49 protein-coding genes, 5 tRNA genes and 1 other RNA gene (2 of these 55 only partly in view) are annotated in these 57,671 nt (G+C 71.9%); 16 read left to right on the top strand and 39 right to left on the bottom strand.

Annotated features, from left to right (window positions below):
- Positions 1 to 4,438, bottom strand: partial view of a choice-of-anchor G family protein gene (locus J2X59_RS01630; protein ID WP_326495458.1) — the 5' portion only. It extends 3,416 nt beyond the left edge of the window; 4,438 of the gene's 7,854 nt are visible here — the first part of the coding sequence; it begins with the start codon at positions 4,436 to 4,438; its stop codon lies beyond the left edge, outside the window.
- A gap of 464 nt (positions 4,439 to 4,902) precedes the next feature.
- An RNA gene (gene ffs / locus J2X59_RS01625) (signal recognition particle sRNA small type) lies at positions 4,903 to 4,999 on the bottom strand.
- Between the two features lie 36 nt (positions 5,000 to 5,035).
- Here ffs and J2X59_RS01620 point away from each other — a divergent pair.
- Positions 5,036 to 5,710: an SDR family oxidoreductase gene (locus tag J2X59_RS01620; RefSeq protein ID WP_066655180.1), complete on the top strand. Its 675-nt coding sequence runs from the start codon at positions 5,036 to 5,038 to the stop codon at positions 5,708 to 5,710.
- Positions 5,711 to 5,960: 250 nt separating this feature from the next.
- Here the strand turns inward: J2X59_RS01620 and J2X59_RS01615 are convergent, their stop codons facing one another.
- Together J2X59_RS01615 and pta are read right to left on the bottom strand one after the other, a co-directional pair.
- Positions 5,961 to 7,157 carry an acetate/propionate family kinase gene (locus J2X59_RS01615; RefSeq protein ID WP_326495457.1) on the bottom strand — a complete coding sequence of 399 codons (1,197 nt, stop codon included), beginning with the start codon at positions 7,155 to 7,157 and terminating at the stop codon, positions 5,961 to 5,963.
- A 75-nt stretch (positions 7,158 to 7,232) separates the two neighbouring features.
- Positions 7,233 to 9,341 (bottom strand): phosphate acetyltransferase, encoded by a 2,109-nt coding sequence (gene pta / locus J2X59_RS01610; RefSeq protein ID WP_326495456.1) that lies wholly within the window; start codon positions 9,339 to 9,341, stop codon positions 7,233 to 7,235.
- A 122-nt stretch (positions 9,342 to 9,463) separates the two neighbouring features.
- On the opposite strand from pta, the gene J2X59_RS01605 reads away from it, so the two are divergent.
- Positions 9,464 to 9,551, top strand: a tRNA-Ser gene (locus J2X59_RS01605).
- Between the two features lie 346 nt (positions 9,552 to 9,897).
- The gene (locus J2X59_RS01600) at positions 9,898 to 10,542 is read left to right on the top strand and encodes a hypothetical protein (protein ID WP_326495455.1); all 645 of its coding nucleotides are present in this window, start codon (positions 9,898 to 9,900) and stop codon (positions 10,540 to 10,542) included.
- 40 nt (positions 10,543 to 10,582) lie between these two features.
- On the opposite strand, the gene J2X59_RS01595 is transcribed toward J2X59_RS01600, so the two are convergent.
- Complete coding sequence (locus J2X59_RS01595) at positions 10,583 to 12,574, bottom strand: helicase HerA-like domain-containing protein (RefSeq protein ID WP_326495454.1); 1,992 nt, start codon at positions 12,572 to 12,574, stop codon at positions 10,583 to 10,585.
- 68 nt (positions 12,575 to 12,642) lie between these two features.
- Positions 12,643 to 13,899, bottom strand: a complete 1,257-nt coding sequence (locus J2X59_RS01590) for a multidrug effflux MFS transporter (protein WP_200884101.1) — start codon at positions 13,897 to 13,899, stop codon at positions 12,643 to 12,645.
- Between the two features lie 283 nt (positions 13,900 to 14,182).
- Between J2X59_RS01590 and J2X59_RS01585 the strand changes: the two genes are divergently transcribed.
- On the top strand, positions 14,183 to 14,764 hold the full coding sequence (locus tag J2X59_RS01585) for a TetR/AcrR family transcriptional regulator (RefSeq protein ID WP_326495453.1): 582 nt from the start codon (positions 14,183 to 14,185) through the stop codon (positions 14,762 to 14,764).
- A gap of 97 nt (positions 14,765 to 14,861) precedes the next feature.
- On the opposite strand, the gene J2X59_RS01580 is transcribed toward J2X59_RS01585, so the two are convergent.
- The 5 genes from J2X59_RS01580 to J2X59_RS01560 form a co-directional block, all read right to left on the bottom strand.
- A complete protein-coding gene (locus J2X59_RS01580) occupies positions 14,862 to 15,431 on the bottom strand; it encodes a substrate-binding domain-containing protein (protein ID WP_326495452.1) in 570 nt (189 codons plus the stop codon).
- Positions 15,432 to 15,478: 47 nt separating this feature from the next.
- Positions 15,479 to 16,864, bottom strand: a complete 1,386-nt coding sequence (locus tag J2X59_RS01575) for an MFS transporter (RefSeq protein ID WP_326495451.1) — start codon at positions 16,862 to 16,864, stop codon at positions 15,479 to 15,481.
- A gap of 131 nt (positions 16,865 to 16,995) precedes the next feature.
- The gene (locus J2X59_RS01570) at positions 16,996 to 18,141 is read right to left on the bottom strand and encodes a cystathionine gamma-synthase (RefSeq protein ID WP_066655198.1); all 1,146 of its coding nucleotides are present in this window, start codon (positions 18,139 to 18,141) and stop codon (positions 16,996 to 16,998) included.
- A 124-nt stretch (positions 18,142 to 18,265) separates the two neighbouring features.
- On the bottom strand, positions 18,266 to 19,630 hold the full coding sequence (locus J2X59_RS01565; RefSeq protein WP_209685071.1) for a cystathionine beta-synthase: 1,365 nt from the start codon (positions 19,628 to 19,630) through the stop codon (positions 18,266 to 18,268).
- 10 nt (positions 19,631 to 19,640) lie between these two features.
- Positions 19,641 to 21,542, bottom strand: coding sequence for an ABC transporter ATP-binding protein (locus J2X59_RS01560; protein ID WP_326495576.1), 1,902 nt, complete (start codon positions 21,540 to 21,542; stop codon positions 19,641 to 19,643).
- 127 nt (positions 21,543 to 21,669) lie between these two features.
- On the opposite strand from J2X59_RS01560, the gene J2X59_RS01555 reads away from it, so the two are divergent.
- Together J2X59_RS01555 and J2X59_RS01550 are read left to right on the top strand one after the other, a co-directional pair.
- Positions 21,670 to 23,094, top strand: coding sequence for an APC family permease (locus J2X59_RS01555; RefSeq protein WP_209685069.1), 1,425 nt, complete (start codon positions 21,670 to 21,672; stop codon positions 23,092 to 23,094).
- Positions 23,095 to 23,310: 216 nt separating this feature from the next.
- Positions 23,311 to 24,234, top strand: coding sequence for a hypothetical protein (locus J2X59_RS01550; protein ID WP_326495450.1), 924 nt, complete (start codon positions 23,311 to 23,313; stop codon positions 24,232 to 24,234).
- Positions 24,235 to 24,417: 183 nt separating this feature from the next.
- Here J2X59_RS01550 and rplL read toward each other — a convergent pair whose 3' ends face one another.
- The 4 genes from rplL to J2X59_RS01530 form a co-directional block, all read right to left on the bottom strand.
- The gene (rplL, locus tag J2X59_RS01545; RefSeq protein WP_066655204.1) at positions 24,418 to 24,801 is read right to left on the bottom strand and encodes a 50S ribosomal protein L7/L12; all 384 of its coding nucleotides are present in this window, start codon (positions 24,799 to 24,801) and stop codon (positions 24,418 to 24,420) included.
- A 51-nt stretch (positions 24,802 to 24,852) separates the two neighbouring features.
- On the bottom strand, positions 24,853 to 25,368 hold the full coding sequence (gene rplJ / locus J2X59_RS01540; protein ID WP_058727460.1) for a 50S ribosomal protein L10: 516 nt from the start codon (positions 25,366 to 25,368) through the stop codon (positions 24,853 to 24,855).
- Positions 25,369 to 25,634: 266 nt separating this feature from the next.
- Positions 25,635 to 27,083, bottom strand: coding sequence for a sensor histidine kinase (locus tag J2X59_RS01535; protein WP_326495449.1), 1,449 nt, complete (start codon positions 27,081 to 27,083; stop codon positions 25,635 to 25,637).
- Positions 27,080 to 27,820, bottom strand: coding sequence for a response regulator transcription factor (locus tag J2X59_RS01530; RefSeq protein WP_144411339.1), 741 nt, complete (start codon positions 27,818 to 27,820; stop codon positions 27,080 to 27,082). Before J2X59_RS01530 ends, J2X59_RS01535 begins: the two co-directional genes overlap by 4 nt.
- A 137-nt stretch (positions 27,821 to 27,957) precedes the next feature.
- Between J2X59_RS01530 and J2X59_RS01525 the strand changes: the two genes are divergently transcribed.
- The 3 genes from J2X59_RS01525 to J2X59_RS01515 are packed head-to-tail and all read left to right on the top strand — an operon-like array spanning position 27,958 to position 31,072.
- Entirely contained in the window at positions 27,958 to 28,998 is a 1,041-nt protein-coding gene (locus J2X59_RS01525; RefSeq protein ID WP_326495448.1) for an acyl-CoA dehydrogenase, read from the top strand.
- Complete coding sequence (locus tag J2X59_RS01520; RefSeq protein ID WP_326495447.1) at positions 28,995 to 30,344, top strand: bifunctional PIG-L family deacetylase/class I SAM-dependent methyltransferase; 1,350 nt, start codon at positions 28,995 to 28,997, stop codon at positions 30,342 to 30,344. Before J2X59_RS01525 ends, J2X59_RS01520 begins: the two co-directional genes overlap by 4 nt.
- On the top strand, positions 30,341 to 31,072 hold the full coding sequence (locus J2X59_RS01515; protein ID WP_326495446.1) for a glycosyltransferase: 732 nt from the start codon (positions 30,341 to 30,343) through the stop codon (positions 31,070 to 31,072). The genes J2X59_RS01520 and J2X59_RS01515 overlap by 4 nt, the downstream gene beginning before the upstream one ends.
- A 50-nt stretch (positions 31,073 to 31,122) precedes the next feature.
- Here J2X59_RS01515 and J2X59_RS01510 read toward each other — a convergent pair whose 3' ends face one another.
- From J2X59_RS01510 to J2X59_RS01485, 6 genes are all read right to left on the bottom strand, one after another.
- A complete protein-coding gene (locus tag J2X59_RS01510) occupies positions 31,123 to 32,091 on the bottom strand; it encodes a TolB family protein (RefSeq protein WP_326495445.1) in 969 nt (322 codons plus the stop codon).
- Positions 32,092 to 32,244: 153 nt separating this feature from the next.
- Entirely contained in the window at positions 32,245 to 33,072 is an 828-nt protein-coding gene (locus tag J2X59_RS01505; RefSeq protein WP_235426348.1) for a carbohydrate ABC transporter permease, read from the bottom strand.
- 4 nt (positions 33,073 to 33,076) lie between these two features.
- On the bottom strand, positions 33,077 to 34,072 hold the full coding sequence (locus J2X59_RS01500) for a carbohydrate ABC transporter permease (protein WP_200884102.1): 996 nt from the start codon (positions 34,070 to 34,072) through the stop codon (positions 33,077 to 33,079).
- Between the two features lie 170 nt (positions 34,073 to 34,242).
- Positions 34,243 to 35,544: an ABC transporter substrate-binding protein gene (locus tag J2X59_RS01495; protein WP_209685059.1), complete on the bottom strand. Its 1,302-nt coding sequence runs from the start codon at positions 35,542 to 35,544 to the stop codon at positions 34,243 to 34,245.
- Positions 35,545 to 35,703: 159 nt separating this feature from the next.
- Complete coding sequence (locus J2X59_RS01490) at positions 35,704 to 36,861, bottom strand: Gfo/Idh/MocA family protein (protein ID WP_326495444.1); 1,158 nt, start codon at positions 36,859 to 36,861, stop codon at positions 35,704 to 35,706.
- On the bottom strand, positions 36,858 to 37,604 hold the full coding sequence (locus tag J2X59_RS01485; RefSeq protein WP_326495443.1) for a sugar phosphate isomerase/epimerase family protein: 747 nt from the start codon (positions 37,602 to 37,604) through the stop codon (positions 36,858 to 36,860). Before J2X59_RS01485 ends, J2X59_RS01490 begins: the two co-directional genes overlap by 4 nt.
- Before the next feature lie 143 nt (positions 37,605 to 37,747).
- Here J2X59_RS01485 and J2X59_RS01480 point away from each other — a divergent pair, with 143 nt between their 5' ends.
- Together J2X59_RS01480 and J2X59_RS01475 are read left to right on the top strand one after the other, a co-directional pair.
- Entirely contained in the window at positions 37,748 to 38,959 is a 1,212-nt protein-coding gene (locus J2X59_RS01480) for an ROK family transcriptional regulator (protein WP_066655230.1), read from the top strand.
- 59 nt (positions 38,960 to 39,018) lie between these two features.
- Positions 39,019 to 39,774, top strand: coding sequence for a YqaJ viral recombinase family protein (locus J2X59_RS01475; protein ID WP_066655232.1), 756 nt, complete (start codon positions 39,019 to 39,021; stop codon positions 39,772 to 39,774).
- Here J2X59_RS01475 and J2X59_RS01470 read toward each other — a convergent pair.
- From J2X59_RS01470 to J2X59_RS01445, 6 genes are all read right to left on the bottom strand, one after another.
- On the bottom strand, positions 39,771 to 40,379 hold the full coding sequence (locus tag J2X59_RS01470) for a Pr6Pr family membrane protein (protein ID WP_326495442.1): 609 nt from the start codon (positions 40,377 to 40,379) through the stop codon (positions 39,771 to 39,773). The genes J2X59_RS01475 and J2X59_RS01470 overlap by 4 nt on opposite strands.
- 84 nt (positions 40,380 to 40,463) lie before the next feature.
- Positions 40,464 to 41,153 carry a 50S ribosomal protein L1 gene (gene rplA, locus J2X59_RS01465; RefSeq protein ID WP_066655236.1) on the bottom strand — a complete coding sequence of 230 codons (690 nt, stop codon included), beginning with the start codon at positions 41,151 to 41,153 and terminating at the stop codon, positions 40,464 to 40,466.
- A gap of 84 nt (positions 41,154 to 41,237) precedes the next feature.
- Positions 41,238 to 41,669 carry a 50S ribosomal protein L11 gene (gene rplK / locus J2X59_RS01460; protein ID WP_017888638.1) on the bottom strand — a complete coding sequence of 144 codons (432 nt, stop codon included), beginning with the start codon at positions 41,667 to 41,669 and terminating at the stop codon, positions 41,238 to 41,240.
- Positions 41,670 to 41,791: 122 nt separating this feature from the next.
- Complete coding sequence (gene nusG / locus J2X59_RS01455) at positions 41,792 to 42,844, bottom strand: transcription termination/antitermination protein NusG (protein ID WP_326495441.1); 1,053 nt, start codon at positions 42,842 to 42,844, stop codon at positions 41,792 to 41,794.
- 146 nt (positions 42,845 to 42,990) lie between these two features.
- The gene (gene secE / locus J2X59_RS01450) at positions 42,991 to 43,269 is read right to left on the bottom strand and encodes a preprotein translocase subunit SecE (protein WP_066658449.1); all 279 of its coding nucleotides are present in this window, start codon (positions 43,267 to 43,269) and stop codon (positions 42,991 to 42,993) included.
- Between the two features lie 20 nt (positions 43,270 to 43,289).
- Positions 43,290 to 43,362, bottom strand: a tRNA-Trp gene (locus tag J2X59_RS01445).
- Positions 43,363 to 43,577: 215 nt separating this feature from the next.
- Here J2X59_RS01445 and J2X59_RS01440 point away from each other — a divergent pair.
- Complete coding sequence (locus tag J2X59_RS01440; protein WP_326495575.1) at positions 43,578 to 44,762, top strand: pyridoxal phosphate-dependent aminotransferase; 1,185 nt, start codon at positions 43,578 to 43,580, stop codon at positions 44,760 to 44,762.
- Positions 44,763 to 44,880: 118 nt separating this feature from the next.
- Here the strand turns inward: J2X59_RS01440 and J2X59_RS01435 are convergent, their stop codons facing one another.
- From J2X59_RS01435 to J2X59_RS01425, 3 genes are read right to left on the bottom strand one after another with little or no spacing between them, the layout of a single operon-like run.
- Positions 44,881 to 45,918, bottom strand: a complete 1,038-nt coding sequence (locus J2X59_RS01435; protein ID WP_326495574.1) for a UDP-N-acetylmuramate dehydrogenase — start codon at positions 45,916 to 45,918, stop codon at positions 44,881 to 44,883.
- Positions 45,915 to 46,340 (bottom strand): MaoC/PaaZ C-terminal domain-containing protein, encoded by a 426-nt coding sequence (locus tag J2X59_RS01430; protein WP_326495440.1) that lies wholly within the window; start codon positions 46,338 to 46,340, stop codon positions 45,915 to 45,917. The genes J2X59_RS01435 and J2X59_RS01430 overlap by 4 nt, the downstream gene beginning before the upstream one ends.
- Positions 46,337 to 46,786 carry a MaoC family dehydratase N-terminal domain-containing protein gene (locus J2X59_RS01425; RefSeq protein ID WP_081984962.1) on the bottom strand — a complete coding sequence of 150 codons (450 nt, stop codon included), beginning with the start codon at positions 46,784 to 46,786 and terminating at the stop codon, positions 46,337 to 46,339. Before J2X59_RS01425 ends, J2X59_RS01430 begins: the two co-directional genes overlap by 4 nt.
- Before the next feature lie 119 nt (positions 46,787 to 46,905).
- On the opposite strand from J2X59_RS01425, the gene J2X59_RS01420 reads away from it, so the two are divergent.
- A complete protein-coding gene (locus tag J2X59_RS01420) occupies positions 46,906 to 47,283 on the top strand; it encodes a hypothetical protein (RefSeq protein WP_326495439.1) in 378 nt (125 codons plus the stop codon).
- A gap of 290 nt (positions 47,284 to 47,573) precedes the next feature.
- Here J2X59_RS01420 and J2X59_RS01415 read toward each other — a convergent pair.
- The 5 genes from J2X59_RS01415 to J2X59_RS01395 all read right to left on the bottom strand — a co-directional run bounded on the left by J2X59_RS01415 (position 47,574) and on the right by J2X59_RS01395 (position 50,234).
- Positions 47,574 to 47,650: transfer RNA gene (locus tag J2X59_RS01415), tRNA-Met, on the bottom strand.
- 32 nt (positions 47,651 to 47,682) lie between these two features.
- Positions 47,683 to 47,754 (bottom strand) — tRNA-Thr (locus J2X59_RS01410).
- Between the two features lie 92 nt (positions 47,755 to 47,846).
- Positions 47,847 to 49,064 (bottom strand): M23 family metallopeptidase, encoded by a 1,218-nt coding sequence (locus tag J2X59_RS01405; protein ID WP_326495438.1) that lies wholly within the window; start codon positions 49,062 to 49,064, stop codon positions 47,847 to 47,849.
- Positions 49,065 to 49,243: 179 nt separating this feature from the next.
- Entirely contained in the window at positions 49,244 to 50,065 is an 822-nt protein-coding gene (locus tag J2X59_RS01400; protein ID WP_326495437.1) for an inositol monophosphatase family protein, read from the bottom strand.
- Positions 50,066 to 50,152: 87 nt separating this feature from the next.
- Positions 50,153 to 50,234: transfer RNA gene (locus J2X59_RS01395), tRNA-Tyr, on the bottom strand.
- Between the two features lie 118 nt (positions 50,235 to 50,352).
- Here J2X59_RS01395 and J2X59_RS01390 point away from each other — a divergent pair.
- On the top strand, positions 50,353 to 50,841 hold the full coding sequence (locus tag J2X59_RS01390) for a YajQ family cyclic di-GMP-binding protein (protein ID WP_066655250.1): 489 nt from the start codon (positions 50,353 to 50,355) through the stop codon (positions 50,839 to 50,841).
- 11 nt (positions 50,842 to 50,852) lie between these two features.
- Positions 50,853 to 52,313 (top strand): cardiolipin synthase, encoded by a 1,461-nt coding sequence (cls, locus tag J2X59_RS01385; protein WP_326495436.1) that lies wholly within the window; start codon positions 50,853 to 50,855, stop codon positions 52,311 to 52,313.
- Positions 52,314 to 52,355: 42 nt separating this feature from the next.
- Here cls and J2X59_RS01380 read toward each other — a convergent pair whose 3' ends face one another.
- From J2X59_RS01380 to J2X59_RS01365, 4 genes are read right to left on the bottom strand one after another with little or no spacing between them, the layout of a single operon-like run.
- Entirely contained in the window at positions 52,356 to 53,477 is a 1,122-nt protein-coding gene (locus tag J2X59_RS01380) for a heparan-alpha-glucosaminide N-acetyltransferase domain-containing protein (RefSeq protein WP_326495435.1), read from the bottom strand.
- A gap of 10 nt (positions 53,478 to 53,487) precedes the next feature.
- A complete protein-coding gene (locus J2X59_RS01375; protein WP_066655254.1) occupies positions 53,488 to 54,858 on the bottom strand; it encodes an FAD-dependent oxidoreductase in 1,371 nt (456 codons plus the stop codon).
- Between the two features lie 57 nt (positions 54,859 to 54,915).
- Positions 54,916 to 55,992 (bottom strand): polyprenyl synthetase family protein, encoded by a 1,077-nt coding sequence (locus J2X59_RS01370; RefSeq protein WP_066655261.1) that lies wholly within the window; start codon positions 55,990 to 55,992, stop codon positions 54,916 to 54,918.
- A gap of 32 nt (positions 55,993 to 56,024) precedes the next feature.
- The gene (locus tag J2X59_RS01365; RefSeq protein WP_066655267.1) at positions 56,025 to 56,816 is read right to left on the bottom strand and encodes a demethylmenaquinone methyltransferase; all 792 of its coding nucleotides are present in this window, start codon (positions 56,814 to 56,816) and stop codon (positions 56,025 to 56,027) included.
- An 84-nt stretch (positions 56,817 to 56,900) separates the two neighbouring features.
- Between J2X59_RS01365 and J2X59_RS01360 the strand changes: the two genes are divergently transcribed.
- Positions 56,901 to 57,671: the 5' portion of an isochorismate synthase gene (locus J2X59_RS01360; RefSeq protein WP_326495434.1), read on the top strand. 582 nt of this gene lie beyond the right edge of the window; only the first 771 of its 1,353 coding nucleotides appear in the window; it begins with the start codon at positions 56,901 to 56,903; its stop codon lies off the right edge, out of view.

Below are 57,671 nucleotides of genomic sequence, written 5' to 3'. Positions count from 1 at the left end.
CGTCCGCCTCGACGGTCGCCTGTTCCCCGGTGGAGAGCGTGACGGTCACCGGAGCGCCCGGCTCGGCCGTACCGGCCGCCACGACGTCGGCCGTACCGGTCGCGTCGGCGACCGTGATGACGTCACCGTCGTCGGGGCTGGTGAGCGCGAGCGGTCGGCCTGCGCGCACCGTGAGCGTCTGCTCCGCACTGGAGGCGGTGGTGCCGCCGACCGTCTGCGTCGCCGTGACCGTCTGCTCGCCCACGCCGACGCCGCCGACGGTGACCGTCCAGTCGCCGTCGTCGTCCGCGGTCGTGGAGGCCTCGGCGTCGCCGACACGGACCGTCACCGGTGCGTTCGGCTCTGCCGTGCCGGACACCGTCACGTCGCGTGTGGTGTCCTCGTCCGGGACGAGCAGGACCGCGCCGTCCTCGGGCGACGTGATGAGCACGTCGTCCGCGGCGACGAGCGTGACGTCGCGGGTCACGGGGTCGGACGTCGCCGGGCTGGAGACCCCGCCGGGCAGCGTCTGCGTGACCGACACCGGGTGCGTCCCGACGCCGACGTCCTCGAAGGTGACGGACCAGCTCCCGTCGGCGGCGACCGTGGTCGTCGCTCCGGGCTCCTCGCCGTCGATCGTCGCGACGATCGTCGCGCCGGGCTGCCCGGTGCCGGTGACCGTCACGTCACGGGTCACGTCGTCGCCGGCGACCGTCATCGCCGCCGTGCCGGGAGCCGTGATGGTGAGGGGCGCCGCAGCGTCGACCAGGAAGCCCACGGGCAGGGCGTCCGTGCTCGCGCCGTTCAGCGACTGTGCCGCGTCGATCGTGTAGTCACCGGGGGCGAGCCCGGCTGCGTCGACCGACCAGGTGCCGTCGTCGTCGGCTGCGGTGGTCGAGAGCTCGAGGTCACCGACCGTCACCGTCACGGCTGCGCCGGGTTCGGCGACACCGCTGATCGTCACCGTGGCGGTGGCGTCCCCGTCGACCACGACGAAGCGCGAGCCGGCGGCCGGGCTGTCGATGGTGACGGCGGTGCCCGGGACGACGGTGAAGTCCCGCGTCTCGGTGGGACCGGTCGTGCCGTTCACGGTCTGCACGGCCTCGACGGTGTGCTGGCCGGTCCCGAGCTGCACCGGGTCGAGGACCCAGTTGCCCGCGGGGCCGGTCACGACGGCGACGGGTGCTGCCCCGTCGATGCTGACGGAGACGGTCGCACCCGGCTCCGCGGTCCCGCGGACCACGACCGACGCGTCGCCGGTGCTCGTGGCGGGGATCTCCTGCCCCTCGGTGGGAGCGGTTATCTCGAGGTCGTCGCCGACCTCGATCGAGATGTCCCGCTCGATCGCCGGCGAGGTCTGTCCACCGACGGTCTGGGTGACCGTCACGGTGTGACCGCCGGTCCCGACGTCCGGCAGGGCCACCGACCAGGTGCCGTCGTCGTCCACCGTCGTCGTGACGGGTGCTCGCTCGTCGAGCACGACGTCGATCTCGGCACCGGGCTGCGCCGTCCCGGTCACGTCGACGTCGACCGTGTCGTCGTCGTTCGCGACCACGGTCGTCGCGCCCTGCACCGGTGCGGTCACCTGCAGCGCTGCCGCGGGGACGACCGAGACGATCCGCTGCTGGGCCGGCGACGTCGTGCCGTTCACGGTCTGCGTCGCGGTCAGGGTGTAACGACCGACGGGCACGTCCTCGACCGTCGTCCTCCAGTCACCGTCTCCGTCGGCCGTCGTCGTGGCCGTGAGGCCGCCGCCGAGCGACACCGACACCCGGGCCCGGGGCTCGGCGGTCCCGGTGACGTCGAGGTCGGCGGTCGAGTCGGCGTCGAGGACGGGCACGGTGGCGCCGTCCGCAGGGGTCGCGATCGTCAGCGGGGCACCGACGGCGATCTCGAAGGCCGAGGTGACGGGCGCCGAGGTGGTGCCGGCGACCGTCTGCGTCGCGGTGATCGTGCGCTCACCGACCGGGACCCCCGGGAAGGTGGCGGTCCAGTCGCCGTCGTCGTCCGCCTCGGTGATCGCCGTGAAGGAGCCGCCGAGGTCGACCGCGACGGACGCGTTCGGCGCAGCGGTGCCGGTCACCGTGACCGGGGTGGTCGACGTGGCGTCGGCGACCGTCAGGACGGCTCCGTCGGCCGGCTCCTCGATGGTGATGCCGGGAACGGCGGTGACCGAGAAGTCACGGGTCACCGGAGCGCTCGTCGTGCCGTCGACGGTCTGGGCCGCCGTGGCCGTGTAGTCGCCTGCGGGGACGTCCTCGACCGTGGCGGTCCAGGTGCCGTTCGTGTTCGCCGTGGTGGTGGCGGTCAGACCGTCGCCGAGCGTCACGTCGACGCGGGCACCGCCCTCGGCAGCACCGGTGAGCACGACGGCGCGGGTGTCCCCGACGAGCGGCAGGACCGCATCGGGGGCCGGAGTGTCGATGGTCAGCGTCCGAGCGGCGACGACCTCGAAGTCCCGCGTCACCGCGGCCGAGGTGGTGTCGCCGACGGTCTGCGTCACGCTGGCCGTCTGCAGCCCGACCGGGACCGCGTCGACGGGGACGCTCCAGACGCCGTTGCCGTCCGCCGTGCCGCTCGCCGTGACGTCGTCCCCGATCGTCACGTCGATCCGCGCGTTCGCGGTGGACGTGCCGGTGAGGGTCACCGGGGTCGTGGTCCCGGTCGTGGTGAACTGCTGCCCGGCAGTGGGCGTGTCGATGACCAGCGGACGCTGCGCGACGACCGAGAAGGCCTGCGTCGCGGTGCCCGCGGCGGCGCCGCCGACCGTCTGCGTCGCGGTGACGGTCCGGTCCCCGACCGGGACGTCCGCGAGTGTGGCGGTCCAGGTGCCGTCGGGGGCGACCGTCGCGGGGGCGGTCAGGCCACCGCCCGCGGCGAGCGCGATGCCGGCACCGGGTTCACCGGTCCCGCGCACCGTCACCGAGCGGGTGGAGGTGTCGGTCGGGACGCTGAACTGCTGCCCTGCCGTGGGTGCGGTGATCGTCGGGGCCAGGAACGCCGTGGCGCGCACCGTGGAGGTGGCGAGGTCGACCGTCGCGGCGTTCGGCCCCGGCAGCACCGTGAGCCGCAGGGCGGTCACGCTCTGCGCCCCTGGGTCGTACCCGCGTGGGTCGCGGAAGCGGGGGTCTTCCTGCGCGTTCACCGTCAGGTCGACAACCTGACGGAGCAGGAGCACCACGGGCGAGAGCGCCGTCGCGACGGCGGTCGTGGTGGTGGTGAGCGTGGTGCTGAGCTGGGCGAGGGCGGCGGAGTTCGCCAGGGGCCGCACCGCGGTCTGGAGGGCCGGGACGACGGTGCCGCTGACGAGCGTCCCGAGCACGGGGGCGACGTTGATCCCGAGGATCGTTCCCGTCGACACGGAGACCTGCGGCGTGGCCGCGCCCGACACGGCGAGCGCACCGATGGTCGAGTCGACGGTCACGTTGATCGGCAGGTTGACCGCCCCGGCCGCGCTGAGCGTGGCACTGACCTGGACGCGCACCCGTGCCGCGTCGACCGCGTTCGTGACGGCGGTGCTCAGGGTGGCAGGGAGCCGTGTCCCGAGGATGTTCGTGATGCTGCTGTTGATCGCGGCGACCGCCGCGTCGGTGAGCACGGGGGTGTTCGCCGGCTGGTCGTTGAGCCGCGTCAACGTGTCGAGGTCGACGGTGATCGAACCGGTCGACGGGGTGATGGTCACCGCACCGTCCGTGATCGGCTGTGCGAGGACCCCGTCGATGGTGGGACCGAGGTCGAGGTTCGCGGTCGTCTGGACGCTCGTGTTCCGCACGGACACCAGCGGCGAGAGCAGCGATCCCAACGCCCCAGTGACCGCGTCGGTCGTCACCGCTCCGCTCAGGGCGGTGTTCACCGAGGTGGACAGCGGCGCGACGTTCGCCCGCAGGGTCGTCGCCAGTCGGGACACCGCGGGGCTGGTGAGCTGCAGGTTCGCGCCCGCGATGCGGTAGTCGCTCGCGGTGCTCACCGTCGCACCACGTGTGGCGCTGATCGTCGAGGCGAGCGCGCCCACCTGCAGCTGCGCGTTCGACAGCACGGTCGTGTCCGCGCCGACCCGGGCCAGCAGCGGGTTCAGGTTCAGCGTCGACGCACCGGCCCCGGTGCCGCTCCCGACGCCGATCGCCCCGTCGTCGCCGACGAGGCCGGAGGAACCGCGGGCGCCCGTCTGCGAGGTCGTCGCGAACTGCCCGTCGACACCGAGCGTCAGGATGCCGTTCGCGCCGAGCAGGTCGACGTTGTTCGACAGTCGGACGCCCAGGCTGTTCAGTGCGGTGAGGTCGAGCGGCTGGTTCGTCGTCCCGCCGACCGTGCTCGCGCTGCTCGCGGAGTAGGCACCACGGAGCTGGGCGAGCGCGTCGACGTCGACGATGCCGGAACCGCTGAGCAGGACGCCCTCGGCCTCGGAGACGTCCGTCGGCGCCGCTGCAGCCGGTTGGATCGCCACGGTGGCGGCGAGCAACGCCGTCACCGTGGCGACGACACCGCCGCGCAGGAGGAGGCTCCGGTCACCGGGAGCTCGTCGTCGAGCCCGGTTCCCGTCGCCGGTGATCCATCGTGTCCAGTTGACCGCTCCTGCGGGCACAGGGGTACCCCGGAGCGACACGTGCCTGCGCATGCGTGTCCCGTTTCCTGGCAGGCTCGCCTGCCACCTGATCCTCGGACTCCCCCGCTGGTGAGACGGGAGAGGGTCGGAACCCTGGTTGGGGGTTCCTGGAGGTGATCTTTACACACGAACAGGAACCGCGCACGAGGTTGCGCGAGATTTCGTCGGCGAGTCCGCTCGGCGTACCGGAACCATCGCGGATCTGCCGGAGAACGGCGAGTACTTCCCACGCACAGGACGACACAGCCCCGGAACGAAGAAGACTCCTCACGCACGGGACGACACAGCCCCGGTCGCTCCAGCTGCGTCCTCGCCCGAACGAAGAAGACTCCTCACGCACCCGCCAGAGCCCGGTTACCCTTGCTGCGTTTCCGCCCTGGGGGAGTTGGCCTGGATGGCGTCACGTGAGGAGCCTCCGGAAGTCTACCGGATGCTCCGGGCAGTATCGGACACATGAAGATCGCCATCGCCGGAGGACACGGCCAGATCGCACTGCTCCTCGCCCGCCTGATCACCGACGCGGGCCACGACGCCGTCGCGATCATCCGCAACCCTGCCCACGTGACCGACGTCGAGCAGCAGGGCGCGACGGCCCTGGTCGTCGACCTGGAACAGGTGGACGACGACGAGCTGGCGCTGCGCCTCCGTGGCGTCGACGCCGTCGTCTTCGCCGCGGGTGCCGGGCCGAACAGCGGCGCCGACCGCAAGGAGTCCGTCGACCGCGACGCGGCGATCACCCTGGCGGACGCGGCGGAGCGGATCGGGATCCAGCGGTACGTGATGGTGTCGGCGATGGGTGCTGACGCCTACGACCGCGAGCGTGCCGTGGTGCCTGCCCGGACGGAGGCGGACGTCTTCCAGGTGTACCTCCGGGCGAAGTCGGAGGCCGATGCGAACATCCGGATGCGGAACCTTGCCTGGACGATCATCCGGCCGGGAGCACTGCTCGACACCCCGCCGCAGGGAACGGTGCACGTCGGCCGGACCGTCCCCCGCGGGTCGATCCCCCGCGCGGACGTCGCCGCCCTCGTCCTGCACGCACTGCTCGACGACACCGCCGTCGGGGTGCAGTTCGAGGTGACGAGCGGCAACACCCCGATCCCGGCCGCCCTCCACGCCCTGAGCTGACGCGGGCGGGACGCTGGCGTCAGCGCGAGACGCCGGCGTCAGCGCGAGACACCGTCCACAACGCGAGACGCCGTCGGAAGTGGCGGCGTCTCGACGAGCTGGCGGCGTCTCGACGAGCTGGCGACGCCTCGACGAGCTGGCGACGCCTCGGCGACGGCGCAGCAGCAGGCGCCATGCTGCCCCGAGCCGCGCCGCGCCGCGCCACCAGCCCGACGGCCGTACAGCCCGACGGCCCTACAGCCCGACAGCCCTACAGCGCGACCGCCGCCGACTGCCGGGCGATCTCGAGCTCCTCGTTCGTCGGCACGACGAGCACCGCGACCCGCGACGCGTCGGTCGAGATCAGCCGGGCCTCCTTCGAGTGCAGCTCGTTCCGGTCGGCGTCGACCTCGATGCCCAGGTGCTCGAGCCCGGCGAGCACGCGCCGCCGCAGCAGCGCGTTGTTCTCCCCCACCCCGGCGGTGAACACGACGGCGTCCAGCCCGCCGAGCTGCGCCGTGTAGGCCCCGACGTAGCGGCGGATCCGGTGCCGGTACACGGCGAGCGCCGCCTCGGCCTCGTCGTCGCCACCGAGCGCCGCGTCCTGCACGTCGCGCATGTCGCCGTTGCCCGTGAGGCCGAGCAGACCGGACTGCTTGTTGAGCATCGTGTCGAGGTCGTCGAAGGACATGCCGGCCTCGCGGTGCAGGTGGATGAGCACCGCCGGGTCGAGGTCGCCGGAGCGTGTGCCCATCACGAGGCCCTCGAGCGGCGTGAGCCCCATCGACGTCTCGATCGACCGCCCGCCGTCGATCGCCGCGACCGACGCCCCGTTGCCGAGGTGCAGCACGATCGTCTTCAGCTCGGCCAGCGGGCGGCCGAGGAACTCCGCGGTCTGCTCGGACACGTACTTGTGGCTCGTCCCGTGCATGCCGTACCGGCGGATCCGGTACCGCTTGGCGAGGTCGGCCGGGATCGCGTACGTGTAGGCGTGCGGCGGCATGGTCTGGTGGAACGCGGTGTCGAAGACGGCGACGTGCGGCACGTCCGAGAACACCTGCTTTGCCGCGCGGATGCCCTCGAGGTTCGCGGGGTTGTGCAGCGGCGCGAGGCTGTTCAGGTCCTCGATCTGCTGCTCGACCTCGTCGGTGACGACGGTGGCCGCGTCGAAGGTGGTCCCCCCGTGCACGACGCGGTGTCCGACGACCGCCGGCGGGTGCTCGTCGAACGACGGCCCGACCTTGGCGAAGGCGTCGATCATCGCCTGGAAGCCGGCCGCGTGGTCGGGCACGGACGCCGCGTCGTTCGACGACGACTCCCCCGTCAGCGCGTTGGTGTGCTTCCACGCCCCCGACGACTCCCCGATGCGCTCGACGAGCCCGGAGGCGAGCGTGCGCTCGCCCTCGAGTTCGATGAGCTGGTACTTGAACGAACTCGATCCGGAGTTGACGACGAGGGCTGCGGTCACGGTGGGGTGCCTTTCTCGGGACGGTCTGGAGGCGCGATGCGGGCGGGTGGGCTGGTCGCGGTCGGCGATGGTCGGTCAGGCCGCGTCGGTCGCGGTGCCGGCCTGGATGGCCGTGATGGCGACCGTGTTCACGATGTCGCTGACGAGCGCACCGCGGGACAGGTCGTTGATCGGCTTGCGCAGGCCCTGGAGGACGGGTCCGATCGCGACCGCACCAGCCGAGCGCTGCACGGCCTTGTACGTGTTGTTGCCGGTGTTGAGGTCGGGGAAGATGAACACCGTCGCCCGGCCCGCCACGGGCGAGTCCGGCATCTTCGTGCGGGCGACCGTCGGATCGGCGGCGGCGTCGTACTGGATGGGTCCCTCGACGAGCAGGTCCGGGCGGCGCTCCCGGACGAAGGCCGTCCCGGCACGCACCTTGTCGACGTCCGCACCGGTGCCGCTGTCGCCGGTCGAGTAGCTCAGCATCGCGACGCGCGGGTCGATGCCGAACTGCGTGGCCGTCTCCGCCGACGAGATCGCGATGTCGGCGAGCTGCTCGCTGCTCGGGTCGGGGATGACCGCGCAGTCACCGTAGACGAGCACGCGGTCGGCGAGCGCCATGAGGAACACGCTCGAGACGATCGAGGTGTCCGGCCGGGTCTTGATGATCTCGAAGGAGGGTCGGATGGTGTGCGCGGTGGTGTGCTTCGCCCCGGAGACCATGCCGTCGGCGAGTCCGAGCTGCACCATGAGCGTGCCGAAGTAGGACACGTCGGTGACGGTGTCCCGCGCGAGCTCCATCGACATGCCCTTGTGCGCACGGAGCCGCGTGTACTCCTCGGCGAAGCGTTCGCGCAGCTCGGGATCGAACGGGCTGACGAGCTGCGCCCCGTCGAGGTCGAGGCCGAGCTCGGTGGCGCGTGCCCGGATCGACGTCGGCTCGCCGAGGATCGTGAGCTCGCACACCTGTCGCGCGAGCAGCGTCGACGCCGCGTGCAGGATGCGGTCGTCGTCGCCCTCGGGCAGCACGATCCGCTTGCCGTACCCACGCGCGCGGTCGAGCAGCCCGTGCTCGAACATGAGCGGCGTGACGACCCCGGACGGGGTGAGCTGCAGGCGGTCGCGCAGCGCGTCAGCGTCGACGTGCTGCTCGAAGAGCGCCAGTGCCAGGTCGGCCTTGCGGGGTGAGTCCGCGGCGAGGCGCCCCCGGGTGTGGGTGATGCGGAGCGCGGTGTCGTACGTGCCGAGGTCGTTCCGGGCGATCGGCAGCGAGCTCGACAGGCCCTCGAGCAGCCGGGCGATCTGCGGCGAGGTCTCGAACCCGCCGTTGAGGATCACGCCCGCCAGGCTCGGGAAGGTCTCGGACTGGTTCGCGAGCACGGTCGCGAGGAGCACGTCGCTGCGGTCCCCCGGCACGACGACGATCCCGCCCTCGATGAGCCGCGGCAGCACGTTCTCCATGCTCATGCCGGCGACCACCGTGCCGAGGGCCTCCCGGTCGAGCAGCGCCTCGTCACCGCGGACGAGCGTGGCGCCCGTCGCCTCGAGCAGGGCGCGCACCGTCGGCGCCACGAGCACCCGGTCCTCCGGGATGGCCCAGACGGGGGTGTCCGGGTGGTCGTCGCGCACGGCGTGCTCCACGCTCTGGACGATCGCGGCCAGGGCGTCCGGGTCCGCACGGTTCACGACGACGCCGAGCAGTTGAGCGTGCGCCGCCCGGAGTTCGCTCGTCGTGACGTCCGCGACCTGCGCCATCGCCTCGGGCGTGCGGACGCCACGCTCCGAGGAGTCCCGACCGCCGAGCACGAGCAGCACGGGCGCGCCGAGGTTCGCCGCGACCTTGGCGTTGAACGACAGCTCGGTCGGGCTGCCGACGTCGGTGTAGTCGGACCCGAGCACCACGACGGCGTCGCACTGCCGCTCGACCTGGGCGAACCGGTTCAGGATCGTGCCGAGGGCGGCGTCCGGGTCGGCGTGCACGTCGTCGTACGTCACGCCGACGGCCTCGTCGTAGGAGAGCCCCACCGCGCTGTGCTGCAGCAGGAGCTCGAGCACGTAGTCCGGCTCGGCCACCGACCGTGCGACCGGTCGGAACACGCCGACGCGTCCGACGGAGCGTGCGAGGGTCTCGAGGACACCGAGCGCGACGGTGCTCTTGCCCGTGTGTCCTTCTGCTGACGTGATGTAGATGCGGGTCGACACCCCTCCAGGCTAGTCGCGGGCACACCGTGCGCTCTGGGAGCCGACGGGGCCGTGGACGGACGTGGTCGTGACCACCCCCGCGAACCTGTACCATGGGGTGTCGTCACCGCGAGGTGGCACGAGGAGAATTCGCCTAGTGGCCTATGGCGCACGCTTGGAAAGCGTGTTGGGTGCAAGCCCTCGGGGGTTCGAATCCCCCATTCTCCGCCAGCAGTACCGAAGGGCGCGTCCAGCAGGACGCGCCCTTCGTCGTTCCCGGGTGGCGCACGTCCCCGTCAGCACGGCTCCCGACCGGCACGGCTCCCGACCGGCGCGGCCCCGGCTGCGGCCCGTGGAGTCCCCCACCCGCGGGACACGATCGCACCCCGCTCGGCCCGTCCTGGCCGGGAAACGCCCAACGGGGGTGGAACGGGCTGTCCTCCGCCCCCGCTTCGCCCTATCCTGTGCAGACGGACGACCCCGGGACGGGTCGGACACGGTGCAGCAGGCGGCAGGGGCGTCGCCCGCGGGGTGGCAGATCGGCCTGCCCGTGCGCGCGAGGGGTGAGGAGACCCAGGTGGGGGAAGCGACGGTGTCAGCTGCCGGACGTCTGCGGACACCGGTCCACGACGTGGTCCTCCGCCCGCGGCGCTCCCTCGTCCGGTCGACCGTCCTCAGCGTGGTCTGCTCCGCCGTCCCCCTCGCCGTCGCGCTCGTCTGGGCCTCGCTGCCGGAGCGCTGGTGGGTCCTCGTCGCCGGGCTCGTCGTCGCCGTCGCCGTGCTGGTCGGGGTCCTCTTCGTCCGACTCGGTCAGGCCTTCCTCGGCATCGACGCCGACGTCGTCGCCCTGAACGCGGTCCTCACCCCGAACCGTCGCATCGCCCGCGAGCGGATCGACCGGCTGGTCGTCACCCCGACGTACGGCGCGTCGCCCGACCGCACCACGCGTGAGCTCCTCGCGTTCGACGCCGACGGCACGCACCTCTTCCGGCTGCGCGGCGACGTCTGGGGCGACGACGCCCTCGACCGCGTGGTCGAGGTGCTGGGCGTGCCGGTCGAGCACGAGCGCCGACCGGTCCACGTCCGCGAGGCCATCCGCCGCTGGCCCACGAGCCGCACCTGGTACGAGCGCCGCGGGGGCGTGCTCGCGGTAGGCGCGGCGACCGCGTGCATCGTCGCCGGCCTGCTCGCCGTCGAGACCGTCGGCCTCCTGACCCGCTGAGACCGGCCGGGGCGACGCGCGGCACCGCGCCGGCAGCAGCTCAGCGGCGGCGGCGGAGCGTCGAGAAGATGCCCCGAACGACCTCCTTCGCGATGGTCTGCCCGAGGCCGTTCCCGAGCAGTCCGCCGAGCGGGTCGTCCGCAGTGCGCCCGGCCGAGCGCGACGTCCGTGTCGACGTCGATCGCGACCGGCGACCCGCCGCTGCCCGCTCCGCGCGTTCGAACTCGCGCTGCGTCCGCTCGTACTCCGCCTGTGCGGCCTTCCGCTCGCGCTCGTCCCGCGCAGCCTGCGCGGCCGCCTCCTTCGCCGCCGCCGTGGCGGCGCGCGCAGCCTCCTGCTCGGCGTCCGCCTGCGCCTGCGCTGCGGCGGCGTCCGCGGCGGCGGACTCCATGCGGGCGGCCAGGAGCTCACGCGCCGACTCGGGGTCGACGGTGGTGCCGTACCGGGCGAGGAGCGGGGACGAGGCGACCAGCGCCTCCAGGACGTCCGACGGCAGCGCGTCCATCGATCCCTGCGGCGCGCGCAGACGGGTCCACGCCACCGGCGTGGGTGCGCCGTCCTCGTTCATCACCGTCACGACCGCCTCGCCGGTCGCCAGCGAGGTCAGGACCTCCCCCAGGTCGTAGTCACTCGTCGGGTACGTCGACACGGTCGCCCGCAGTGCCTTCGCGTCGTCCGGCGTGTGGGCACGGAGCTGGTGCTGCACCCGCGAGCCGAGCTGTGCGAGCACGTCGTCGGGCAGGTCCTTCGGCGTCTGCGTGACGAACACGATGCCGACACCCTTCGAACGGATGAGCCGCACGGTGCGGACGACCTGCTCGCGGAAGTCCTTCGACGACCCCGAGAAGAGCAGGTGTGCCTCGTCGAAGAAGAACACGAGCGCCGGCCGGTCGGTGTCGCCGACCTCGGGGAGTTCGTTGAACAGGTCGGCGAGCAGCCACATCAGGAACGTCGAGAACACCTCGGGCCGGTCCTGCACGCCCGGCACCTCGAGCAGGCTCACGATCCCGCGGCCGTCCGGGGCGGTGCGCAGGAACGCACGGGTGTCGATCTCGGGTGCTCCGAAGAAGCGGTCCGCACCCTGGTCGGCGAAGGTCACCAGCTCGCGCAGGATCACACCGGCGGTCTGCTTCGACAACCCGCCGAGCTCCGCGAGCTCCGCCTTGCCCTGGTCGCTCACCAGGTAGGTCAGCACGGCGCGCAGGTCCGACAGGTCGACGAGCGGCAGTCCGGCGCGTTCGGCGTGGTGGAACACCAACCCGAGCGAGGACTCCTGCGTCGCGTTGAGGCCGAGCACCTTGGCCAGCAGGAGCGGGCCGAACCCGGAGACGGTCGCCCGGATCGGCACACCGGTGCCCTGCCCGCCGAGGGAGTAGAACTCCACCGCACTCGCGACGCCCCGCCAGTCCTGGCCGATCGCCTCGGTGCGAGCGAGGAGCTTCTCGTCCGGCTGCCCGGCCACGGCGAGCCCGGACAGGTCGCCCTTGACGTCGGCCGCGAACACCGGGACGCCGTTCGCGGCGACCTGCTCCGCGAGCAACTGGAGCGTGCGGGTCTTGCCCGTGCCGGTGGCACCGGCCACGAGGCCGTGCCGGTTGAGCATGCCGAGCGGGATCCGGACCTGGACGTCAGGCAGCGGGCGGCCGTTGACGAGGGCACCGAGCTCCAGGGCGGTGCCCTCGACGGCGTACCCGGTACGGATGGCGTCGACGGCCTCCGGCCCGAGGGGGCCGGGCTGCGGTACCGGCGGCGGTGTGGTCGACGCGGTCGTCGCCTCCGGCGTGGTGGTCGCGCCGAGCGGCGCGCGGCCGGGAGGCTCGGTGGCCGTCCCCGGCGTCGTCCCGCCTGCGACCGTGCTCGCGTCGGGCGCCGCGGTCGCCTCCGGTGCCGCGCTCGCGTCGGCCGCGCGGCTGAGCGCCGCCGCGAGCTCCTCGGCCCGCCGAGCCGCCTCGTCCGCCAGCCGCCGTGCCTCCTCAGCCGCCGCCTGCGCCGCTGCTGCCGCTGCCCGTGCCTGCTCCACCGCGTCGGTCATGTCCGCAGCATACGGACGCGTCGATCCTCCGGTCCGCTCGTCGTGCCGACGTCCGGCTGTGCGACGCGTCAGTGCGAGAGCGCCGGCACCGTCCGCGGCCGGACGACCACCCAGAGGACGACGACGGCGACCGCCGCCGTGCAGGCCATCACGCTCGCCATGGGCGTCGCCGCGGTGATGCCGAGCCACCCGACGATCGGCGAGACGAGCCCGGCGACCCCGAAGTTCAGTGCGCCGAGGAGCGACGCGGCGGTGCCGGCCTCCTTCCCGTGCGCGGCGAGACCGATCACCTGGACGAGCGGGAACGTGAACCCGCAGGCCGCGATGAAGAACCACAGCGGCACGAGGACCCCGACCAGTCCCGCACCGAGCTGGTCGAGCACGACGATCGCGACGGCGGACACGAACAGCGTCGCCGTCGAGCAGGCGAGGATCCACTGCGGACCGACCCGCTGCGCCAGGCGCGAGGACACCTGCACGCCGACGACGACGCCGATCGAGTTCACGGCGAAGAGCAGGCCGTACTGCTGCGCGTCGAGGCCGTAGACCGTCTGGAACAGGAACGGCGACGCCGACAGGTACGAGAAGAGCCCGCTGAAGACCATCGCCCCGATGAGCGCGACGCCGACGAAGATCCGGTCGGAGAGCAGGGCCTTGTAGCGCTGCCCGATCGTCGAGTGGCCGGCCTCCTTCCGCCGGGCCGGCGGCAGGGTCTCGACGATGAGCAGGGACGACGCGATGACGACTGCTGCGCCGTAGCACGCGAGGAACACGAAGACGCCGCGCCAGCTGACGAACTGCAGCATCTGCGAGCCGATCAGCGGCGCGAGGATCGGCGCGAGGCCGTTCACCATCGCCAGGCGCGAGAGCATCCGGACGAGGGGCTTGCCGCCGAACAGGTCGCGCACGGTGGCCATCGCGACGACACCGCCGGCCGCGGCCCCCATGCCCTGCAGGACGCGGAAGAGCGCGAGCACCTCGACGTTCGGTGCGAGCGCTGCGCCGACCGACGCCGCGACGTGCACCGAGGTGGCGATGATGAGCGGCAGACGCCGGCCGACCTTGTCGCTCCAGGGCCCGACGAGCAGCTGCCCGACCGCGAACCCGAGCGTGGTCGCGGTGAGCGTGAGCTGCACCGCACCCTCGCTGATCCCGAACTCGCGCTCGAGCGACGGGAACGCCGGCAGGTACAGGTCGATGGTGAACGGCCCGAGCGCGGTGAGCGCGCCGAGCACGAAGACGTAGACGAGGCGCTGCCGCCGGGTGAGCGAGTCACCGGGGTGCAGCACGACGCGGAGCGAGCCGGTGGTGGCGGGCGCGGTCACGAGCGGTCCTTCACAGGGGGTCGGGTGCAGGAGAGACGGGATCGGGGCCGGTCGCCGTCGACGTGGTGGACGTCAGGACCGACCGAGCAGGACCGGGGCGGATCGACTCGAATCGATTCGGCCCCGGAACCATCCTACGGGCTGCGTGAGCGCTCTCGCGACGCCCCGACCGCAACGCGCCCATCACACTGCGCTCCTCGTCCAGTCCGCGCGGTCGCCGTGCGGTAACGTCGGACTGCTCGACAGCCGCCTCGTGCGGACGGAACGAAGAGGGGGTGGTGTCGTGGTCGACGCCCGGATCGTGCACACCACGGCAGCACTGCGCGAGGCGGTCCTCCGGCTCGCAGCCGACCGCCCGGTCTCCGCCATCACGGTCGCCGACGTCACGCGCGCAGCCGGCATCAACCGCGCCACGTTCTACTCGCACGCCGTCTCGCCCGGATCGCTCCTGGCCGACGTGCTGACGCCCGAGCTCGACCGCATCCGCGAGGAGGACGTCGAGGCCCGCCGGGCCGCCTCCGCCCGCGGAGCCGGCGAGGACGAGCTCGCCGCCATCACGCGCCGCGGCATCGACGCCGTCGTCGAGCACGTCGTGGCCCACCGCGACATCTACGCCCGCGGGTTGCCGGACACCGAGGACGCATCCCTCCACCGCCTGCTGGTCCAGCACTTCACGGTGTCGAGCGCGCAGCACATCCGCGAGCTCGACCCCGTGTCACGCCCGCCCCTGCTCGACGACGTCGCAGCCGGGTTCGTGGCGCAGGGCTTCGTCGGCGCGATCGAGGCGTGGCTGGCCGGCCCCCGACGCTCCCGGAGGTCCCTGGTCGAGACGATCACCCTGTCGTTCCCGGCCTGGTGGCACTGAGCCGAGCCGGCACACGGCCCCGATCCAGGCCCCGACCCCGACCCCGACCCCGACGCCGAGCCGGGTCGCACTGATCGCGACGGTCCGGGTCCCGACGTCAGTCCCCGGCGCCGCTGCGCCCGTGGCGGTCTCCCGTGTCCGGCTGCTCGCCGCGCTGCAGCGACCGGACGACCTCGACCGCCGCCCGGGCGGTCGTCCCGGCATCCGCTGCCGCCGGCACGCGGTGGTCGACGGAGACACCGTCACCGCCGGTCCCGCTCGCCGGGACCGACGCACCGACCGACACCACGACCACACCGGCGTCGTGCGCCGTCTGCACCGCCTCCGCGAGCGCGTCGGCGTCGACGGCGTGCACGAGCAGCGCCTTCGCTCCCGCGCCGACGAGCGCGTCGACGGCACGGGCCTGCTCGGCCGCGGCACCGGAGGACGGCACCACCCGGACGTCCGGCGAGAACCCGGCCCGGTCGAGCCCGCGCTCGAGGTCCGCGGCGAGCGCGTCGTCCCCGGGCGCGAGCACCGCGCCGACCACCGCGTCGTCGGCGAACCCGCCGTCGGAGCTGGTGAGGTCGGTACTGCGGACCGGGGTCGGCGCAGCGGTCGTCGGTCCCTGGCACCCGGTCAGGGCGAGGGACGCCGCCACGAGGACGGCGACGACGACGGTGCGCACCCGGTGACCTCCGCTCGATCCGGTGCCCCACGCTACCGCGGGGCGGGTCACACGGCGCCGGGGGTCGGCGGTGCGGGCACGGGACCGAGGCGCCGGACCGCGACGATCCCGACGAGTGCGATCGCGGTCATCGCGACGAAGACGAGCGGGAACGACCAGTCGCCCTCGGCTCCCCCGCTGCCGACGAAGAGCAGGCCCGTGACCGCGAGGCCGACCACGCTGCCCGAGGCGTCGGCGATCGTCAGGGCCGAGCTCGCGAACCCGTCGTCGCCCTCGCCCGAGAAGCGGAGCGTCAGCATCGACAGCCGGGGGTACATCGCGCCCATGCCCGCACCGCCGACGAACCACCCGGCCACGAGCAGCCACCACGGCAACCCCCACACCGCGACGGCGAGCGCAGCGAGCAGGCTGACGAGGACGAGCGCGAGTCCGGCGCCGAAGGTCCGCGCCGCGGTGAGCCGCTGCTCCCCGAGCCGACCGTGCAGCCAGCTCGCCCCGGCCCAGCTCAGGGCGGCCACGGTCAGCGCGAGCCCCGCCGCCGAGGCGCTGAGGCCGTGCCGTGCCTGCAGCAGGAAGGGCACGTAGGCCTCGCTGCCGAAGAACGCCGCCGCGACCAGGCCGCGCAACAGCACCACGGACGGCAGGCCCGCGGCCGCCCGGAAGGTCCCGGCCGGCAGGAGGGGCCGCAGCGCCGCCCAGGCGCCGACGACCCCGATGACGACGGCCACGACCCGTGCCCACGGACCGAGGTCCGGCGCGACGTTGAGCAGCAGGATCGCGAGCGCCGCCGCGACCGACCACGCGATGCGCCCCGCCTGCCACGGGGGTCGGCGCTCGACCGGCGGCGCGTGCAGGCGTGCCAGCGTCGGGACGAGGAGGGCGAACGCGACGACCGCGATGACGAGGGCGCCGGCGAAGACCCAGTGCCACCCCCACACCTCCGTCACGACCCCGGCGAGCGCCGGGCCGACGAGTGCCGGGACGACCCAGGCCGCGGCGAACCCGGCGAAGACCGGACCGTGCAGCTCGGCGGGGAAGATGCGGGCGACGAGCACGTAGAGCACGACGTCGATCGCACCGGCACCGAAGCCCTCGACCAGGCGACCGGCCAGGAAGACCTCCATCGTCGGCGCGGTCATCACGACGGCCGTCCCGACGGCGAAGAAGACCGCCGACACCCAGGCGACGACGCGGCCGCCCGAGCGGTCCGTCCAGGTCCCCGCGAGCACCATCCCGGGCACGCCGGCGGCGAGCGGGGCCGCGAACGCGAGCGCGTAGAGCGTCTGCCCGTCGAGGTCGCGGCTGATCTCCGGCATCACCGTCGTCATCGCGAGGTTCTGGAACGCTGCCACCCCGACGATGGCGACCATCCCCAGGGTCGCGAGCGCGTAGCGCCCGCTGAGGATCCCCGACCTCGTCGCCACACTGCTCACCGGGACAGCCTAGGGGCGCGCACCGACGATCCGTCAGGTCCTGATGACGGACGGGAGGCTCCCCACCGGTCCGGTGGGGAACCTCCCGTCCGTCACGTCTGCGTCAGCAGGCCGCGGTCACCCGGCCGCGGTCACCGGGACAGTGCCTGCAGCACGTCCGCGACCAGGTCGCCCTGGTCCTCGATGCCGACCGACAGGCGGACGACGTTCTCCGGGACGGCGAGCTCGGTGCCCTTGACCGACGCGTGCGTCATCTCGCTCGGGTACCCGATGAGCGACTCCACGCCGCCCAGGGACTCCGCGAGCGTGAAGACCTCGGTGGACTCGACGAAGCGCTTCGCCGCCTCGGGTCCGCCGGACAGGGCGACGGAGAGCATGCCGCCGAAGCCGCGCATCTGCTTCGCGGCGACCTCGTGTCCGGGGTGGTCGGCGAGACCGGGGTAGTACACCCGCTCGACGCCGGGCGCCGAGACGAGCGCCTCCGCCACGGCCTGCGCGTTCGACGAGTGCCGCTCCATCCGGACCGGCAGCGTCTTGATCCCCCGGGTCGTCAGGAAGGCGTCGAACGGCGACGCGATCGCGCCCGCGCCGAACTGCAGGAAACCGACCTGGTCCGCGAACTCGCGGTCCCGCAGCACGACCGCGCCGCCGACGACGTCGGAGTGCCCGCCGAGGTACTTCGTGGTCGAGTACGACACGGCGTCGGCGCCGAGCGACAGCGGCTGCTGCAGGTACGGCGACGCGAACGTGTTGTCGACGACGACCAGGGCACCTGCGGCGTGACCGACCTCGGAGAGGAGCGCGATGTCCGCGATCTTCATGAGCGGGTTCGTCGGGGTCTCCACCCACAGCACCGTCTTCGCCGGGGCGCCCTCGAGCGCTGCACGGACCCGGTCGACGTCGCTCATGTCGACGACCACGAGCTCCACGCCCCACGGCACGTGCAGGCGGTTGACCAGCCGGTGCGTCCCGCCGTACACGTCGTTGCCCATCACGACGCGGGCGCCGGGCTCGAGGTACGCGCGGAGCAGGGCGTCCTCGGCCGCCAGGCCCGATGCGAATGAGTACGCCGCGACGCCGCCGTCGAGGTCGGCGAGCAGGGTCTGCAGCGCGTCGCGCGTGGGGTTGCCGCCGCGGGAGTACTCGTAGCCGTTCCGCATGTTCCCGACGCCGTCCTGCACGTAGGTGCTCGTGACGTGGATGGGCGGGATGACGGCACCGGTCGTGGCGTCGGGGTCCTGGCCGGCGTGGACGGCGCGGGTGGCGAACTCGGTCATGCGCTGGGGTTCCTCGTGGGGTCGGGGTGGGGTCGGTGCGGGCGAGCGCTCGCTGTCGGTGCGGGCGGGCGCTCGGTGTCAGTGCGGGCGGGCGATCGGTGTCGGTGCGGGCGGGCGATCGGTGTCACTCGGAGAGCGACGTGAGCAGGTCGTGCCGGGTCAGCACGGTGACGGGCTTGCCGTCGTCGACGACGAGCAGCGCGTCGACCGTCTCGAGCGCCCGGCGGGCTGCGGACAGCGATTCACCGATGCCGATGAGGGGCAGCGGGTCACCGACGAAGCCGCTCACCGCGTCGGTCATCGCGGCGGTGCCCGTGAAGACCTGCTCGAGCAGGTCCTTCTCGGCGACCGCACCGACGACCTCGCCGATCACGACGGGCGGCTCGGCGCTCAGCACGGGCATCTGCGAGACGCCGTACGTGGACATGATCTCCACCACGTCGCGCACGGTGTCGGACGGGTGTGCGTGCACGAGGTCGGGCAGTCGGCCGTCCTTGCCGGCGACGACGGAGCCGACCGTGCGGGCGTCGTCGGTCTCGGCGAAGCCGTAGGAGCGCATCCACCGGTCGTTGAAGATCTTGCCGAGGTAGCCACGGCCGCCGTCGGGCAGCAGCACCACGACCACGTCGTCCTCGGTCAGGTCGCGTGCGGCCCGCAGCGCCGCGACGACGGCCATGCCGCTCGACCCGCCGACGAGCAGCCCTTCCTCGCGCGCCAGCCGTCGGGTCATCGCGAAGGACTCGGCGTCGGTGACGGCGAGGATCTCGTCGGGGACGCCGGCGTCGTACGCGCCGGGCCAGAAGTCCTCGCCGACGCCCTCGACCAGGTACGGCCGACCGGTGCCGCCCGAGTAGACGGAGCCCTCGGGGTCGGCGCCGACGATCCGGACGCGTCCGTCGGAGGCCTCCTTCAGGAAGCGGCCGGTGCCCGAGATGGTGCCACCGGTGCCGACGCCGGCGACGAAGTGCGTGAGCCGACCGTCGGTGTCGCGCCAGATCTCCGGACCGGTCGTCTCGTAGTGGCTCCGGGGACCGTTCGGGTTCGCGTACTGGTTCGGCTTGTAGGCGCCGGGGATCTCCCGCACCAGGCGGTCGGACACCGAGTAGTAGGACTCGGGGTGCTCCGGCGGGACCGCCGTCGGCGTCACGACGATCTCGGCGCCGTAGGCCGTGAGCACGTTGCGCTTGTCCTCGCCGACCTTGTCCGGCAGCACGAAGACACAGCGGTACCCGCGCTGCTGGGCGACGAGCGCGAGGCCGACACCGGTGTTGCCGGAGGTCGGCTCGACGATGGTGCCGCCGGGTCGCAGCTCGCCGGACGCCTCGGCCGCGTCGATGATCCGCGTGGCGATGCGGTCCTTCGACGAGCCGCCCGGGTTGAGGTACTCCACCTTCACCAGGACGGTCGCCCGGATCCCCTCGGTGACACGGTTCAGTCGGACGAGCGGGGTGTCACCGACCAGGTCGACGACGGAGTTCGCGTAACGCACGCGGCCGAGTCTAGGTGGCCGGCTCGGCCGTCGGCTGGGTTGCGACGAACGATGTCGACGTCTGGTCCTGCTGGTGGAACAGCGAGGCGTAGACACCGCCGCGCGCGAGCAGTTCGTCGTGGTCGCCCCGCTCGACGATCCGCCCGTGGTCGAGCACGAAGATGACGTCGGCCTCGCGGATCGTGGACAACCGGTGCGCGATGGCGATGGTGGTGCGCCCGGCTGCCGCGGTGTCGAGAGCGGTCTGCACGACGTGCTCGGAGATCGAGTCGAGCGCGCTCGTGGCCTCGTCGAGCACCAGGACGGGTGGGTCCTTCAGCAGCACGCGGGCGATGGCGATGCGCTGCTTCTCGCCGCCGGACAGTCGGTAGCCCCGCTCCCCCACGACGGTGTCGTACCCGTCCGGGAACGAGGCGATGGTCTCGTGGATGTTCGCGGCGCGCGCGGCGCGCTCGAGCTCCTCGTCGGTCGCGTCCGGCTTCGCGTACCGCAGGTTGTCGCCGATGGAGGCGTGGAACAGGTACGTCTCCTGGCTCACGATGCCGACGTGGCGCATCAGGTCCTCGTGCTCCAGGTCGCGCACGTCGGCTCCGGCGAAGCGCACGGTGCCCGACGACGCCTCGTACAGTCGCGGCACCAGGTACGAGATGGTCGTCTTCCCCGCACCCGACGGCCCGACGAACGCGGCGAACTGCCCGGGCTCGAGCTCGAACGAGACCCCGCGGAGCGTCGGCTTGTCCGGTTCGCCGTCCGGGTAGGTGAAGGAGACGTCCTCGAACGCGACGTGCCCCACGCGCGACGCGTCGACACGCTGCGCGTCGGGGGCATCGGTGATGGCCGGCCGCAGGTCGAAGTACTCGAAGATCCGCGCGAACAGCGCGCCGGACGTCTGCAGGTCGAGCACGACGCGGAGCAGTCCGACGGTCGGGAAGAGCAGGCGCGACTGCACCGTGGTGAACGCGACGATCGTGCCGGCCGTGATCGGGACGTCGCCGATGATCAGGAGGGCCGCGACCACGTAGATGACCGCGGGGATGATCGACAGGAAGACCTGGACGATGGCGAAGAACCACTGCCCGGACATCTGCTGCCGGACCTGCAGCTGGATCTGGTTGCGGTTCTCGTCCCCGTAGCGCCGGGTCTCGCTGCGCTGCTGGGTGAAGCTCTTGGCGAGCAGGATGCCGGAGACGCTCAGGGCCTCCTGGGTGATCGCGGTCATGTCGGACAGCGACTCCTGCGTCTGCGCGGCGATCCGGGCGCGGACCTGGCCGACCCGGCGCTGGGCGATGACGAGCAGCGGCAGGAGCACGACCGCCACCAGGGTCATCTGCCAGCTGAGCAGCAGCATCGCCACGACCGCCGCGATCACCGTGACGGTGTTGCCGAGCACCGACGAGATCGTGTTGTTGAGGACGCTCGCGACGCCGCCGACGTCGTTCTGCAGGCGCGACTGGATCACGCCCGTCTTCGTCCTCGTGAAGAACGCGAGCTCCATCCGCTGCAGGTGCGCGAACAACCGCATGCGCATGGCACCCATGACCTCGTTGCCCACCGTCGCCGTCAGGTACGTCTGCCAGATCCCGACGCCGGCGCTCGCGATCCAGAGCGCGATCATCGCGCCGACGAGCTCGAGGAGCACGGGCAGGTCCGGGCGGCCCGAGGGCGGGAAGAGCCCCCGGTCGAACGCCTGCTGGGTGAGGAGCGGCGGGATCACGGAGAGGGCTGCACCGACGAGCACGAGGACGACCGTCACCACGATCGCGCGGCGGTGCGGCACGAACAGGCCCGCGATGCGCCGGAGCAGGTGCGGGATCCGTGGCGCCTCGGCGTTGGCGGCCCGCTGCGCGGCGACGTCGCCGCTCGAGATCCGCCCGCCACCGCGGGGCCCACCCCCGCGCATCCCGTGGCCCATGCTCATGGCACCAACGTATCCCCGGCGGCGGACACGGGCGGCGGGCTCCGCCGTGGGCGTATTTGACCCCGTTCAGGGGCCGTGCGACCATCGTCCGTCCCCTTCCCCGCGCCGATCACGAGGTCCCATGACGTCCGCGCCCTCCCGCCCCACGTCCCTCCGTCACCAGCTCGCTCGCCGGAAGCCGATCGAGCAGCTGCAGGCCGAGGCCGCGGCGGGCGTCGACGGCGAGCCGCTCCGCCGCTCGCTCGGCGTCTGGCACCTGACGATGATCAGCGTCGGGGCAACGCTCGGCACCGGCATCCTCGTCGTGCTCGGGACGGCCGTGCCGCTCGCCGGTCCGGCCGTCTGGATCTCGTTCGTGCTCGCGGGCGTGGCCGCACTGCTCTCCGCGCTGTCGTACGCCGAGATGGCCGGCGCCGTGCCGACCTCGGGGTCGAGCTACTCGTACACCTACGCCACGATGGGCGAGGGCATCGCCTGGGTCTGCGGCTGGTGCCTCGTGCTCGAGTACGCGGTCTCGGTCGCCGCGGTCGCGGTCGGCGCCAGCGAGTACGTCGACGAGACCCTGCGCGTCTTCGGGCTGCACCTGCCGGCCGCGATCGCCGCTCCCCCCGGCGACGGTGGTGTGGTGAACCTGCCGGCGGCGGTGCTCGTCCTCCTCGCGATGGCCGTGCTGCTGCCCGGTGCCCGCGAGAGCGCCTGGGTGAACACGCTCATGGTCGTGGTGAAGATCGCCCTGCTCGTGTTCTTCGTGGTCGTCGCGTTCACGGCCTTCTCGTCCCAGAACTTCGCGCCCCTCGCGCCGATGGGGGCCGCCGGTGTGACCGCCGCCGCGTCGCGGTTGTTCTTCTCGTACATCGGCTTCGACGCCGCATCGACCGCCGGCGAGGAGGCGAAGGACCCCCGCCGCGACCTGCCCCGCGCGATCATCGGGTCCATCGTGATCGTCACGACGCTGTACATCCTGGTCGCGATCGCCGCGATCGGTGCCCGCCCGTGGACGTCGTTCTCGTCCGACGAGGCCTCGCTCGTCCGCATCGTGGTCGACGTCACCGGGCAGCCGGTCGTCGCGCTCGTCTTCTCGATCGGCGCGGTGATCGCCATCGCGAGCGTGGTGCTCACGGTGCTCTACGGCCAGACCCGCATCCTGCTGACCATGGCGCGCGACGGCATGGTGCCGCCGGTGTTCGGTCGGGTCTCGCCCCGGACGGGCACCCCCGTGCCGAACACGCTCATCGTGGGTGTCGTCGTCGCCGTCGGCGCAGCGCTCGTCCCCCTCGGCGAGCTGGCCGACGCGACGAGCATCGGCACCCTGGTGGCCTTCGCCCTCGTCAACGTCTCCGTGATCGTGCTCCGACGCACCCGCCCGGAGCTCGAGCGGTCGTACCGGGTCCCGCTGTTCCCGGTCGTCCCGGTCCTCGGCACGCTCTGCTGCGTGCTCCTCGCGGTCTTCCTCGGCGCCGGCACATGGATCGCGTTCGGCCTGTGGATGCTCGCCGGCGCGGTGCTCTACCTGGCCTACGGCCGCCGCCGCAGCACCCTGCGCTGACGCGCCCGCGCCCGCGCCCGCGACCGCCCGCCCGACCGACCGCGCGCGCCCGTGCCCCGAGACTCGGCCCCGCGGACACTTTCGCACTCGAGCACCCACGAACGTGTCCGCAGGGGCGAGTCTCACGCTCCATCCACACGTCGCCACGAACACAGCAGGACCCACAGATCGCCTCCCCTGCCGCCTGTTCCGCAGTGGGAGCCTGACAGTGGAGGTGTGCGACACCACCGAGAACGACCCACCCTGCTGCGCGCCGACGGTGACGACTCACGCGCGCGGACCCTCCGCCGACAACACCGCGCTGGCCTCCTCGTCCGGCTCCGCGCCGGCACGTACCTGGCTCGCACGTCCTGGGTCGAGCTCGATCAAGCCGACCGGCACCTCGTCCGCATCTGGGCGGTCGCGCCGGTCGTACCCACCGGAGCTGCGTTCTCCCACGTGTCCGCGGCACTCGTGCACGGCTGGCCCCTGGTCGGCCCGGCGCCCGAGCGCGTCCACGTGACGGTTCCGGGGGCCGAGCGCACCGTCCACCGGGCCGGCCTCGTCCTCCACGCGACCGGTGGCGCGCAGGTGCGGCTGGCCCCGGCCCGCCTCGATGGTTTCCCGGTCACGGACCTGGTGACCACGGCATCGACGGTCGCGACCTCGATGCCCGTGCACGTGGCTGCCGTGGCGATCGACGGGGCGGTGCGCGCCGGTGCGCTGACACCGTCCGAGCTCGCCACAGCACTCCCGGCCGGCCCTGCGCGCGGATCTCGACGAGCGCAGACCGTGCTGCGGGCGCTCGACGCTCGGCACGAGACCGTCGGTGAGTCCTACACGGCCGTCCGGCTGGTCGAGAGCGGCATCGACCGGGTGGTACCGCAGCACGAGTTCCGCCACGACCACGTCGTCGACCGCGTCGACTTCTGGCTCCCGGACAGCGGGACGGTCATCGAGTTCGACGGGAAGGTCAAGTACACCGACCCGATGATGCTCGCGGGCAGGGACCCGGGTGAGGTCGCCTGGGCGGAGAAGCGCCGGGAGGACCGACTCCGACAGCGGAGCGAGGTGCGGACCGTCATCCGCGTGACGTGGTGGCACCTGGAACGACTGGATCGTTTCCAGGGCCTCTTCCGGGCGCACGGGCTGGTGCTGTGAGACGAGACTCGGCCCCGCGGACGACTTCGCGGCACGTGAACCACGAATGTGTCCGCGAAGCCGAGTCTCGCGACGCGGACCGCCGGACCGCCGGACCGCCCGGCCGCCGGCAGCGCGCCCCGCGCACGACGAAGGCCGCCACCCCGAGGGGCAGCGGCCTTCGCGAAGAGCAGTACGCAGTACTTACGCGAGCTCGATCGTGGCGCCGGCGGCCTCGAGGGCCTCCTTCGCCTTGTCGGCCGTCTCCTTGTTGACGCCCTCGAGGATCTTGGCGTCGGCGGTCTCGACGAGCGCCTTGGCCTCGCCCAGGCCGAGCGACGTGAGGCCACGGACCTCCTTGATGACCTGGATCTTCTTGTCACCGGCCGACTTGAGCACGACGTCGAACTCGGTCTTCTCCTCGACCTCCTCGGCGGGGGCAGCAGCGCCACCGGCCGCGGCGACCGCGACGGGGGCAGCAGCGGTGACCTCGAAGACCTCCTCGAACTTCTTCACGAAGTCCGAGAGCTCGATGAGCGTGAGCTCCTTGAAGGCCTCGATGAGCTCGTCCTGCGAAAGCTTCGCCATGATTTTCTCCTACTACTAGCTAGTACGTGTGGTTGATGAACGCGTGCCTGGTCAGGCCGCGGACTCCTGCTTCTCGCGGAGGGCGTCCACGGTGCGGACGGCCTGCGAGAGGGGTGCTTGGAACAGGTACGCAGCACCGAACAGCGAGGCCTTGAAGGCGCCGGCGAGCTTGCCGAGCAGCACTTCGCGGGACTCGAGGTCAGCGAGCTTGTCCACCTCGGTCGCGGTGAGCGGGTTACCGTCGAAGTAACCGCCCTTGACCACGAGCTGAGGGTTCGCCTTGGCGAATGCACGCAGCGACTTCGCGACGGCGACGGTGTCACCGTGGACGAAGGCGAGAGCGGACGGACCGGCGAGCTCGTCGTCGAACGAGGTGATGCCGGAGTTGTTCGCCGCGATCTTGGTCAGCGTGTTCTTCACCACGGCGTACGTGGCGTGCTCACGGATCGAGTTGCGGAGCTCCTTGAGCTGCGCCACCGTGAGACCGCGGTACTCGGTGAGCAGAACGGCGTTCGAGCTCTGGAATGCTTCCGTGAGCTCGGCGACCGCAGCTTCCTTGTTCGCCATGGTTCTCCTTGGGGTTCTTGCCGGCTAGCCCCTGGTCACCACACGAAAAAAGCTCCGGCGCAGAGGCTCGGAGCTGCTCCCCCGCGAACGGGAGGAGTGGATCTGAACACCTGCGCTGGCTGCCCCACGAGTGAGGACCTTCGGTCTGTGCGCGAGCGCACAGACGACCGGCGGTCTTTGGCTTCGACGAAGGTACCACAGGATCGGACGGTGACCAAGCGCCGGACGGGAGGCGCGGGGCGGCGCCGCCCCGTTCCTCCAGACCGTCAGGCGGTCGGCGTCACCGTGCCGGACGCGACCGCCGGCCGCGTGGCCGGCAGGTGCACCGTGAACACCGTGTCGCCGGGTCGGCTCGTGACCGCGACGCTGCCGCCGTGCGCCTGCACGACCGCGTCGACGATGGCCAGGCCGAGACCGGTCGACCCGGCGCTCCGCGACCGCGAGCTGTCTGCCCGGGCGAACCGTTCGAACAGCTTCGGCAGGAACTCCGGGTCGATGCCCTGCCCGTCGTCGCGCACGGTCAGGTCGACGCCGCCCGCCACGGGTGCGATGCCGACCGTGATGCGGGTCCCCTCCGGGGTGTGCGTCCGCGCGTTCGTCACGAGGTTCACGACCACCTGGTGGAGTCGGGCGGCATCACCGGGCACGACCACGGGTTCGTCCGGCACGTCCACCGCGATGACGTGGTCCGGCGACGCGGCGTGGGCGTCGTTCACCGCGTCGAGCACCAGACCGGTCAGGTCGACGTCGGCGAACTGGACCTCGCGGCCCTCATCGAGGCGGGCGAGCAGGAGCAGGTCCTCGACCATGCTCGTCATGCGCTCCGACTCCGACTCGATCCGGCTCATGGCGTACACGACGTCCGGCGGCAGGTCCGCGCCCATCCGTCGGGTCAGCTCGGCGTACCCGCGGACCGACGCGAGCGGGGTGCGGAGCTCGTGCGAGGCGTCGGCGACGAACTGCCGGACCTTCTGCTCCGAGCGCTCCCGGGCCTGCATGGCGCCCGCGATGTGTCCGAGCATGCGGTTGAAGGCGGTCCCGACCCGGCCGACCTCCGTCCGTGGGTCGGTGTCGGGGACGCGGACGCCGTCGAGTGCGTCGCTCCGTTCGAGCGCCATCCGGGCGACGGACGACGCGGTCTCGGCCACGCGCTCGAGCGGGCGGAGCGAGCGGCGCACCACGACCGCGGCGACCCCGGTCGCTGCGAGCAGGGCGAGTGCGGTGACCACGAGCACCACGCCGAAGAGCTTCCAGACGCTCTCGTACACGGGCGCCATCGGCAGGCCGACGACGAGGACCGCGGATCCGAGCGACACCGCGGTGACCCGGTAGCGGCCGAGGTCGGTGCCCAGGTCGACGGTCTGGGCCGAGCCGTCGACGGTGACGTCCCCGAGCGGCCGCACGGCGGAGGACGCCAGCCGGTCGACGTCGCCGGCGTTGTCGAGCACGCTGCCGACGACGGCGTTGCCGTTCAGGAAGTAGGCCGTCAACGTGCCGGCCGACTGCCCGCTCGGTCGACCGATCTCGAGCCCGGGGCCGCCCGGTCCCTGCTGCTCGACCGACCGCTGGGCGCGCGTCGTCGCGAACGAGAGCTGCTCGTCGATCGCCGCACGCTGGATCGAGAACAGCGCGATGATGCTGCCCGCCCCGATCACCGTGCTGAGCGCGACGACGATCGCGACGATGCTCAGGACGAGCCGTCGTCGGAGCGTCACGAGGTCGGCTTGATGACGTACCCGACGCCGCGCACCGTGTGGATCATCGGGGTCTCGCCGGCGTCGATCTTCTTGCGCAGGTAGGAGATGTAGATCTCCACGACGGAGCTCTTGCCGCCGAAGTCGTACGACCACACCCGGTCCAGGATCTGCGCCTTGGAGAGCACCCGCCGGGGGTTGCGCATGAGGAAGCGGAGCAGCTCGAACTCGGTCGCCGTGAGCTCGATGGATCGACCGGCACGGGACACCTCGTACGACTCCTCGTCGAGCACCAGGTCGCCGACGACGATGCGGGAGTCACCGGCCTCGGACACCGAGATCTGCGAGCGACGGATGAGCCCACGGAGGCGCGCCACGACCTCCTCGAGGGAGAACGGCTTGGTCACGTAGTCGTCGCCGCCGGCGGTCAACCCGGTGACCCGGTCCTCGACGGAGTCCTTCGCGGTGAGGAACAGCACCGGGGTGTCGTCGTTGTTCTGTCGGAGCCGACCGAGCACCTGCAACCCGTCGAGGTCGGGCATCATCACGTCGAGCACCATCGCGTCGGGCTGCCACTCACGGGCCGTGGCGAGGGCCTGTTGACCGCCGTTCGCGCTCCTGACGTCCCAGCCCTCGTAGCGCAGCGCCATCGACAGCAGGTCGGTGAGGCTGGCCTCGTCGTCCACGACGAGGATGCGCAACGGCGTGCCGTCGGCGCGGGTGAGGCGGGGGGCTGCTGCGGGCTGGGAGATCGTCACGTCATCGAGGATCGGTGTGGTTCCTATGAGCTGTCTGTGGGCCTGCCCTCCTCGTCCTGTGGATCGTCCGACCGGTCCCGGGGCTCGTCGACGCTTCCCGAGCAGCCGCCCGGGCGGTCGCCCGTAGCGTCGGCACCATGCTGCGATCCCCGGCCTGGCCCCCGTCCGTGACGGACGTCGACACCGCGGACGTCGAGGCGGCGGCCGGGAGGACCGGCTCGTCCCCGCAGGACCGGCTCGCCTTCGCACGGTGGCTGGCCGACACCGCTCCACCCCTGTCCGCAGGATCCGCCGGCGGCGCGTTCGCGGCCCTCGCCGCGGTCGCCGCCGCCGACGTCGCGCTCGCCCGCACCGTCGAACCGCACCTCGACGCGCTCGGCATCCTCGCCCAGGCCGGTTCGGCCGCCCCGGAGGGCTCGACGTGGGGCGTCTTCGCGGCCGAGGCACCGGGGACGACGCTCACCGCGACCCCTGACCCCGCCGCCGGTCCCGACGCCGTCCGGCTCGACGGGACGAAGCCCTGGTGCTCGCTCGCGTCGACGCTCTCGCACGCGCTCGTCACCGCGCACGTCGGTGACGACCGGCAGCTGTTCGCGGTCGACCTGCGACAGGAGGGTGTCACGGCGCACGACGAGGCCTGGGTCGCGCGCGGGATGCCCGACGTCCCGAGCGGCCCGGTCGACTGTGCCGGCGTCCGGGCGACCGCGGTCGGCGCGCCCGGCTGGTACCTCACCCGCCCGGGCTTCGCCTGGGGCGGCATCGGCGTCGCGGCCTGCTGGTGGGGCGGAGCCGTCGGGCTCGCCCGGCTGCTGCGGTCCGCCGCAGCGGGCCGACCCGACGCCGAGCTGCTCCGGGCAGCGCTCGGCGCGACGGTCCTCGACCTCGCCGACGCCGAGGACGCCCTGGCGACCGCCGCCGCCCGGATCGACGCAGCCGGGTCGGACGACGACACCGACTGGTCGCTCGTGGCGCAGGTCACGCGGTCGCGGGTCCGTCGCGCGGTCGACGCCGTGTCGCAGCGCGTCGTCGCGACGCTCGGCCCCGCCCCGCTGACGAGCGACCCCGCGGTCGCCGCACGGGTCGCCGACCTCGGGCTCTACGTGCTGCAGGACCACGGGGAGCGCGACCTCGCCCGGGTCGGACGCATCGTCACCGAACGCGGCGGTGTCGCGTGGTGAGCTTCGACCACCGCGAACCCGGGACCGATCCCGCGGCGTGGACGGCGTTCCTCCGCTCGGTGCCCGCGGTGCCGGTCGACCTGCACGGTGTCGGCTCGGTGGTCGTCGTCGCGCCGCACCCCGACGACGAGACCCTCGGCGCCGGTGGCCTGATCGCGACGGCCGCGGACGCCGGCATCCCCGTCCACGTGCTGCTCGTCACCCGCGGCGAGCGCTCGCACCCGGACTCCCCCACGGTGACACCCGCGGAGCTCGCGCCCCGTCGGGCCGCCGAGTTCCGGGCCGCGCTGCGCGTGCTGCACCCGACGGCCGGCGCGACCGAGCTCGACGTGCCCGACGGCGCGGTGCGGGAACACGTCGACGTGCTGCGCGCCGCACTCGAGCACCGCCTCGCCGGGGGGCCGCGCCCGACGCTCGTCGTCGCGCCCTGGCGCGGGGACGGCCACCGCGACCACCGGATCGCCGGCGAGGTCGCGGAGCAGGTGGTCGACGCGACGCCGGGCACCGACCTGCTCGCGTACCCGGTGTGGGCCTGGCACTGGGACGACCCGGCTGCTCCGACCGCTCCGTGGGACCGGGCCCGCGCGCTCACCCTCGACGCTGACGTCCGTGACCGGAAGGCCCGGGCGCTGGCCGCCTACCCGTCGCAGACGCTGCCGCTGTCGGCAGCGCCTGGGGACGAGGCGATCGTCGACGACCGCCACGCGGCGCACCACCTGCGGATCGAGGAGTGGCTGTTCGCGCCGGTGCGGTCGCGCTCCGGGGACTCCTTCGACGCGCACTACGCGCGGAAGCCCGAGGGGTGGGACTTCGACGGCTCCTGGTACGAGCAACGGAAGCGCGCCGTCACCCTGGCCGCACTCCCCCGCCCCCGCTTCCGGTCGGCGCTCGAGCTCGGCTGCGCGACCGGCGTGCTCACCGCGGCCCTCACCGAGCGCGCGGACGCGGTCCTCGGCACGGACGTCGCTGCCGCCGCGATCGAGCGGGCGGAGCGACGGGCACCGGGCGCCCGGTTCGAGACCGCCGCGTTCCCCGCCGAGTGGCCGGACGGTCGGTGGGACCTGGTGGTGCTCTCCGAGGTCGGCTACTACCTGTCACCGGACGACCTCGACCGCACCGTCGACCGGGTGCTCGAGACGCTCGACGACGACGGCGTGCTCGTCGCCTGCCACTGGCGCCACCCGGACGACGACGCGGTGACCGACGGCGACACGGTGGACGCGCGGCTGGCCGCCCGCTGGCCGCGGCCCGCACTCGTCCGCCACGTCGAGGAGGACTTCGTGCTCAGTGTGCTGCCGGGACCCGCCGTCACCTCGGTCGCCCGGGCCGAGGGGCTCGTCCGGTGAGCGCCACCCGCATCGACGTCGTCGTCCCGGTGCACGACGAGGAGACCTCCGTCCGCGCCGCCCTCGACGCACTGGCGACCGCCGTCACGTCACTCCACGACGCGCACCCGTCGACCCGGGCCTCCGTGACGCTCGTCCTCGACGGCTGCACGGACGGCACGGCCGGCATCGTCGAGACGGCGCGGCAGGCGGACCCCGTGTGGCGGACGGGTCGCCTGCACGTCAGGACCTCGTCGCGCGTCGGCGTGGGTCGCGCGCGGGCACTCGGCACCGCGCACGCGAGGACCCTCGCCCGGGCGACCCCGCCCGGCCGGCACTGGTTCGCGCACACCGACGCCGACTCGCGCGTCCACCCGGACTGGCTCGTGCAGCAGGTGGACGCCCTGCTCGCCGGGGCGCACGTGCTCGTCGGCGCGGTCGTCCCCGACCCGGACGACCTCGACCCCGCGGTGCTCGACCGCTGGCGGGCGGCACACCCGCCCGGGGCGACCCTCGGGCACGTGCACGGCGCGAACCTCGGCGTGCGGGCGGACGCCGACACCGCGTTGGGCGGCTTCGACCCCGTGCCCGAGCACGAGGACGTCCGACTGGTGGACCGGGCACGGGCACTCGGCCTCGACGTCCGGGCGACGACCGAGCTCCCGGTGGTCACGAGCGGACGCTTCGCCGGCCGGACCCCCGGTGGGTACGCGGAGCACCTCCGTCGCACCTACGGCGACGCCGGCTGACCCGCCCCTCCGGACCCCGCCCGCCCCTCCCGTGGGACGGCCCGACGCGCTCAGGAGACGGAGTAGTCGCAGTACGCGAACCAGCGCGAGTCGGGCGACCACGGCGGGACGTTGACCGTGCCCTGGCCGCCGTCGAGCGCGACGAGGGTCTCGGGCACGACGGCGATCCGCGCGCCCCGGGCCAGGACCCCGGGCAGCAGCCGCAGCTCGACCCGGTGGTCGGCGGGGTGCCCCTGCACGCCGGGCTCGTACGACAGGTAGAGCAGGTGCGCGCCGTCCGGGGACAGGTGCGGGAACCAGTTCACGCGGTCGTCGGCGGTGATCTGCACGGGACCGCCCGCACCGCCGTCGCCCGCAGCGCCGTCGGCCCCGAGCCGGAGCGACGCGAGCTGCGCGGTGCCCGGCGTGAACCGCTCGGTGTTGAACAGGACGGTGGCGCCGTCCGGCGTGATCGCGCTCCCGTCGTCGGGGTGGGGGTCCCGCGTGAGGAAGGTGGTGTCGCCGGACACTGCGTCGACGAGGGCGACGTCGGTCGTCCAGACCCCGTCCGGCGTGCGCTCCCCCACGATCGCCGCGAGGGTCGAGCCGTCGGGCGCGATGCCGTGCAGGTAGTACTTCCGGACCACCGGCAGCACCGCGGCGGTGTCGGTGATGCGTGCCGCCGACCCGCCCTCGGGCAACGGGACCCGGTACAGCTCGCCGTCGCGGGCGCTCACCACCACGGAGTCGTCGCCGGGGTCGAGCACGTGGTCGTTGTTGATCTCGTCGATGCCCGGCATCGGCACGCGGACGAGGGCGGTCTCGTCGAGCACCGTGTCGCTGCCCGCCGCCGGCGGGGTCAGGAGCCAGAGGTCCCCGTCGCCGTTCAGCACGAGCGTGCCGTCGTCGCGCACGTTCGGCGCCTCGACGAGCACCCGGTCCGACGAGAACACGAGCCTCGACGTCCGGGTCTCGACGTCGTACACGTGCACCCGGCTGCTCTGCCCCGGCAGCAGCTGCCGTCCTCGCTTCCCCGTCATCTGTCCATCCTGTCGCATCGGACCACGCACCGACGAGACTCGGCCCGGCGGACAGTTCCACGGGCGAAGTCCCGCGAAACTGTCCGTCGAGCCGAGTCTCGGGTAGGCCAGTCGGGCCCGCCAGCCGGGCCCGGCCGGGGCAGCCGGGAGCGCCTACTTCACCGCACCCGCGGTCAGACCGGCCACGAACTGGCGCTGCACGATGAGGAACGCCACCACGACCGGGATCGAGACGACGAGCGACGCCGCCATGATCTGGTTCCAGTACACGTTCGTCTGCGTGGAGTACTGCTGCAGACCGTTCGCGAGCAGCTGCCCGTCGCCGTTCGTCATCACCGAGGCGAAGAGGACCTCGCCCCACGCGGTCATGAACGAGTAGATGCCGACCGCGACGAGCCCGGGTCGCGCCGAGGGCAGGATGACCCGGAACAGCGCGCCCATCGGGCCGGAGCCGTCGACCATCGCGGCCTCGTCGAGCTCCCGCGGGATCGTCTCGAAGTACCCGGACAGCATCCAGATCGAGAACGGCAGTGTGAACGTCAGGTAGGTGATGATCAGGCCGAGCCACGACCCGACGAGCTGGATGCCGAGCGCGTTGCCGAGGTTCGTGAAGATGAGGAACAGCGGCAGCAGGAACAGCACGCCCGGGAACATCTGGGTGGAGAGCACCGCGGTGGTGAAGGTGCTCTTGCCCTTGAAGTTCCAGCGCGAGACACCGTACGCGGCGAACGTGGCGATGATCAGCGAGAACAGCGTCGCGATCGTGCAGACCACGAGCGAGTTCACGAAGTACTTCGCCAGCGGCACCGTCGACCACATGTCGATGAACGGCTGGAGGGTGATGTTGGTCGGGATCCACGTGAAGTTGTCCTGCACGTCGCCGAGCGGCTTCATCGCCGTGGTGATCATCACGTAGAGCGGGACGACCGTGAACAACGTCAACAGGACGATCGTGACGACCTTGAAGGACTTGGCGCCCATTGTTTCACGCACGGACGGACCTCCGGTTGGTCACGGCCAGGTAGATGCCCGTGACGATGAGCAGGAAGATGAGGAGCAGCACGCTCATCGCGGCGCCGGAACCGAAGTTCCAGGTGATGAACGACGCGTTGTAGATGTGGAAGCTGAGCAGGTCGGCGGCCGGCGGCTGCGCGGTCGAGCCGAACAGCACGTACGGCGTGTTGAAGTCGTTGAACGTCCAGAGGAACATCACGAGCACGAGCGTCACGTTGACCGGGCGGACCATCGGCAGCGTGATGGAGCGCCACTGGCGGAAGGGCTTCGCACCGTCCACCGACGCGGCCTCGTACACGTCGTTCGGCACCGACTGCAGGCCCGCCATGAGCATGAGGAACGCGAACGGCCAGGTCTTCCAGATCGCGACGACGACGACCGAGACGAACGCGTTCGAGCCGATCAGCCAGAACGGTCCCTGCCCACCGAAGAGTCCGAGCTGGTCGACGAGGACGTGGTTCACGGCACCGGAGTCCCGCTGGAACATGAACTTCCAGGTGATGATGCCGGCGTACATCGGCAGCGCGTACGGCACGAGGAAGAGCGTGCGGAAGAGCCCGCGGCCCTTGAAGGGCTTCTGCAGCGCGACCGCCGCAGCCATGCCGAAGGTCCACGCCAGCGCGACGACGATGACCGTGTAGCCGCAGGTGATGAGGAACGAGTTGAGGACGCCCTTGCCGATGGCCTGGTCGAAGTCGATGGCGACCGAGTAGTTCCGCAGCCCGGCGAAGGGCGCGGCTCCCCAGTTCGCGATGAAGTACTTGGTGAGCTGCACGAACGAGATCCAGATGCCGGTGAGCATCGGCACGATGTGGATGAGCAGCTCGAAGAGGACCGCTGGCGCGACGAGCGCGTACGGCAGCCAGTGGCGCTTCGGCTTCCGACCCGGCTGCGGCCCCGACAGGGTCGGTGCCTTCGTGTGGGTCAGGTCGATGCGCTCGGAGTCGGGCAGGACCGAGGTGGTCATGGGTGGGGGCCTTCCGGCAGGAGGGGGATCGGTGCTTCGCGCGGGTCCGTGGCAGCGGACGGGAGGCGCGGCGTGCGTGAGCCGATGCGCTCACTCCCGGCGCGGGGCCGGGTGTGGAGGGGCGAGGCCCGGGTCGCGTCCTGCGGACGCACCCCGGGCCTCCCGGCCGACTAGCCGACCGACTGCGAGACCTGGTCCTGCGCGGTCTGCAGGGCCGTCTTGATGTCGCTGTCGGACACCGTGCCGCCGGTCGCGATCTTGGCGAACATGTCGTTCATCGCCTTGCCGACGGTCGACTCGAACTGGTCCTCGGCGGGCACCAGCGGGAGCGGCTTCGCCTTGTTGTTGTAGATGTCGAGGAACGTCTTCGTCTGCTCGTCGGAGACCGAGTCGGCAGCCGAGGCGAGCACCGGCAGGGCCGAGTACGGCTTGTCGAGCGTCGTCTGGGTGTCCTCGCTCGTCATGTACTTGACGAACTTCAGCGCACCGTCCTTGTTCTTCGTGTTCTTGAAGATCGACAGGTTGATGCCGGCGGGGAAGGAGGCGATGTCCTTCGCACCCTCGGGTGCCGGGAAGGGCACCACGCCGAAGTCGTCGGCGGACATGCCGTTCGACGTGATCGTGGCGTTGGCGTTGTTCTGCGTCAGCATCATCGCGGCCTTCTTGTTCGCGAAGTCCGACACCGCCTGCGTGCCGTTGTCGTACTGCGCGTTCGAGGTGTTGACCGCCTTGTCGGACTGCATCAGGTCGAGGTAGCGCTTGATGCCGTCGACGTTCGCCTTCTGGGTGAAGGTCGGGTTGCCGTCCTCGTCGAACCACTCGCCGCCGTTCTGCGCCGAGTTGATGAAGGCGAAGTGCGCGTTCTCGGTGTACGAGCCACCGGCGATGGTGAAGCCGTACTTGCCGTCGGTGGTGAGCTTCTTCGCGTCGGCGGTCAGCTCCTCCCACGTGGTGGGTGCCTCGAGGCCGGCGTCCTTGAACATCTGCTTGTTGTAGTACAGGCCGTAGGCGAGGCCGTAGAGCGGGACGCTCGTGACGGTCTTGCCCGGAGCACCACCGGTGGACAGCGCGACCTTGCCGAACTTGTCGGCACCGCCGATCGCCTCCATCTCCGAGTCACCGAACTCCTGGAAGGCGCCGGTGGCCTGGAGCGACGTCGCCCAGGTGTTGCCGATGTTGACCACGTCCGGGCCCTGGCCCGAGGTGACGGCGGTGGTGATCTTCGTCTGCAGGTCGTTCCAGCCGATGACCTGGAGGTCCACCTTGATCCCGGTCTCCTTGGTGAACTTCTCGAGGACGGGGGTGAGCACCTCCTTGTCGTTCTGCAGGGACGTGCCCTGGTTGGACGCCCAGTACGTGAGCGTCTTCGAGTCGCCGGAGGAACCGGACGACCCGGAGGAGCAGGCCGCCAGGCCGGTCACGGTGAGTGCCGCGGCCGCGGTGATGGCCAGTGCGCGGATGGCAGTGCGCATGACTCTCTACTTTCTCGTCGTTGAGATGGTGCGAAGGGGTGTACGTGTCGGGTGCTGCTGTGTGCGTGCCGGTCGACGTCGCCGTCACCGGCGTGCGGGGTCGTCCCGATGCCCTGCCCGGGTGTGCCGTCGTCCGCGGACGGACGCCGGCGCGTCCGGTCAGGACAGGGTCGACTCCGCGGGGTCCCAGCCCTCGGGGAGGGTCGGGGAGGGTGCGACGGTGCTCTCCACGAGCACCGTCTCACCACGTTCTGCCGCCTCGGCGATGGAGACCATCACGTCGAGGACGTGGAAGGCGAGGTCGCCGGGGACCCGGTTCTCCTCACCCGCACGGAGGGAGCGGGCCAGGTCGACCACGCCCGTCCCCCGCGAGTAGGTGGACCCGACGGCGGGGATCGTCTCGGGCTCGTCGGCGCCGAGCACGTACAGCTCGGTGTCGCCGTCGAAGTCGTTCGGGTCCGGGAACACGACGGTCCCCGTCTCCCCCGCGATCTCGACGAAGCCGGTGCGGCCACGGTCGGACTCGAACGAGAACACGCTCTGCGCGCTCCCGCCGTCCTCGAACTGGATCAGCGCCGAGTGGTTCGTCGGCACGTCGACGGGGAACTCCGTCCCGGCCTTCGGACCCGAGCCGATCGTGCGGGTGGCACGGGACTTCGAGGCGGTGGCGGTGACCTTCGCGACGGGTCCGAACGCCTGCACCAGGGTGGTGATGTAGTACGGGCCGATGTCGAACAGCGGGCCGGCGCCGTCCGCGAAGAGGAACTCGGGGCTCGGGTGCCACGACTCCGGGCCGGGGCTCTGGAAGAGCGTCAGACCGTTGAGCGGTGTGCCGATCCGACCGTCGCGGATCGTCCGGAGGGCGGTCTGCAGTCCGGCGCCGAGGAACGTGTCCGGCGCGACGCTGACGGTCCTGCCGGCGGCGCGCGCCGCGTCCCGGAGCTCGGCCGCGCTGGAACGGTCGAGCGCGTAGGGCTTCTCGCCCCAGACGTGCTTGCCCGCGGCGAGGGCGCGGAGGGCGACCTCGACGTGCGCGGCCGGGATGGTCAGGTTCACGACGATCTCGACGTCGTCGTCGGCGAGGAGCTGCTCCACCGAGCCGGATCCGGCGACGCCCCACTTCTCGGCCTGGGCGGCGGCACGTGCCTCGTCGATGTCGGCGATGAACCGGACCTCGACGTCGGGGAAGACCGTGAGGTTCGACAGGTACTGGTCGGAGATGACCCCGGCCCCGATGACGCCGACCCCGACCGGGCCGGTGCGGTGCGCGGCGTCGTCGGACTGCTGCGCGCCCGCCGCGGTCGTCGTGTCGGTCATGCGCGGACCCCCTGCAGGAACGTGTACGAGTCGGCGACGGCCTGGAACACGTCGCCCTCGTGGCCGTCGAGCTCGACGACGTGCTGGGCGTCCGGCGCCGCGGCGACGATGTCGCGGATCGGCATGACGCCGTTGCCCACCGCGACCTGCTTCTCGTCGTCGTGCGAGCCGTCGCCGTCCTTGACGTGCAGGAACTGCACCTTGTCGCCGTACTTGCCGAGGATCGCGACCGGGTCGTCGCCACCGACCGTCACCCAGTAGGTGTCGAGCTCGAGGACGACGTCGTCGGACAGCGCGTCGGCGAAGACCTCGTAGGCGCTCACGCCGTCGATGCGGTTCGAGAACTCGAACGCGTGGTTGTGGTAGCCGAGCACGAGTCCGTGGTCGGCGGCGCGGGGAGCCAGTGCGCTGAGTTCGCGGGCGACGGCCTCGACGTCCTCGCGGGTCGTCCAGCGGGCCTCGTCGATGTGCGGGTCGATGAGCGTCCCCAGCCCGACGGTGACGCTGGCGTGGAGGATGCGCTCGAGGTCCTGCTCCCCGGCGTCCAGCAGACGGGCGTGGCCGCTCGGTGCCTGCAGGCCAGCGGCCGCCAGGGCGTCGCGCAGTTCCTCGGCGCGGTCGACGAAGCCGAAGGCCTCGACGTTCGTGTAACCGATGGACGCGATGCGCTGGAGCGTGCCCGGCAGGTCCGTCGAGAGGGCGTCCCGCACCGTGTAGAGCTGGACCGACAGGGGTTGTGTCACCAGGGGTTCTCCTCGTCGAGATGGTGGATCGTCAGTGATCGAGCGTCACACTATGGCCGCTTCTGTCGGCGGTCAAGCAGAAGTTGCGAAGTCCTCGACAGTCTTCGTTGCGTGGCGCGTTCGATGTGTGCTTCACTCCCGACATGATCGACTTCACCCGGACGGCAGCGTCGCCGCCGGTCGGAGCGAGCGAACTCTTCCAGATCCTCCGCGACGGTGTGCCGCGGACCCGGGCGGAGCTCGCCGCCCTGACGGGACTCGCGCGCTCGACGATCGCCGTGCGCCTGGACGCCCTCGTCGACGTGGGGCTCGTGGGCCCCGTGGAGACCGCCGCGTCGACCGGCGGCCGTCCGCCCGCCCAGGTCGCCCTCGTCCCGCGCGCACGCCTCGTCGTGGCCGCCGACCTCGGTGCCTCGCACGGGCGGGTCGCCGTGACCGACCTCGTCGGGGCCCCGCTCGCGACGCGGGAGGCCGCGATCGACATCGCCGCCGGCCCGGTCCCCACCCTCACGTGGCTGGTCGAGACCGTCGACGAACTGCTCGACGAGGTCGGTCGGCGGCGCGACGACGTCGTCGCGATCGGCATCGGCGTCCCCGGCCCGGTCGAGTTCTCCACCGGGCGCCCGGCGAACCCGCCGATCATGCCGGGCTGGGACGGCTTCGACGTCCCCGGCTGGTTGCGCGGCCACGTCGCCGCGCACGTGCTGGTCGACAACGACGTGAACATCGCCGCGCTCGGTGAACGGGCGTACGGCTGGCCGGACCTGGACCACCTGTTGTTCGTGAAGGTCGCGACCGGTATCGGCTCGGGCATCGTCTCCGACGGGCAGCTCCGCCGGGGCGCGCAGGGCACCGCGGGCGACATCGGTCACGTGCGCGTGTCCCGCGCGGGCGACGTGCCGTGCCACTGCGGCAACACCGGCTGCCTCGAGGCCGTCGCCTCCGGCCCGGCCATCGCCCGCGCCCTGCGGGCGAAGGGCCACGACGTGCACACCAGCGGCGACGTCATCGACCTGGTGAACCGTTCGGAGCTCGACGCGATCGGGGCCGTCCGACAGGCCGGCCGGGACATCGGCGAGGTCCTCGCGACCTGTGTCTCGCTCGTCAACCCGTCCGTGATCACGCTCGGCGGCTCCATCACCCGTGCCGGGGAGCACCTGCTCGCCGGTGTCCGCGAGGTCGTCTACGCCCGCTCGATGCCCCTCGCCACCGAGCACCTCGTGATCGCGCAGTCCCGTGCGGGCTCCGTCGCCGCCCTGCAGGGCGCAGCCGTGCTCGCCCTCGACTACGCGCTCTCCCCCGCCGGCGTCGACGAGCTCGTCGCCCCCGCCGAGGGCCGTCAGCTCGTCTCCTGAGGGCGGACGCCGCGCGCGTCGGTTCGCGCCGTGTCGGCCCGCGGGGTGACAATCGTCCGGTGACGATCGTGCAGCCCACCCTGTGGGGCGACCTGGACCCCGGTCTGGAGGCCCTCCCCGCCTCCGCCGCGCCGGCCACGTCCGCCGTGCGGTCGGCTGCACGCGACGCTGCTCCCGTCGGTCGTCCTGCCGCGGGCCCGCGGTCCGCGCCCGGTGGCCACGATGCGTTCACCGCGCTCCGCGGGCACACCGAGCGGATCGTCGCGCACTCGTCCGACCGGGTGGCATGGCTCCGCGCCCGCGCGATGGGCATCACCGCGACCGACGTCGCACGGCTCGCGTCGCTGCGCGCGGTCGAGACCGTCGTCGCCGAGAAGCGGTACGGCTCCCGGTTCTCGGGCAACGCCTGGACCGAGCACGGCAAGGACCGTGAGCCCGTGATCGCCGCCTGGGTCGCGGCCACGCACGGCATCGAGCCGTCGGCCCACCTCTTCCACGCGAGCACGAACCGTGCGCACCTGGCGACCCCCGACGGCGTCGGCCACGACGCGTCGGACCGACTCGTGCTCGCCGAGATCAAGACAACGGGCAAGGGCTGGCGGAGCATCCCCCGGCACTACCTGCGCCAGGTCTGGTGGCAGCAGTACGTCCTGGGAGCCGACCGCACCCTGTTCGTGTGGGAGCGCCACGACGACTTCGTGCCCGTCGCCGACGAACCCGAGTGCCGGTGGGTGGACCGCGACGACGACCAGATCCGCGGGCTCGTCCAGCTCGCGGACCTCGTGCTCGACAAGCTCCGGACCTTCCGGGTCTAGACCCGCAGCAGACGCAGCCGGCTCATCCCCACCACGAGGATCCCCATGAGCCCGATGGACACCGCGACGCCGAGGCAGTACAGCGCCACGACGCCGTAACCCTGCGCAGGGTCCAGGAACGGGTACGGGACCCACCCGTCGGTCGCGCCGCGGACGAGCACCACGACGAGCCAGACCGCCGGGTAGACCAGGAACCACCAGACGTGCCGGAGGAGCAGCCGCGCCCGGTCGGAGAACACCAGCCAGTCGAGCACGGCGTACAGCGGGACCACCTTGTGCAGCACGTCGTTCGACCACGGCACCGTGTTCGACACCGAGGCCCCGACGAGCAGCGTGTTGTAGACGACGCCCGTCGTGGCGATGTACACCGTCGCCGCACCCCGGAACCCGGTGAGCAGCAGGTTGCTGCGCTGCCGTCGCGCTGCTGCCACCAGGGTCAGTGCGAAGGCCACCGCGACGATGATGTTCGACTGGATCGTGAAGTAGCCGAAGAAGTTCCAGAAGAGGTAGTCCGGCGTCCGGGAGGTCACGAGCCACTGCGCGAGGACCGCGGCGACGACCGCGATCACGGCGACGAGCCGGAGGGAGTTCACGAGGGTCCGCACGAGGCCACGGTATCCGGTCGGACCCCCGGGAACGCAGGAGGACCCGCACCGATCGGTGCGGGTCCTCCTGGCCTGATCAGTCGATCAGATGGCGTTGACGTCGAGCGGGATGCCCGGTCCGAACGTCGTCGAGACGGCGCCCTTCATGATGTAGCGGCCCTTCGACGCGGACGGCTTGAGGCGGACGATCTCCTCGAGCGCGGCCGAGATGTTCTCGTCGAGCTGCTCCGGCGTGAACGAGGCCTTGCCGACGACGAAGTGCACGTTGGCGTGCTTGTCGACGCGGAACTCGATCTTGCCGCCCTTGATGTCGTTGACGGCCTGCGCCACGTTCGGGGTCACGGTGCCGGTCTTCGGGTTGGGCATGAGGCCACGCGGGCCGAGCACCTTGCCGAGACGACCGACCTTGCCCATGAGCTCCGGCGTCGCGACGGCGGAGTCGAACGCGGTGTAGCCCTCGGCCACCTTCGCGATGAGCTCGTCGCCACCGACCTCGTCGGCACCGGCGGCGATGGCGGCCTCGGCCGCAGCGCCCACGGCGAAGACGATGACGCGGGCGGTCTTGCCCGTGCCGTGCGGCAGGATGACCGTGCCGCGGACCATCTGGTCGGCCTTGCGCGGGTCGACGCCGAGCTTCAGCGCGACCTCGACCGTGGAGTCGGTCTTCGCCGAGCCGGTCTCCTTCGCGAGGGCGACTGCCTCGGTCGGGGTGTAGAACTTGTCGGCCTCGATCTTCGCGGCCGCGGCCTGGTAGGCCTTGGACTTCTTCGCCATGGTGTTCTCCTCAGGAGCTACGTGGTTGACGAGCCGGCGAGGCTCTCCCACGGAAAGGGGTCGGGGTGTGTGGGGCGCTGAGGCTTACGCCTCGACCGTGATGCCCATCGAACGAGCGGTGCCGGCGATGATCTTCGCGGCCTGCTCGATGTCGTTGGCGTTCAGGTCTGCCTGCTTGGTCTCGGCGATCTGACGGACCTGGTCCATCGAGATCTTTGCGACCTTGACCGTGTGCGGGGTCGAGGACCCCTTCTGCACACCCGCGGCCTTCTTGATCAGCTCTGCGGCCGGCGGGGTCTTGAGGACGAACGTGAACGAACGGTCCTCGTAGACGGTGATCTCGACCGGCACGACGTTCCCGCGCTGCGACTCGGTCGCGGCGTTGTACGCCTTGCAGAACTCCATGATGTTCACGCCGTGCTGACCGAGCGCAGGACCGATCGGCGGGGCCGGGTTGGCGGCGCCCGCGTTGATCTGCAGCTTGATGAGGCCCGTGACCTTCTTCTTCGGTGCCATGTTGTGCTTCCTCCTGGAATCGAACGCACGGGGATCCGTGCACTCTCCCGCTGGCCCGGCGGATCCGGACCGCGGTGAAGCCCCGCATGCCACAGCACGCGGGGCCAAACCTCAGTAGCGTACTACAGCTTGGTGACCTGGTCGAAGCTGAGCTCGACCGGGGTCTCGCGCTCGAACAGCGAGACGAGGACGGTGAGCTTGCCGCTCTCCGGCTTGATCTCGGAGATCGAACCCGGCAGGCCCGCGAACGAGCCTTCCTTGATGGTGATCGTCTCGCCGATCTCGAAGTCGACCTCGGCCTGCGGCTGCGCCTGTGCGGCACCGCCGGACTTCGCGCCGCCCTTGGTCGGTGCGGCCTCGGCGACCTGCACGAGCGACTTCAGCATGCCGAACGCCTCGTCGAAGCGGAGCGGCGTCGGGTTGTGGGCGTTGCCGACGAAGCCGGTGACACCGGGGGTGTGGCGGACGACCGACCACGAGTCCTCGTTGAGGTCCATGCGGACGAGCACGTACGAGGGGATCCGGACGCGGGTGACCAGCTTGCGCTGCCCGTTCTTGATCTCGACGACGTCCTCCATCGGGACCTCGACCTGGTAGATCGAGTCCTCCATCGACATCGAGATCATGCGGTTCTCGATGTTCGACTTCACGCGGCGCTCGAAGCCCGCGTAGGAGTGGATGACGTACCACTTGCCCGGCTTCATCCGCAGTTCGGCCTTGAAGGCGTCGTACGGGTCGACCTCGGCGGGCTCGTCGTCGACCTCGTCGGCGTCGAGGGCCTCGTCCGCGGCGAGCGTCTCGTTCACCTCGGCTGCGGAGGCGTCCTCGAGCTCGGTCTCCTCCTCGTCCTCGACCGCCTCGACGGCGGCCTCGGCCTCGTCGGCGGAGTCGATGTCGAGCGCGTCGTCGACGACGGCGTCCGCCTCGGGGTCGCGGGACTCGGCCAGCGCGGTGAGCGCCTCGTCGATGGAGGTGTCCACCGTGCCGTCGTCCGGCTCGTCGCTCGTCCCGAGGGACTCGGCGTCCTCGTCCTCGACGGAGATCGCACGCTCCTCGGCGGACTCGACCGAACGGCCCTCGGCGGTCTCGACGTCGCCTTCCTGGTTCTCCTCGACCTCGGAGGACTGCTCGGCAGCCGTGGCGAGGTCGATGTCGTCGCGGGAGTAGTCAGACACTGCGGTTCTTTCCGTTCGGTGGTGCGGATCGGGTGAGTGGCCGGAGCGGTTCGCGTCCGTCGCCGTCTCGGGCGACCGTACTCCTGTCGGGGTCCGGCCAGGTGAACGGACGCAGCAGACCAGCCGTCAGGCCGGTCGGCGACGGGTCAGGCCGTGGGACCGTTGCCGAAGACGTAACCGACGCCGAGACCGAAGACGAAGTCGAGGATCGACACCAGGATCATCATCACGACGACGAAGACGAGCACGACGCCGGTGTAGCTGAAGAGCTCCTTGCGGGTCGGCGTGACGACCTTGCGGAGTTCGCCGATGACCTGGCGGATGAAGAGGACGACGGCAGCGATCGGGCCACCACGCTGAGCACGGTCGGCCTTGGCCTTCGCGACGACGTCGTCCGCCGTCGTCTCCATGTCCTTGCTCGCCACCTTCACACCTTCCAGACTTGCAGGGCGGACAGGACTCGAACCTGCAACCTGCGGTTTTGGAGACCGCTGCTCTACCAATTGAGCCACCGCCCTGTAGGGGTCGGAACCCCCTGGGGCACGTCCCGTCACCGTTCCGTGCGCCGGTGGTCGAGTGTACGGGAGTCCGTCACACGCTGTCCACTCGGCCGCTCCCCCCGGCGTGCCGCGCCGGTAGGCTGGCGGCCGTGAGCACCGCAGCCCCCGGCCCCGAGTCCACCGCCCCCGAGACCGCGACGGACTCCGTCGCCGCGACCTCCGACCGTCCGCGCATCGCGTCGCGCATCGCCGCGATCGCCGAGTCCGCGACGCTCAAGGTCGATGCGAAGGCCAAGGCGCTCAAGGCCGCCGGTCGTCCGGTGATCTCGTTCGCGGCGGGCGAGCCGGACTTCGCGACGCCGCAGCACGTGGTCGACGCCGCCGTCCTGGCCGTCCAGGACCCCGCGAACCACCGCTACACGCCGGCGACGGGCCTGCCCGAGCTCAAGCGGGCGATCGCCGAGAAGACCGCGCGCGAGTCCGGCGTCACCGTCGACCCGTCGCAGGTCATCGTCACCAACGGCGGGAAGCAGGCCGTCTACCAGGCCTTCCAGACCATCGTGGACGAGGGCGACGAGGTCCTGCTGCCCGCTCCCTACTGGACCACCTACCCCGAGGCGATCCGCCTGGCCGGGGGCACCCCGGTCGAGGTCTTCGCGGGCAGCGACCAGGACTACCTCGTCACGGTCGAGCAGCTCGAGGCAGCGCGCACGCCGAAGACCAAGGCGCTGCTGTTCTGCTCCCCCTCGAACCCCACCGGCTCGGTGTACTCGGCCGACCAGACGAAGGCCATCGGCGAGTGGGCGCTCGAGCACGGCATCTGGGTGGTCAGCGACGAGATCTACCAGGACCTGGTCTACGACGACGTCGCCTTCACGGGCATCCTCGACGCGGTGCCGGCCCTCGCCGACACCACGATCCTCGTCAACGGCGTCGCGAAGACGTACGCCATGACCGGGTGGCGCGTCGGGTGGTCCATCGGCCCGGCCGACGCCGTGAAGGCCGCGTCCAACCTGCAGTCGCACCTGTCGTCGAACGTGGCGAACGTGTCGCAGCGTGCCGCGATCGCAGCCCTCACCGGCCCGCAGGAGCCCGTCGCGGCGATGCGCGAGGCGTTCGACCGCCGCCGTCGCGCCATCGTCGAGGGGCTCAACGCGATCCCGGGCTTCGTCACCCCGACCCCGAAGGGCGCCTTCTACGTCTACCCCGACGTCACGGCGCTCCTCGGCCGCGAGTGGGCGGGATCGACCCCCACGACCACGCTCGAGCTCGCGGACCTGATCCTCGAGCATGCCGAGGTCGCGGTCGTCCCGGGCGAGGCCTTCGGCCCCTCTGGCTACATCCGGATGTCCTACGCGCTCGGCGACGACGACATCGCCGAGGGAGTCCGGCGCCTGGCGGCGTTCTTCTCCGCGTAGCCCCCTCCGCAGCACGCAACGTGGGCGGTTCCGCGCAGCGCTGTACCGCTGCGCGGAGCCGCCCACGTTGCGTCTCGCGAGACTGCGACGGCCGGGAGGCGCGGCGACCGTCCGTCGGTCAGCTCGCGCCGAGCAGGTCCCCCACCACGACCGGCTCCGGGACCAGCGAGACGCCGAAGCGGTTCAGGACGGTCACCTGGACGTACCGCGCGAGCTCGGCGACCTGGGCTGCGGTGGCACCCCCGCGGTTGGTCAACGCCAGGGTGTGCTTCGACGAGATCGCGGCGTGCGACCCGGGGACCGCGTACCCGCGGTGCACCCCCGCGTACTCGATGAGCCACGCGGCGCTGAGCTTCACGTCGTCGCCGGCCGGCCAACGAGGGGCCTCCGGCGGCAGCGTCTCGGCGAACCCGGCCGACACGATCGGGTTCGTGAAGAACGAGCCGGCGCTCCACGTGTCCGGATCGGCGTCGTCGAGCACCATCCCCTTGGACGACCGCAGGCGCAGCACCGTCGTCCGGATGGTCATCGGGTCGACCGGGGTGCCGAGCTCGACGCCGAGCGAGCCGGCCAGCTGGGCGTAGCGGACGGGCACGCCCTCGTCCACGGTGGCGCCGAGCCGGAACTCGACCGTCAGCACCACGCCTCGTCGCCCGTGCTTGAGCGTCGAGGTGCGGTAGCCGAGCGCCAGCTCGGCCGCGTCCACCCACGCGCGTTCCCCCGTCGACGCGTCGAGGAACTCGATGCGGGAGAGCACGTCGGAGAGCTCGACCCCGTAGGCGCCGATGTTCTGCACGGGGGCGGCACCGACCGTGCCCGGGATGCCGCTGAGGGCCTCCAGGCCGGTCCAACCGTTCTCGACGGTCGTCGCGACGAACCGGTCCCACGGTTCGCCGGCCGCGACGCGGACGGTGACGCCGTCCTCGTCGGGCTCGGCGTCGACACCGCGCGTCCGGACGAGCACGACGGTGCCGGCGAAGCCGTCGTCGGCGACGAGCAGGTTGCTGCCGCCACCGACGACGAGCCACTCGTCGTCCTGCCACGCGGTGTGCGCATGCGCGACGAGCTCGTCGGTCGTGTCCGCGACCAGGAGCGTCGCCGCAGGACCTCCGACGCGGAACGTGGTGAGGTCGGCCAGTCGCGTCGACACGGTCAGCGGAACACCACCGTGACCTGCGCCTTGCCGAGCACGGTCTGCCCGGCGGCGGTCACGGTGAGGTCGATGCGCTGCGGACGCCCCTGGTCGTCGACGGTGCCGACCTTCGCGACGACGCCGACGGTCGCGCCCTGCTCGGGGTCGACGACGACGGGGCGGGTGAAACGGACGCCGTAGCGCTGGACCCAGCCGCGGTCGCCGAGCCACTCGGCGACGGGCTGGACGGCGTGCCCCATCGTCAGCATGCCGTGCGCGAGCACGCCGGGGAGCCCGACGGAGGCGGCGACGTCGTCGCGGTAGTGGATCGGGTTGAAGTCGCCCGAGGCGCCGGCGTAGCGGACGAGCGCATCGCGGGTGAGGTGGACCTCGCGCTCGGCGACGACGGTGCCGACCTCGAGCGCGGTGGCGGGTGCGGTGGTCATGCGTCGTCTCCTCGGACCACGAGGGTGGAGGTCGCGGTGACGACGTGCTCCCCCGACGCGTCCTGCATCGTGCTCTCGGCGGTCACCATGGCGTTGCCGCCGAGGGTCTTCACGCTGGTGACGGTGAGCGTGGCGGTCAGCTCGTCGCCCGCGACGATCGGCCGGTCGTAGGTGAAGGACTGCTCACCGTGCACGACACGGGAGAAGTCGATGCCGGCGTCCGGCTCGGCCAGGAGCTGGGCGAGCGTCGCCTCCTGCACGACGACGGCGAAGGTCGGCGGGGCGACCACGTCGGTGTAGCCGGCGGCACGGGCGGCGTCGGGCTCGTGGTGGATCGGGTTCGTCGCGAACACGGCGCGCGAGAACTCGCGCACCTTCTCACGACCGACCAGGTAGGGCTGGGCCGGCGGGAACGTCCTGCCGACGAGCTCGGGGTTCACTGACACGCGTGGAAGTCTACCGAGCACGCTCGACACACGCCCTCTCCCTGAGCATGCATCGGCTATGCTCGCCGCACGGTGTCCGGGGGGACGCCGGGTACGACTCCGGGGACGGGGAGGGACTCATGGAGCACACGACGCAGTACGCGGTCCACACGGGCGACCGGTGCACCGCCATGGAGGTCGCCGGCGCGGCACTCCGACAGACCGGGCACCGGGTCGAGTCGACCGGGGGCACGATCACCGCGACGATCGGCAACCGGCTGCTGACGATCCTGCTCGGCGCCCTCGTGCACCCGGCGCGGGAGTTCCGGCGGTACGAGCTCTCGACGACCGTCACGGGGACGTCGACCACGATCACGCTCCGGCACGCCCAGCACGCCACGGCGGTGTCCGGGGGCGGCATCGGCGCGGGGCGTCGGCGGAGCGCCCGGCAGCAGGTGGAGGCGACGCTCGAACGGGCCCTCCGGGGGGCGGGCGTGCTGACCGCTCCCCCGCGCTGAGCCGCGACCGCGGCGGGCGATCGCCCGGAGCCGTTCTGCGCGTAGGAGGCACTTCTGCGCGCAGGAGGACTGGCGTTCCTGCGCACCACGAGCGGAACAGCATCCCAGGTCGAGCGCAATGGGACGGAACGGACGCGGACCGGCGGACGCGTGGAGCACGGATCGCACAGAGCACCGGTCGGCACAGAGCACAGACCGGCACAGAGCACGGGTCGGCACAGCGCCGGGCGCGCGCGGGGATGGTGCAGTCCGGGAACGACGAAAGCCCGGCGATCTGGCCGCCGGGCCTGTGGTAGCGAGGACGGGACTTGAACCCGTGACCCCACGATTATGAGTCGTGTGCTCTAACCAACTGAGCTACCCCGCCGGAGATCCGGAGCGACAACAGCTCCGGGTCGGAGCCCCGAGTCAGGATTGAACTGACGACCCCTTCCTTACCATGGAAGTGCTCTACCACTGAGCTATCGGGGCGAGTGCCGCTCGGCGGCACCAGACGAGCGTAGCAGACGTGCGACGGTGGTCGGGAACCGGACGTGTCGCCCGGGCGTGCCGCCGCTCCTCCGCTAGTTCGCGTTGGCGCGGAGCCAGGTCAGCGGGTCCACCGGGACGCCACCGACGTGGATCTCCAGGTGCAGGTGCGGACCGGTCGAGTTGCCGGTCGACCCGACCTCGCCGAGTTCGTCGCCGACGGCGACCTCCTGCCCGGTGACGACCTTGAACGTGCCGTCCTTCATGTGGCCGTACACGCTGACGAACTGCTTGCCGTCGACGTCGTGCTGCACCCACACGTCGTTGCCGAAGCCGCCGTCGTGCGCCTGCACCTTGATGACCGTGCCCGCGGCGACGGAGCGGATCGGGGTCCCTTCGCCCGGGGCGAAGTCGACGCCCATGTGGTTCGTCGAGCAGAACGAGCAGCCCTCGACCTGACGACCGCCGAAGCCCGACGTGATCGGCACCCCGGTCAGGAACGGCCACTGGATCGAGCCGTTCGGGTCGTTCGAGAAGGACGACGCGTCGACGTTCTTGTACTGCGTGGCGGACGTCACCGAGTACTGGTCGCGGGTGGTCTCGGCGTCCACGGCACCGTTGCCCACGCTGAGGGACTGTGATCCGCCGGTGGCGGTGGCGCGAGCCGCGGTGGTGTCAGCCGGCGGCACCCAGAGCGCCTGCGCCGGCAGCGACGTCGACACGACCAGCCCGGCGGCGAACAGCAGTGCGCCGACGGCGGTGACCCGCGAGGCGTTCCGGCGGAAGGCGTCACCGCGCATGCTGCCCGTGGACACCGACGACGCCGAGGCGCTGCTGATGTGACGGGTCGCACGGTCGACGCGGGCGGCCGTGGCGGTGCGCCGTGCACGGCCGCGGCCGCGGCCGGCCTCCGGAGCCCTGCCGCTGGACGTCGGGGCGGTCGCGGGACGTCGCGCTCCCGACGGACGGACCGCATCCACGACCGGGGTCGGGGCGCGCGAGGCGTCCGCCGCCGGTGCGACGTCGGGCGAGACCGGCGCGGGCGGCGTGACCGCTCCGGCGGACGGTGCCGGCCGGACCGGTGAGGCCGGCGCGAGGTCGATCGGTGAGACCGGGGCTGCGGGCGTCGTCGGGGCGACGAGCTCGTCGAACGACGGTGCGTCGACCGGGGACTGCGGAGCCGCTGCGGAGCGCGGGGTGCTGGTCGCAGCCGCTCGACGCTCGGCCTCGATGCGTGCGCGTCGCGTCAGGTGCACGACCGGCTCGGTCTCGGTGCGGGTGGGCGTCTGCGCAGTCGTGGAGGCGTGGGGCATGTGTTCGAGGCTGATCCTGATCGGGGCACGGGGCGCTCGTGTGTAACGAGCAGATAACGGGACTGGAGCACGCTAGCAGGGGCCGTCGCGCACCGCCAGTCGTCTGCACGACCGTGCACCGTCCGCGAGCGGTGCCCCACCGGACCCTGCCGACGCCCGGCGGGTGCGCCTCCGGGCCGTCAGTCGACGAGCTCCTCGGACTCGAGCCGACGGACCAGGGACTCCAGCTGGTCGGCCACGGCGGGGGCCGCGAACAGGAAGGAGCGCGTGCCGCCGGCCTCCCAGATCCGGACGCTCGCTCCGGCCTCGGCGGCGACGAGCGACCCCGCCGCCATGTCCCACGGGTTGATGCCGCGCTCGTAGTACGCGTCGACGGTGCCGGCCCCGACCGCGCAGCAGTCGAGCGACGCCGCTCCCGCGCGACGAACGTCCCGCACCTCGCCGATCAGGCCGGCCAGCACCGCGACCTGCTCACGCCGACGGTCGGCGGTGTAGCCGAAGCCCGTCGCGACGAGCGTCTCCGCGAGGGACGACGGGGTCGACACGCGGAGCGGGACGCCGTCGCGTGTCGCGCCCTCGCCGGACACCGCCCGGAACACCGTGCCGGTCGCCGGCGCCACGACGATCCCCGCGAGCGCCTCCCACTGCGTCGGGTCCGCGCTCCCCCGCACGACGCCGATGCTCACCCCGTACTGCTCACTGCCGTAGAGGTAGTTGACCGTGCCGTCGATCGGGTCGACCACCCAGGTGATCCCCGTGGACCCGACACCGGAGCCAGACTCCTCGCCGTGGAAGGCGTCGTCGGGACGCGCCTCGGCGATCCGCGTGCGGATGAGGTCCTCGACCTCCCGGTCGGCAGCCGTGACGACGTCGACGATGCTCGACTTCCGGTCGGCGACCTCGACCCCCTCCGCTCGTCGGCGGGCCGCGAGCGCTGCTGCCTCACGGGCGATCGACTCGGCGAGGTCGGCGAACTGGGCGGGAGCGAGGCTGTCGGGCATGTCACCAGCCTGCCGGATCACGCCCCGGAAGGACGCCAGGCCGGGAACGGCAACAGCCCCGTCCGGACCGGACGGGGCTGTTCGCTGTGGCAAGTGAGGGATTCGAACCCCCGAAGGCTACGCCGGCTGATTTACAGTCAGATCCCTTTGGCCGCTTGGGTAACTTGCCGTGTGCGCACCCGACCGGTGTGGTCACCAACCGAAGGCGCGCTGAAGAGCATACCGGACGTCGGAGGGTGCTCGTGACCACCGAACCGGGATCCCGTCGCGCGGTTAGGCTGTCCCGCATGGCAGACAGTTCCTTCGACGTGGTCAGCAAGGTCGACAAGATGGAGGCGGAGAACGCCCTCAACCAGGCCGCCAAGGAGATCGAGCAGCGGTACGACTTCAAGGGCGCCGACGCCTCGATCGCGTTCAGCGGCGAGGACGTCCTCATCAAGGCGAACTCCGAGGAGCGCGCCAAGGCCGTCCTCGACGTGCTGCAGACCAAGGCCATCAAGCGGAACATCTCGTTGAAGAGCCTGGACGCCGGAGACCCGTACCCCTCGGGCAAGGAGTACCGCATCGAGGTGAAGTTCAAGAACGGCATCGAGCAGGACGTCGCCAAGAAGATCGGCGCGTTCCTCCGCGCGAACGCTCCGAAGAGCGTGAAGAGCCAGATCCAGGGCGACGAGCTCCGCGTCTCCTCCAAGAGCCGCGACGACCTGCAGAACACGATCCAGCTCCTCAAGGGTGAAGAGTTCGACGTGCCGCTGCAGTTCATCAACTTCCGCTAGCGCCGCGCCCCGTGGAGCACTGGCTCGGCGTCGCGGTCACCGTCCTCCTGGTCCTGCTGGACCTGGCGATCCGCGTCTTCTCGATCATCTACGTCCCCTACAACCGGAAGCCGCAGACCGCGACGGCCTGGCTGCTCGCGATCTTCCTGATCCCGTACATCGGGTTCATCGTCTTCATGGTCATCGGGTCGACGAAGTTGCCGAAGGCACGGCGCGAGAAGCAGACCGAGATCAACGCGTACATCCTCGAGCAGACCGAGGGCATCGAGCGCGTGCGCCGCGACCACCCGTGGCCGCTGTGGCTCGAGTCCGTGACGAAGCTGAACCGCGAGCTGGGCGCCATGCCCCTGGTCGGTGGCAACTCCGCCGAGCTCTACCCCGACTCGTACGAGTCGGTGCAGGAGATGACGCGGGCGATCGACCAGTCCCGGCGCTTCGTGCACGTCGAGTTCTACATCGCGACGCTCGACGACACCACCCGGCCGTACTTCGAGGCGCTGGCCCGTGCCCAGGCACGCGGTGTCACCGTGCGGTTCCTGCTCGACCACTGGGCGAGCCGCGGGTACCCGGGCTACAAGGACACGCTCGCGTTCCTCGACCGGGCGAACATCGAGTGGCACCTCATGCTGCCGCTGCAGCCGCTGCAGGGGAAGTTCCAGCGGCCCGACCTGCGCAACCACCGGAAGATCATGGTCATCGACGGCTCGGTGGCGTTCACGGGCTCGCAGAACCTCATCGACCCGTCGTACGACCTGCAGTCGCACATCGAGAAGGGCATGGTCTACAAGGACCTGTTCGCCCGGTTCGAGGGTCCCGTCGTCGCGGGGCTCAACGCCCTGTTCGTGACGGACTGGTACAGCGAGACCGACGAGCTCCTGCTCCGCGAGAGCGACCCCGTCCAGCGCGCCGACCGCGGCGACGCGCTGGACTGCCAGGTCGTGCCGTCCGGGCCCGGCTTCGACGGTGAGAACAACCTGCGCCTGTTCAACGCGCTGCTGTACTCGGCGCAGGACAAGGTGTCCATCACCTCGCCCTACTTCGTCCCCGACGACTCGATGCTCTACGCGATCACCACGACCGCCCAGCGCGGGGTCGAGGTCGAGCTCTTCGTCGGCGAGATGGGTGACCACGCGATGACGTGGCACGCGCAGCGCTCCTACTACGAGGAGCTCCTGCGCGCCGGTGTCCGGATCTGGCTCTACCGGGCGCCGACGATCCTGCACGCGAAGCACTTCACCATCGACGACGACGTCTCCGTCATCGGGTCGAGCAACATGGACATGCGGTCGTTCAGCCTCAACCTCGAGGTCTCGGTGATGGTGCGCGGCAGCCGGTTCGTCGACGCGCTCCGCGGTGTGCAGGCCGCGTACAAGGACGCGTCGTTCGAGCTCACCCTGGACGCGTGGCTCGAGCGCCCGCGTCGGTCCCAGGTCCTCGACAACGTCGCGCGGCTCACCGCCGCCCTGCAGTAGGGACCCACGGCCGGGAGGATCGGCGACCGCCCGCCTCCCCGGTCAGGGCGCTGCCGGCACCAGACGGGTGAGGCGAGCGACCACGCGCTCGAGCGGTCCGCTCCCGAGGAACGTGCGCCACAGCATCGCGAACAGCACCGATCCGATCGCGAACCCCGCCCACACCGTGCCCGACTCCGGGTACTCCGGCAGCAGCGCGATCACGACGAGGTGCCCGGCGTAGACCGTCAGCGGCATCGACCCCACGGCGGCGAGCGGGAAGGCGATCCGCGAGACCGTCCGGCCGCGGCCGTCGAACACCAGGGTGCACAGGGCGAGCACCGCCACCGCGACCCCGGCGGTCCCGACGACGTCGACGACCGACGACGAGTGGTCGCGTGGGGACAGCAGCAGCTGCGCGAGCGCCGAGCCTCCCCCGCTGCCGTCCGGCGCCCACGGGACCCCGGGGAACGCCTCGACCCCGGCGTCGACCGGGACCGGCGCCAGGACGTTGCCGACCACGTACGCCGCGACGGCGACCAGCAGCCCGGACGCGAGGAGCGCGACCTGCGCACGCCGCGCCTCCGGTCCGACCCTGGCGACCGCGAGACCGACCAGGACGTACGCCAGGAAGGTGACCACCGGGTAGACGAGTCCGAGTTGCACCTCCCACATGCCGGCGCCGGCGTAGAACGGTGCCGACGCGAGCGCGACCACGGGCGACAGCAGCGCGCACACCGCCGCGGCGACGAGCAACCAGCCCGGTCGCCACCGGAGCGTCGGCAGCACCAGCAGGAAGAGCGCGCCGTACGTGGGCAGGATGACGTAGACGGGTGTGCCGAGGGCCATCAGCAGGAGCCCGACGGCGACCACCGCCACGGCCCGGATCGCCAGGCGTGCCCGGATCCGCCCGATGGCCGGCGGTCCTGGCGGCTCCGTCCGTCCGCTCGTCAGGCCGATCGAGACGCCCGCGAGCACCGCGAACAGGGTGGAGGGCCGTCCGTGCGCCACGGCGGACCACGTGCCGGGGTCACTCCAGTCCACCGCCTCGGCGATGCCGCCGACGTGGGCCGCCATCATGCCGAGGAGCGCGAGCGCCCGCGCCACGTCGACGCCCTGCAGACGACCGGGCGCGACGAGCACACCCCGCATCGCGGCGGGCGGTGCGGGGCGTGCGGCGGTCATCCTGCTGCGGTCAGCTCGTGGGCGAGGGCGTGCGTCGGAGCGAGACGTCGACCATCTCGTCGCGCGGGACGACCTTGATGCGCTCGCGACCCTCGGCGGCGCCCAGGGCCTGCTCGTGCTCGTCGAGGGCGTGCCAGCCGTCGAGGTCGGTGTAGTCCACGCCGCGCTCGCGGAGCAGTGCCGGGACCGCCTCGGGCGACGGGTCGGCCGGCGTCCACCACGAGGCCTGGTCGTTGACGATGTGCTGGACGGTCTCCATCGCGTCGGACTTGGTGTGCCCGATCAGGCCGACCGGGCCCCGCTTGATCCACCCGGTCGCGTAGACGCCCGGGAGCGGCGAGCCGTCCTCGTCGAGCACCTGGCCCTCGCGGTTCGGGATGACGCCGGTCTTCTCGTCGAAGGGCACACCGGGCAGCGGGGAGCCGAAGTAGCCCACCGCTCGGTACACGGCCTGCACGGGGAGCTCGCGGACCTCGCCGGTGCCCTCGACGCCGCCCTCGCCGTTCGGCCGGGTGCGCTCGTACCGCAGTGCCGTGACGTGGCCGTCCTCGCCGACGATCTCGACGGGCTTCGCCCAGAAGTGCAGGTGGAGCCGGCGACTGGCCTGCCCGACCTCACGCGTGCGCCACTGCTCCAGGACACGGTTCATCACCATGACCTGCTTGTTGGTCTGGATCGCGGTGAGCGATGCCTCGTCGTGGTCGAAGTCCTCGTCGTACACGACCATGTCGACGTCGCGGAGCTCGCCGAGCTCGCGGAGCTCCAGCGGCGTGAACTTCACCTGCGCCGGACCGCGCCGTCCGAACACGTGCACGTCGGTGACCGGGCTCGCCTGCAGCCCCTCGTACACGTTGGCCGGGATCTCGGTGGGCAGCAGGTCGTCGGCGTGCTTCGCGAGGATGCGGGACACGTCGAGCGCGACGTTGCCGTTGCCGATCACCGCGACGCTCGACGCCGTGAGCGGCCACGTGCGCGGCACGTCCGGGTGCCCGTCGAACCAGCTGACGAAGTCCGCGGCACCGTGGGAGCCGTCGAGATCGACCCCGGGGACGTCGAGCTCGGCGTCCTTGATCGCGCCGGTCGAGAACAGCACGGCGTTGTAGTGCTGCTTGAGGTCGTCGAGGGTGATGTCCTCCCCGAAGCGCACGTTGCCGAAGAGTCGGACGACTCCGCGGTCGAGGACGTCCCGCAGGGCGTTGACGATGCCCTTGATGCGCGGGTGGTCCGGTGCGACGCCGTAGCGGACCAGGCCGTAGGGCGCGGGGAGCTGCTCGAAGAGGTCGATCGACACGTCGGTGCCGTGCGCCTCGCGCAGCAGGATGTCCGCGGCGTAGATGCCGGCGGGACCGGCGCCGACGATGGCGATTCGCAGGGTGGGCACTGATGTCTCCAGTTCGTTCGGGCGGGTGCTCCCGGTGGGCCTCGGTGGGCCCTCGTGTCAGCGGCTGCGTTCGACGACGGACTCGGCGAAGCGGGTCAGCGCGCGCTTCACGGTGCCGTCGGGCAGCGGTTCCAGGGCCTCGACCGCCTCCTCCGCCCAACGGACGGCGACGGCGCGGGTGGCGGTGGTGGCTTCGTGCTCGCGCAGCGCGGCGACGGCCGACCGGTACGGCGCGGAGTCCACGGCGTCGTCGGGGGCGTCCTTCACGTCGTGCTCGATCCGGGCGAGCAGGTCGGCCGCGCCGTCGTCGGCGGCGGCCAGGCGACGCAGCTGCAGCAGCGGCAGGGTGTCCACGCCGGCGCGCAGGTCGTTGCCGGCGATCTTGCCGGTGCGGTCCTTCGCCGGGGCGAGGTCGATGACGTCGTCGACGAGCTGGAAGGCGACGCCGACCTTCTCGCCGAAGGTCCCGACGGCGTGCAGGTAGGCGCGGTCGGCTCCGGAGAACATCACGCCGGCGCGGGCCGCGGTGGCGATCAGCGAGCCCGTCTTGTCGCTGAGCACCTGGATGTAGTGCTCGACCGGGTCGTCCCCGGGCTGCGGGCCCGTCGTCTCGTGCAGCTGCCCCATGCAGAGGCGCTGGAAGGTCTCCGCCTGCATCCGGATGCCCTCGGTCCCGAGGTCGGCGGTGATCAGGCTGGCACGGGCGAAGAGCAGGTCGCCGGTCAGGATCGCGACGTTGTTGCCGTAGGTCACGTGCGCCGCCGGGACCCCCCGGCGGACCGGGGCCTCGTCCATGACGTCGTCGTGGTACAGCGACGCCAGGTGGGTGGTCTCGATGCTCACCGCGGCCTTGACCACCGCGTCGGTCACCCCGTTGCCCAGCTGCGCGATGAGCAGCGTCAGCGTCGGCCGGATGCGCTTGCCGCCCGCCGAGAGCAGGTAGCGGCTCGTGGTGTCCGCCAGGGTGTCGGTCGAGCGCATGGCCTCCTCGAGGCCCTGCTCGACGAGCTCGAGCCCGTCGTCGACCGCGCTGATGAAGCGGCGCTCGGACGGGGTCGCGAACAACCGCTCGCCGATGCCCAGCGAGGCGCGGAGGCTCGGTGCGCGGCGTGCGACCGGGACGCTCGGGTTCAAGTGCTGCTCCGTGTTCGGGGTCGGGTGACCGGTCAGGCGTCGCCGGGTTCGACGCTCGGCTGCTCGCCGGTGTGCTGGTGCTCGCGACGGGCCTTCGCCCGGCGGGCGACGGACTCGCGGACCGTGCCCGCGACGGGCTTGCGGCCGCGGTGCAGCGCCACGATGCCCGCGGTCAGGTTGCGGTGGGCGACCATCGTGAAGCCGACGCCGCGCAGCCACTGGCTGAGGACCTGCTGGTCGGGCCACGCCTCGATCGACTCGGCCAGGTAGCGGTAGGCCGCCGGGTTGCTGCTCGACAGCCGCGCGATGCCCGGGAGCACGCGCTTGAGGTACGCGCCGTAGCCGAAGCGCAGGAGCGCCACGGGCGGCGTGGAGAACTCGCAGATGACCAGTCGGCCCCCGGGCTTGAGCACCCGGAGCATCTCGGTGATCGCCTGCATCGGGTCGTTGACGTTGCGCAGGCCGAAGGAGATCGTCACCGCGTCGAACGAGTCGTCGTCGAACGGCAGGTGCTCCGCGTCACCCTCGACGAACGTGATCTCCGGGTGCCGCTCGCGCCCGACCGCGATCATGCCCGCCGACAGGTCGAGCGCCGTGACGTCGGCGCCCTTCTTCGCGAACGCCGCTGCGCTCGTGCCCGTCCCGGCCGCGATGTCGAGCACCCGCTCGCCCGGCTGGGGGTCGACCGCACGGACCGTCGCGACGCGCCACAGCGGGGCGTTGCCCGCCGAGAGGATGTCGTTCGTGAGGTCGTACTTCGCGGCGACGTCGTCGAACATGGCCGCCACCTCGTCCGGCCGCTTGCTCAGGTCCGCTCTGCTCACCGCACCATCCTAGAGGTCGCGGCCCCGGGCTGCCCGGACGCCCGGCCGGGGTCCGGCGGGTCGCCGCGCGCGTACGATCGGTCCGTGACCCGAACCACCACGGCGGCCCCCTCGCTCACGGTCTCGACCCGGATCCTCGACGACCCGGGGGACGTCCTGCGCCACACCCTGCGGGACGCGCCGCTGGCGTTCGTCCGGAGCGGTGACGGCATCGTCGGGATCGGCGAAGCGGTCCGGTTCACGTTCTCCGGAGCCGACCGCATGCGGCAGGCGTCGGCGGTGTGGCGTGACCTGGTGCAGGGCGCCACGGTGGACGACCCCGTGCAGCTGCGCGGCACCGGGCTGGTCGCCTTCGGGTCCTTCGCGTTCGCCGACGACTCCGCCGAGCAGAGCGTGCTCGTCGTGCCGCGCGTGGTGATCGGCAAGCGCCGCGGCAAGGCCTGGCTCACCGCCGTCGACACGACACCGGACCCGCAGCCCCTCGCGTTCTCGCGGACCTCGGTGCCGGTGCCGGCCGTCGGCGGGCACGTCTCGGTCGCTTTCGGCCCCGGCCGGGTCGACGAGGACGCCTACGCCGCGTCCGTCGCGGACGCCGTCCGTCGGATCACCGCAGGCGAGGCCGAGAAGGTCGTCCTGGCGCGCGACCTGGTCGGCACGCTGCCCGCCGGTGCCGACCGACGGGCGGTCCTGCTCGACCTGGCGGCGGCCTACCCGCAGTGCGTCACCTTCGCCGTCGACGGACTCGTCGGAGCGACCCCGGAGACCCTTGCCCGGACCGACGGCACGGAGCTCTCGGCGCGGGTGCTCGCCGGGAGCGCCGCGCGCGGCGACGACCCGGTGTCCGACCGGGCCGCG

The sequence above is a fragment of the Curtobacterium sp. 260 genome (assembly GCF_030803485.1).
Classification (GTDB): Bacteria; Actinomycetota; Actinomycetes; order Actinomycetales; family Microbacteriaceae; genus Curtobacterium.
This window is presented reverse-complemented; position numbering and strand designations above follow the sequence as displayed.

Excerpts from the sequence above, each read along its gene's own strand:
- J2X59_RS01510 (WP_326495445.1), bottom strand. The coding sequence starts at position 32,091 with ATGACGGGGAAGCGAGGACGGCAGCTGCTGCCGGGGCAGAGCAGCCGG.
- J2X59_RS01505 (WP_235426348.1), bottom strand. The coding sequence starts at position 33,072 with ATGGGCGCCAAGTCCTTCAAGGTCGTCACGATCGTCCTGTTGACGTTG.
- J2X59_RS01420 (WP_326495439.1), top strand. The coding sequence starts at position 46,906 with ATGGAGCACACGACGCAGTACGCGGTCCACACGGGCGACCGGTGCACC.
- J2X59_RS01480 (WP_066655230.1), top strand. The coding sequence starts at position 37,748 with ATGATCGACTTCACCCGGACGGCAGCGTCGCCGCCGGTCGGAGCGAGC.
- J2X59_RS01555 (WP_209685069.1), top strand. The coding sequence starts at position 21,670 with ATGACGTCCGCGCCCTCCCGCCCCACGTCCCTCCGTCACCAGCTCGCT.
- rplJ (WP_058727460.1), bottom strand. The coding sequence starts at position 25,368 with ATGGCGAACAAGGAAGCTGCGGTCGCCGAGCTCACGGAAGCATTCCAG.
- J2X59_RS01595 (WP_326495454.1), bottom strand. The coding sequence starts at position 12,574 with ATGACCGACGCGGTGGAGCAGGCACGGGCAGCGGCAGCAGCGGCGCAG.
- J2X59_RS01405 (WP_326495438.1), bottom strand. The coding sequence starts at position 49,064 with ATGCCCCACGCCTCCACGACTGCGCAGACGCCCACCCGCACCGAGACC.
- J2X59_RS01430 (WP_326495440.1), bottom strand. The coding sequence starts at position 46,340 with ATGACCACCGCACCCGCCACCGCGCTCGAGGTCGGCACCGTCGTCGCC.
- J2X59_RS01620 (WP_066655180.1), top strand. The coding sequence starts at position 5,036 with ATGAAGATCGCCATCGCCGGAGGACACGGCCAGATCGCACTGCTCCTC.
- J2X59_RS01560 (WP_326495576.1), bottom strand. The coding sequence starts at position 21,542 with ATGGGCCACGGGATGCGCGGGGGTGGGCCCCGCGGTGGCGGGCGGATC.
- J2X59_RS01490 (WP_326495444.1), bottom strand. The coding sequence starts at position 36,861 with ATGACCGACACGACGACCGCGGCGGGCGCGCAGCAGTCCGACGACGCC.
- J2X59_RS01570 (WP_066655198.1), bottom strand. The coding sequence starts at position 18,141 with ATGACCGAGTTCGCCACCCGCGCCGTCCACGCCGGCCAGGACCCCGAC.
- rplK (WP_017888638.1), bottom strand. The coding sequence starts at position 41,669 with ATGGCACCGAAGAAGAAGGTCACGGGCCTCATCAAGCTGCAGATCAAC.
- J2X59_RS01495 (WP_209685059.1), bottom strand. The coding sequence starts at position 35,544 with ATGCGCACTGCCATCCGCGCACTGGCCATCACCGCGGCCGCGGCACTC.
- rplL (WP_066655204.1), bottom strand. The coding sequence starts at position 24,801 with ATGGCGAAGCTTTCGCAGGACGAGCTCATCGAGGCCTTCAAGGAGCTC.
- J2X59_RS01390 (WP_066655250.1), top strand. The coding sequence starts at position 50,353 with ATGGCAGACAGTTCCTTCGACGTGGTCAGCAAGGTCGACAAGATGGAG.
- J2X59_RS01400 (WP_326495437.1), bottom strand. The coding sequence starts at position 50,065 with ATGCCCGACAGCCTCGCTCCCGCCCAGTTCGCCGACCTCGCCGAGTCG.
- J2X59_RS01380 (WP_326495435.1), bottom strand. The coding sequence starts at position 53,477 with ATGACCGCCGCACGCCCCGCACCGCCCGCCGCGATGCGGGGTGTGCTC.
- rplA (WP_066655236.1), bottom strand. The coding sequence starts at position 41,153 with ATGGCGAAGAAGTCCAAGGCCTACCAGGCCGCGGCCGCGAAGATCGAG.
- J2X59_RS01500 (WP_200884102.1), bottom strand. The coding sequence starts at position 34,072 with ATGACCACCTCGGTCCTGCCCGACTCCGAGCGCATCGACCTGACCCAC.
- J2X59_RS01525 (WP_326495448.1), top strand. The coding sequence starts at position 27,958 with ATGCTGCGATCCCCGGCCTGGCCCCCGTCCGTGACGGACGTCGACACC.